This window comes from Rhizobium sp. TBD182 (genome assembly GCF_001950375.1).
GTDB lineage: Bacteria > Pseudomonadota > Alphaproteobacteria > Rhizobiales > Rhizobiaceae > Agrobacterium > Agrobacterium tumefaciens.
In genome coordinates this window covers 386,879-438,085 of sequence record NZ_BDLN01000001.1, presented here as the reverse complement: position 1 = coordinate 438,085, position 51,207 = coordinate 386,879, and the positions used below count along the sequence as shown (strand labels likewise).

The window sequence follows — 51,207 nt, the reverse complement described above, 5'->3', positions numbered from 1 at the left end:
TTGAGGCGATAAATGAACGACCTGCTTAAGATACCCTGTGTGCTGATGCGCGGCGGAACATCTCGTGGACCGTTCTTCCTGGCGTCTGACCTTCCGCGTAATCGAGCGGAACGGGATGCGGCACTTTTGTCCATAATGGGTTCCGGTCATCCGCTGCAGATAGACGGGATAGGAGGCGGCAATCCGGTCACCTCGAAAGTGGCGATCATAGGTCCTTCCACCGTCGAAGGCGCAGACATCGACTATCTCTTCGCCCAGGTTCGTACCGACAGGCAGTATGTCGACTATTCGCCCAATTGCGGAAATATGCTGGCCGCGGTCGGTCCCTTTGCGATCGAAGCGGGACTTGTGGAGGCTCGGGGAAGCGATACCGTGGTTCGCATCCACAACGTGAACACCGGAAAATTGATCGAGGCAAAGGTGCCGACGCGTGGTCGCGAAGTAATTTATCTCGGAGACGCATCAATCGACGGCGTTCCGGGTCTGGCTGCACCGATCGCCCTGACTTTCGTGGATGCGGCGGGTGCGAAAACCGGAAAACTGTTGCCCACCGGAAACCCTGTCGACACGGTTGAGGGAATAGATGTGACAGCGATAGACTGCGCAATTCCGATGGTCCTCATGCGTGCGGGAGACCTCGGCGTCACGGGATATGAAGATCCGCAGACCCTGACTTCCAATAGCGATCTCATCGAACGATTGACCCGCATACGCATTCAGGCAGGCAAATTGATGGGGATGGGGGATGTAACGGATATGGTCATACCAAAACCCGTGATCGTAGCACCGGCACGCAAGGGAGGCACTCTGTCTGTCCGGTACTTCATGCCCAATGAGTGCCACCCTGCCCTGGCAACGACCGGCGCCGTTGGCATAGCAACCGCAGCGATCACGGAAGGCTCCGTGGCATTTGAACAAGCGGGAAATCGGTCTGTTCCGACCCAGATCTGCATCGAGCATCCCGCCGGTCGGCTGGACGTGCAACTTGAGATGCGGAACGGAGCAATAACAGCCGGGCTTGTGAGAACGGCCCGCAGACTTTTCGAAGGCTTTGCCTTCGCCAAGCCAAATGCTGCGATTGAAGACGCAGCCTAGACAAAGCCATACTGGCTCAAAACATAGCAAAACTGGGAGGAGACCCTCATGCGTAAATACTTGCTTGCAACAGCGGCGCTCTGTGCGCTGGCAGCGTCGGCGAATGCAGAATCTGTCAGAATGAGTGTTGGTTCGTACAACCTCAACAACCTGCCTTTTCCGGTGGCGGCCAGCCTCGGCTTCTACAAGGACGAGGGCCTTGAGGTGACGACCGAGAACTTTGCCCAAGGCGGTTCGAAAGTCCTGCAGGCGCTCGTCGCAGGGTCCACGGATGTAGCCGTCGGTTTCTACGATCACACGATTCAGATGCAGTCCCAGAACAAGCACGTGGTTGGCTTCGTTCAGCTTGCCCGCAATTCCGGGCTGGTTCTCGCAGGAAAGAACGATACAGACTTCGATCCGGCAAAACCTGAAACCATCAAGGGCAAAAAGGTCGGGATCACCTCGCCCGGGTCTTCGTCCGATTTCTTCATTCGTTATTACATGAAGCAGCACAATCTGAGCGACAACGACATCGCCATCATCGGCGTTGGCTCTGGCGCTGCTGCTGTTGCCGCTCTGCAGCAGGGCAAGATTGACCTGTTGGTCAATTACGATCCGGCTGCGACGATCGTGGTTGAGCGTGGTCTTGGCAAGATTTTGATCGATGCCCGTAGCGATCAGGGCGCCAAGGACGTCTACGGCGGGATCTACCCCACCTCCGTCTTGTATGCGACGCAGGAATACATCGATGCACATCCCGAGGTGATCCAGAAGGTTACCAATGCCACGGTAAAGGCGCTGCATTGGATGAAGGAGCATTCGGCCGAGGAAATCGTTGCAAAGCTTCCCGATGATTTCGTGTCCGGCGACAAGCAGACCTACATCAAGGCGGTCGAAGCCGCCAAGGCGATCTTCTCCGAAGATGGAACCTTCAACCAGGCCGATCTGGAAACCCCGTTGGCGGTTTTGAAAAGCTTCAACGACGCAGTCGCGAAGGCCACGATCGATCTCAACACGACCTACACCAACAAGTTCGTCGAGGCTGCGGCTTCGAAGAGCGTAAACTGAGGGTCTTCAATGTCTTTGCCAATTAGAAAGTTAGAACCCGTGGCAGAACTCAATCTTCAGCCAATGGTGGCAATCGAGAACGTAACAATGGCCTTTGGCGCGTTCGTTGCGGTCCAGGATGTGAACCTGAAAGTTGGAGATGGTGAGTTTCTGTCGATTGTCGGCCCGACCGGATGCGGCAAGTCCACCATTCTCAATGCCATCGCGGGTTTGCTGAAACCGGCGCAGGGAAAGGTCTCCATCGATGGTTCGGCCGTGCAGGGCGTGCAGAACAACATTGGATATCTCTTCCAGCAGGATGCGCTGCTTCCCTGGAAAACGGCCTATCAGAATGTCGAGCTTGGCCTGCTGTTCCGCGGCGTATCCGAACATGAGCGCCGTACCAAAGTTCTGGCCTGGCTGGAAAAAGTTGGCCTGAAGGGGTTTGAAGAGCGCTTTCCGCATCAACTTTCAGGCGGACAGCGCAAACGTGTCCAGATGGCGCAGGCGCTTATCACCGAGCCGAAGGTCATCCTGATGGACGAGCCCTTCTCCGCACTCGACATTCACACGCGCCACCTCATGCAGAATGAACTCCTGAGATTGTGGCAAGAGGACCGCCGTGCAGTGGTCATGATCACGCACGATCTCGAAGAGGCGATTGCACTCGGGGACCGGGTTGTCGTCCTTGCCGCCGGACCCAAGAGCCGGGTTATCGAGAGCTTTCCGGTTGATCTGGAACGGCCCCGCAACGTTGCCGAAATCAAGCTCGATCCGAAATTCATGACCCTATATCGCGATATATGGGCGTCTTTGCGCGGCGAAGTGGAGAAAAGCTATGCAAGCCGTTAATGTTCGCATCATCCAGATCGTGCTTCTGGTCGTGCTCCTGGGTGGGTGGCAACTCGGGGTAAGCTCCGGGGCGATCGACCGCTTCTTCTTCCCGGCACCCATCGACATCGTCAAGCAGGTCACCACCTGGGTTGCCGATGCCGGCTTTTACAAACATGTCGGTATCACCTTGAGTGAAACGGTTCTCGGTTACCTCATCGGTACAGGTCTCGGCGTCGGCGCCGGTGTCTGGCTGGGCCTCAGTCCCTTTGTGGCCCGTGTGTTGGATCCGTTCATCAAGGCCGTGAATGCCATCCCGCGTGTGGTCCTCGCGCCAATTTTCGTCCTTTGGCTGGGGCTTGGCCTCTGGTCAAAGGTCGCTCTTGCGGTCACCCTCGTCTTCTTCGTGACGTTCTTCAACGCCATGCAAGGTGTTCGCGAAGTAAACCCCGTCGTGCTTTCCAACACGCGCATTCTCGGTGCAAAGCGCTCTGATCTCTTGCGTCATGTTTATTTTCCGGCGGCAGCCAGCTGGATTCTGTCGTCGCTGCGCACATCCGTCGGATTTGCGGTGGTTGGCGCGATCATCGGCGAATATCTCGGGTCTTCCGCAGGCCTCGGTTACCTGATCGCCCGTTCGGAAGGTAACTTCGACGCGGTCGGCGTTTTCGCCGGTATCATCATTCTCGCCATTTTTGTTCTCGTCATCGATCTCATTCTCGATGTCGCCGAGAGAAAGCTAATCACCTGGAGGCCGAACGCGGGCGAAGAACGGCCTGCTTGAGGTTTCGACCCAGTCTCACATCAAGCGGGGCGGCCAGTTGGTCGCCCCGTTTTTGTTCTACCGACGTCATCAGGCCGATCTCTCGGCTATCGGACGCCGGCAGACCTACTCACGGACAATATGCAAAAAGATGGTGGATCCCCTACCCTGTAAAACAGGAATGATTCACTTTGTCGTTGGAACCAAATTCCCATTCAAACATTTTAGGGGACCGTTACCTTCAGGACCTTGCATGAAAGATAATGATCTCCTCCGGCAGGATGCTCAAGACGCTGGAGAGCGTCTAGTATCTAGCCACGCTTCTGAAGATCCGTTTGCGGCAGCCTTCAAGGCCACCCGCATGCCCATGATCATCACAAATCCGCTCCAGAAAGACAATCCAATCATCTTCTGCAATGCTGCTTTCAGCAGATTGACGGGCTATTCCGCCGAAGAGCTGGTTGGTCAAAATTGTCGTCTGCTCCAGGGTCCAGACACGGATCCTGGCTCAGTTACGAAGCTGCGTGAGGCAATCGCAGCCGAGCAGGATTTGGCAATCGACATCCTTAATTACCGCAAGGACGGATCAGAGTTTTGGAATGCTCTCTTCGTAAGTCCGGTTCGCGATGCTTCCGGAACCGTCATCTATTTTTTCGCCTCGCAACTCGACTTCACCGATATCAAGAGCAAGGAAGCCGAACTCGCTCGCGCTCGCCACATCGCGGAGGGAGAGGTGGCGCTGCGAACGGCGGATTTGACTGAGGCATTGCGGGCAAAAACAACCCTCGTCCACGAAGTTGATCATCGCGTAAAAAACAACCTCCTGACAATCGCCTCAATCGTTAAGCTTCAGGCGCGGATGACTGATAACGATGTTGTGGAGCGGACATTGATGTCTGTGCTGAACAGGGTCGAAGCACTCAGCACCGTTCAGCGCAAGCTTCTGAACGATGAAGATGTAGGGCATTTCGATGTCGCGGATTTTGCCAATACATTGATGCTCGACAAGATCGGCGCCTTGAAGCGAACCGACATCATCCTCACCACCGATCTTCACGAGGTTGTGGTTCCGGCGACCAAGGCCTCCCCCCTTGCCTTGATCATCAACGAACTCATCGGCGACGCCATTCGCAGAGGATTGAAGGACCGTGGCGGGCAATTGCACCTGGAGGTCAAGCGCCTAAACGGCCACTTCCTTGTCAGGGTTGCCGATACCGTCACGCCGGGCGAAGTGGACAAGGAAGAAGCAGCCTTTAGCAAAAAGATGCTGGAAGCGTGCGTAAAACAATTGCGTGCTACGATAGTTCGGACGGTTGAAGGTTGCCTCTCGGATGTTCGTGTCACGCTTTCTGTAAAAGACTGAAAGGATCTCCTGTGAAAATCTTGATCGTAGAGGACGAAGCTCTGCTGGCGATGGAACTTGAAAGCGAAGTGGAAGATGCCGGACATGAGATTGTGGGGATCGCTGCCGACAGCAAGGAAGCTATCGAGCTTGCCAATAAGGCACTGCCGCAATTCGCATTTGTAGACATTCAATTGCTGGATGGTCCAACGGGCATAGAAGTCGGCCGATATCTTTCCTCGAGCTCCATCCCCTATGTTTTTGTTTCGGGTAACCTGAAGAGAATACCTGAGGACTTTGCGGGCGCACTTGGAGCGATCGAGAAACCTTACACGATGAACGGTTTGCAAAATGCCTTGCAGTTCATTGAAGGCATCGTTATTGGCGCAGAGCGCTCCGCTACCCCTCCTCCCAGCCTTGTTGTTTCGCCCAAACTGCTTGCCGCCTTGTCGGCTTGACCAACGCCGCCCCTGTGCGGATAAGGATTGACCTTGAATTCACCGTCGGAACGCATTGACGCAGTTCGAAACTCTGGGCTGCTTGATGTCCAGAGCCCACCCGAATTCCAGGATATTATCGAGGTCGTCAAAACCGGCCTGAAATGCCCAGTAGCTTTGATCTCCATTCTGGACGAGCACCGGCAGGTTTTCATCGCTCATGTCGGGTTGCCACCCAAATGGGCTGAAGCGGCGGAAACGCCACTCACGCATTCATTCTGTCAGCATGTGGTTCGCGACAGACAGCCTTTGATAATCGGGGATGCGACGGTTCATGATCTCGTTAGAAATAATCTGGCCATAACCGATCTGGGCGTGATCTCCTACATGGGAGTGCCTGTAACCCTCCCTGATGGCATGGTGATCGGCGCGCTCGCAGCAATCGATGGAGAACCACGCACATGGACGGAAAGCGAGCTGCAGTTACTGTACCAGATCGGAAGGGTCGCCTCGAACCAGATTGCGACCTTCCTTTCCGAGCGACGCTGGGGTGCGCTTTTCCAGCAATTGGAGGAAGGCATCGTCGTAGGATCGGTGATCCGTGACGTCAACGGAACGATTGTCGATTGGCGGTACGAGACGGTCAATCCCGCATGGAGCACTCTTCTTGGATTACCAGGCGATAATGTGCCTGGTCGAACCATGCGCGAACTCTTTCCAGAATTCGAGAATGAGTGGGTTTCCGATGTGGTGGAGGCCGTCGAGACCCAACAAAGCAAGCGTTTCACCCGCAAGATCGGATCGATGGACCGGTGGTTTGACGGCTATGTTCAAGCCACTGGTGAAGACACGTTCGTCATCATGTTCGTTGAAGTTACTGATCGGATGCAAGCCCAGGAGGCTTTGCGTGACAGCGAAACGAAGCTTCGCCTGATCGTCGAAGGCGCCAAAGACTATATTATCATGACGATCGATGAAGACCAGCGTATTACAAGCTGGTTCGGTGGAGCGCAGGAGACATTTGGCTGGTCGGAAGCCGAGATGCTCGGACGGCCGTTTGAGTCGATTTTTACTGAGGAGGACCGGGCAGCCGGCGTTCCTGCGGCTGAAGTGAGCAGAGCCACGTCCGAAGGGGTTGCACCTGATCGCCGATGGCACCTCGCTGCCGATGGCTCCAGCATCTTTCTGGACGGCACGATCCGGCCGATGTCCAACCATTCGTCGCCCAAGGTCCCGGGATATATCAAGGTCGCACGCAACGCCACCGCTCAAAAACTGTCGGAGGACAGGCAGCTTGCATTCCTGGAACTTGGCGAAAAGATCCGCGAGCTGGATACTGTTGCGGAAGTGGCATTTGCCGCCGCCGAGATTTTGGCACGGAGTCTGAGAGGCGCGACGCGGGCGGGCTACGGCATCGTTGACCCTATCGCCGAGACGGTGCAGATGCTTCCCGACTGGTGTGCGGAGGGAATGTTCACCGTCGCGGGGCTCCATCATTTCAGGAATTACGGATCCTACATCCAGGACTTGAAGCGCGGCGAGACGGTCATCATACCCGATGTGGCGACAGATCCGAGAACCTCCGCTTCAGCCGAGCTTCTACACTCATTAGGCATCTCCGTCCTCGTGAATGTGCCAATCATCGAAAGAGGTGCATTCGCGGGGGTCATGTTCGTACACTACGACAAGCCGCATGAATTCTCGTCCGAGGAGCGTGATTTTGTGCGTGCGATAGCGGACCGCACGCGTGAGGCGATCTCCAGGATTCGGGCCGAGCAGGAACAACAGGTTCTCAATCACGAGATCAGCCACCGGCTCAAGAACACGATGGCCATGGTTCAGGCAATTGCGACACAGACGCTTCGCCCTGTTACCGACAGAGCCCCTGTCGAAGCCTTCACGAGCAGATTGCGCGCGCTTTCCAATGCGCATGAGGTTCTCCTGAACCAGGACTGGTCGTCGGCGCGCATGGTGGCAGTGATCGATTCCGTGCTTCGCCAACTTTCTCTTCCCGAGCGATACCGCATATCGGGCACAGACATGGAAATCGGGCCCAGGACTGCGCTGTCGCTGGCTCTCCTGATGCACGAGCTTGGCACAAACGCCTTGAAATATGGAGCCTGGTCTTCTGATGCCGGAACCGTCGTTATTTCATGGACGATAGAAGATGCAGGCGGCGAGAACGCGCTTGTTCTGGAATGGAAGGAGCAGGACGGCCCGCCGGTGACCGCTCCATCGGGTAAAGGTTTCGGATCGAAGCTCATCCAGCTTGGTCTGATGGGTACAGGCGGTGTCGAGGTCAATTTTGATCCTGACGGCCTGCGGGTAACGATGCAGGGACTGGTTTCCCATTTGAGACAGTCATGATGACCGTGACCTCGAATGCTGCCGATGTGGCAACAATACTCGTCGTTGAGGATGAGCCGTTGCTACGCCTTGCCGCCGTGGATCTGGTTGAAACCGCAGGATACACAGCGCTTGCTGCGGCAGATGCTACGGAGGCGGTCAATATCCTTGAGGCACGCGCAGACATACGAATTGTCTTCACTGATATCGATATGCCACGCGGCGTCGACGGCCTGCAACTGGCAGCCATTGTTCGTGACAGGTGGCCCCCTATCAAAGTTATCCTGGTTTCCGGCCATCTCGAAGATCCCGGTCATATGATCGCGGCAGATACGGCTTTCTTTACGAAACCCTACTGCGAAGAGCAGATCGTGGAGACGATAAGACAGATGCTGCGGTAGCCGAGAATTTTTGCGGCTACCGGGATTCACCGCTCCGCTTGAAATTTGGAGATGGTGACAGAGTCGGATAAGGCTTGGCAGTCGATCTGCCGACTAATTGCCGCTGGTCCCTGAGGTTGGAATTGACGGATAAATTACCTGCTGAACTTGATGGTTTGCATCGCAATACCTTTGAATATTTCTGGTCCGGGAGCCACCCGGAGAGTGGCCTACCGCGGGATCGTATGCGATCCGATGGTCTTGCGATCCATGAGATCGCGTCGGTCTCCGGGATCGGGTTTGGTTTTCTTTCGCTCATCGTTGGTGTCCGCCGTTCTTGGATAACCGAACAGGAAGCCATCGCCCGGGCGAGCCGGATGTTGAGATCGCTGGCAAGTGTGAAGCGTTTTCATGGCGCCTTCCCTCACTTCATCGATGCGTCCAGCGGAAGAACGATACCCTTCGCGAAATTCGACGACGGCGGAGATCTCGTTGAAACCGCTCTTCTGGTTCAGGCGCTGATCTGCGTCAGACAGTTTTTTGGCGCGCAGACATCCTCCGAAATCGATTTACGCCGGTCCATAAATGAAATCGTCGAGACGGTGGAATGGGGCTGGTTTACCAGGGGAAAGCCCGGGCCGCTGTTCTGGCATTGGAGCCGTCGGTATGCATGGGCGAAAAACTTGCCGATTGTGGGCTGGAACGAGGCCCTCGTCTGTTATGTGCTCGCGGCGGGTTCAACGACGCATGCAATCAGCGCGGAGTCTTATCATTCCGGATGGGCAAGCGATGGCGAAATCCGGAACGGATCGATGTATCTCGGTGTTCGGCTGCCGCTTGGCCAGCCGTATGGAGGACCGCTTTTCCTGTCGCACTATTCCTTCTGCACACTCGATCCGCGCGGTCTCGGCGATGTTTATTGTCACGACTATCTGGAGCAGGTTCACGCGCATTGCATGATCAATTACCGCTACTGCCGCACGCGCTACCCAAGTGAGGCCGGGTGGGGTCTGTCTGCGTGTGATGGGCCAAAGGGCTATGTCGTAAACTCTCCGACCGACGATGACGGCATCATTGCGACAACGGCAGCCCTCTCGAGCATGCCCTTCTTTTCTCATCGCTCACGCGAGGCGGCGTTGCGTTTTCTGCAATGGAACAATGGTGCACTCATCGGCCGCTTTGGCCTCATGGATTCATTCCAGCCCTCAACCGGCTGGGTGTCCGGAACGCATCTTGCGATCAATCAAGGGCCTGTTGTTGCGATGATGGAAAACTATCGCAGCGGCCTGATCTGGGATTTATTCATGAACGCACCGGAGGTGAAAAACGGCTTGGCCAAACTGGGCTTCCATCAGGACAGGTCTTTCGAAAAGTCGAGCCTGCAGGAAGGACGGACCGACCCCTGAGAACCGGTGTTTGAGTAGCGCAAATCCATCCTCGAAGACAACGCCGGAAGGCCTTGGCAATTCGTTGGCAAGGCCTTCGGCGCGCAGGATATGCTGGGGTAAAGTCGTGGTCATCGTCTCAAAACTGCGGGAGTTTTGATGTTCGATAAACGGTGTGCTGTCATTCGGCTGGTTTCGAAGACGCGCTTTCGATATAGGCGATAAGATTATCCAGTTCTTCCGGTTTGCTGATGCCCGCCAAGGCCATCTTGTTTCCGGGGATTTTCTTCTTGGGAGCGCTGAGAAAGTCTCGCAGTTCCTCCGGTGTCCACACCAGCCCTTCCCCGCCTGCTTTTTTCATCGCATTCGAGTAATTATAGTCCGGATCGCCGCCCGCAGTGCGGCCGATGATCCCGTTAAGCTGCGGGCCGACCTTGTTTTTCGCGCCCTCGCCGATGGCGTGACAGGCGGAACAGCGCTTGAAGGCCGCCTCCCCCTTGGCAACATCGCCCTCTGAAAAAGCGGGAATGGCGCTTGCTGCCAGCATCGCCGCCGTGATGATCATTCTCTTGCGCATCGTGTCATCCTTGTTCTGCCGTATGAACGCGCCCGCCTGCGAATGCAGGCGGGCGGCTTGTTCTCAATTCAGGTCGTGCCCCAGGCGGGCGTACCCTTCTTGTAGGGAACGCAGGTCTCAAAGCCGCCGGGGATTTCGTCGTAAACGAGAACCTCGGTGGCGCCGATCTTCGAGGTGAAGAAACCGAGCAGCGTCAGCTGCTTGACGAGTGTGAAGGGATGCGGTGCGGTCGGTGTCTGTTCCGCCCGGGCCTGTTTGTCCAGCGCAGAAATCAGCGTCTGCCGCTCCTGCGCCGTCAGCTCCAGAAACGCCTTCTTGTATTCCGTCCGGCTGCGGTTTTCGATGTCAGCCATCGCGGAGAGGAAGAGTTTCCGCTGTTCGCCCGTGTAACAATCGGCCGCATAGACTGCCATGAATGCGCCAACGGCAGCGTCCTTCGCACCCGGGGTGGATGTGCGAGGGATGATCGTTTCAGCCACCTCGTCGAGAAGCCGGATTTCCTCCGGGCTGAACACGTGGACGTCGCCGGCAGGCTTGGCGGCGTTTTCCGCCGCAGTGACCACGTCAGCGCCGATCAGCGGAAGACCGGAGGCAATGGCTATCAGTTTCAGCAGTTCACGTCTGTTCATCACAGATTCCCCTTCTTGCGTTCGGAAACGGCAAATTCGGCGGCACGCGCCGTCAGCGCCATGTAGGTGAGCGACGGGTTGACGCAGGACGCCGAAGTCATGCAGGCACCGTCAGTGACAAAGACGTTCGGCGCATCCCAGACCTGGTTGTTGCCATTAAGCACGGAAGTTTTGGGGTCGCGTCCCATGCGGGCCGTGCCCATTTCATGGATACCCATGCCCGGCGCATAGCTGCCCCTCGACGGTTTGACGTTCTTGATGCCGACCGCTTCGAACATCTCGACTGCGTCATTGACCATGTCTTCGCGCATATCGAGTTCGTTCTGCTTCATCTCGACATTCATCGACAGGACCGGCAGGCCCCATTTGTCCTTCTTGTCGTGGTCCAGCTTCACGCGGTTCTCGTGATAAGGCAGCATTTCACCGAAGGCAGTCATGCCGATAGTCCAGGCGCCCGGCTGGGTCAGCGCTTCCTTGTAGTCGGCTCCGATGTTGAGTTCGGCGATTTCCCGCTCCCAGCGCGAACGGCTGGCGGATCCCTGATAACCGAAACCGCGCAGATAGTTCCGCTTGTCGTCGCCGGTGTTGCGGAAACGGGGAATATAGAATCCCGCCGGGCGGCGGCCCTTGAAATAAAACTCTTCGAAACCTTCCACCTCGCCGGTGGCACCCATGCGGAAATGGTGGTCCATCACATTGTGGCCGAGTTCGCCCGAGCTGCTGCCGAGCCCTCCCTCCCACACGTCTGTGGCCGAGTTCATCAGAACCCAGGTGGAGTTGAGCGTCGAAGCGTTGAGGAAAATCACATCGGCGGTGTATTCATAGGTCAGGTTCGTTTCGGCATCGATGATCTCGACACCGCGAGCCTTCTTCTTGTCCTTGTCGTAAAGGATTTCCTTGACGATGGAGAAAGGCCGGAGCGTAAGATTTCCGGTGGCGACTGCCGCCGGCAGGGTCGATGACTGCGTGCTGAAATAGCCGCCGAAAGGACAGCCCAACCGGCACTTGTTGCGGAACTGGCAGCGCGTGCGCTCCTGATCGGGAAGTTCCTGGGTGATGTTGGCGCAGCGCGAATTGATGAGGTGGCGCGTGCCTTTAAAGGCAGTTTTCAACCGGCGTGCCACATCCTCTTCAACGCAATTCAGCGGAATAGGCGGCAGGAATTCACCATCAGGAAGAATGTCCAGCCCCTCGCGGCTGCCGGAAATGCCGGCGAAACGCTCGACGTAATCATACCAGGGAGCAATGTCCTGATAACGGATCGGCCAGTCAACGGCGATCCCTTCTTTGGCATTGGCCTCGAAATCGGTCTGCGACCAGCGGTAGGTCTGGCGTCCCCACAGCAGCGAACGGCCGCCGACGTGATAACCACGGAACCAGTCGAAACGCTTTTCTTCGACATAGGGCGTTTCCTGCTCGTCGGCCCACATGCCGAGCGTGGCCTCTTCCAGCAGATAGTCGCGGCTGAGCACCGGATACTTCGCCTTCATCTCCTGCGTGGCGCGGTTGCGATGGGGATAGTCCCAGGCTTCCTTGTCGGCATTCTGATAGTCGGTAATGTGCTCGATGTTTCTGCCGCGCTCCAGTAGCAGAACCTTCAGGCCTTTTTCCGTGAGTTCCTTTGCAGCCCAGCCTCCACTTATGCCTGAACCGACAACAATCGCATCATAATGATTGTCCGCCATGATAACTCCTCCGATTGGTACTTGGGTAAAAAGTCGACGAGACAATGCGCTCCACGTCGCAACGCGGCGGAAACTTCATCATGCGTCTGTCGAACCTTATGCGCCCCGGCGAAACCGGCCGCCGGGGTGCGGTTGTGGTTTTACTGGCAGTGTTTACTGAATGGTCGGCAGGCGCTCGCTCAGGAACGCGTTGCCCTTGGTCACAACCGCTTCGGCATCGAGCGGAAGGTCGTGTTCAAGAATGAACCACTGTGCGCCGGCATGTTTGGCCGCGGGCAGGATCGTCTTCCAGTCGAGAACGCCGGTGCCAATCGTTGCAAAGCCGCGCTCGTTTTCGGCCGTGCCGGCCGGTGCATTGTCCTTGGCGTGGATTGCAAAGACCCGACCGTTCAGAGTGCCGAGGAACTCAGCCGGATCATTGCCGCTGCGCGCCACCCAGGCGACGTCGAGTTCGCTCTGCAGTTTCGGGCCTGCGGCATCGAGCAGCAGTTCAAGCGCCGTCTTGCCGTCGAACTTGACCATTTCAAAATCATGGTTGTGATAGGCCATGGAGAGGCCAGCCGCGGAAAGCTTGTCGGCATATCCGCCAAGTTCCTTGCCGAAGGCTGTCCAGCCTGCGGCGTCCTTAGGGCGGTCTTCGGGCTTGAGGAACGGCACGGTCACGACCGGATTGCCGACAGCCTTCTGCTCGGTGATGACCTCGTCGAGATTGCCGCGAAGCTTGTCGATCGGCACATGCGAGGAAATGACCTTGATCTTGTGCTTTTCCAGAAGAGCGTTCAGCTCGCTGGCGCTGACCTTCTGCATATCCACCGTTTCCACGGCGGAAACGCCCGCGCGGTTGAGGATGGCAAGCTGCTCCTCAAGCGTTCCGGCGTTGCGCAGTGTGTACATCTGCGCGGCAATCGGCAGCGTCTTGCTGTCATCGGCAAAAACCGGATTTGCGATACCGGCCGCCAGTCCGACGACGAATGCCATCTTTGCGAATTTTGACTTGAACGTTTTCAAACGCGTAACTCCCTTTCCGTTTGATCAATATGACGACACGCCTGCCCATGCTCTCCCGAACAATTAGTCGGGTAGTGCTGGGCACAACCTCCGATGCCCTGCGTCGTCAGTCCCCGATATCCAGTGATCTAGATGTCGATCTCTACCCAGGACGAGGTCAGGCTGGACCGCACGGCCGCATCGATGAATGCGAGACCCGCAAGGCCGTCCTCTATGCCGGGATAAATCACATCCCCGGCGGCTGCTTTTCCCTCCCTTTTTGCGATGATTGCGTCTGCGGCTTCACGGTAGATCGTCGCAAAACCCTCGAGATATCCCTCCGGGTGCCCTGATGGCACACGGCTGACGCGGTTCGCGGCAGCGCCTGCACCCGCGCCATTGCGCGTAATCAGCCGCTTGGGCTCGCCGTAAGGTGTGAACCAAAGCTCGTCCGGCACGCGGTGATGCCATTCAAGGCCGCCCTTATCGCCATAGACCCTGAGCGACAGGGCGTTTTCATTGCCGACAGCGATCTGGCTTGCCCAGAGCATGCCCTTCGCGCCGCTTTCGTAACGCAGCAGAATATTGGCGCTGTCATCCAGCTGCCTGCCCGGAACGAAGGAAGTGAGATCTGCGTATAGGCTCGCGGGAATTTCACCGGTCACGAAGGCGGCGGCGTTGAAAGCGTGGGTGCCGATGTCGCCGATTGCCCCGCCCGCGCCAGAGCGGCTCGGATCGGTGCGCCATTCCGCTCCCTTTGCGCCGGTCTTTTCGACCGCTTCGGTCAGCCAGTCCTGCGCATATTCGGCCTGGACATGGCGAAGTTTGCCGATGGCACCGTTGGCCACCATCTCCCGCATCTGCCGCAACATGGCATAGCCGGTGTAATTATGCGTGAGGATGAACAGCCTGTCGGATGCCCTCACGATCTTCGCCAGCTCCTTGGCCTCCTCCAGCGTCGCTGTGACGGGCTTGTCGCAGATGACGTGGATGCCAGATTCGAGAAAGAACTTGGACGGGGCGAAATGCAGGTGATTGGGGGTGACGATGGCGACCGCCTCGATACCGTCTTCACGACCGGCCTCGGCCGACGCCATCTCCTCAAAAGAAGCGTAGGACCGCTCGGGCGCAATGCCGAGCAGGGTTGCCGAAACGCTGGCGCGTGCCGGGTCGGAGGAAAGCGCACCGGCGACCAATTCGTAACGGTCGTCGAGCCGCGCGGCGATACGATGCACCGCGCCGATAAAGGCACCCTGACCGCCACCCACCATGCCGAGACGAATGCGGCGGCTATTAAATCTTGCTGTTGCGGAGGACATGTCTATCCCTTTCAAAGCCCGAGAAGGCGACGGTTGGCAGCATCATCGGTGCCGCTTTTGGCGAAATCGTCGAAAGCCCGCTCAGTCACGCGGATGATGTGATTTTCAATGAAGCCGGCACCTTCACGCGCCCCGTCCTCCGGGTGTTTCAGCGCGCATTCCCATTCCAGCACGGCCCATCCTTCGAAGTCGTATTGGGTGAGCTTGGAAAACACCGCGCCGAAATCGACATGCCCGTCGCCGAGTGAGCGAAAGCGCCCCGGCCGGTCGACCCAGCCTTGATAACCGCCATAGACGCCGGACCTGCCGGTCGGATTGAACTCGGCATCCTTGACGTGAAAGGCCCGGATGCGCTCGTGGTAGATATCGATGAAATCAAGATAATCCATCGCCTGAAGCACGAAGTGCGAGGGATCATAAAGGATGTTGGCGCGGGAATGATTGCCGGTCGCCTCCAGAAAACGCTCGAAGGTAATGCCGTCATGCAGGTCTTCGCCGGGATGCAGCTCGTAGCAGAGATCGACGCCATTCTCCTCGAATGTATCGAGAATGGGCGTCCAGCGCTTGCCGAGTTCAGCAAAGGCCATTTCGACAAGACCTGCGGGGCGCTGCGGCCAGGGATAAATGAAAGGCCACGCCAGCGCGCCGGAAAAACTCGCATGGCTCTTGAGGCCCAGATGCTGCGAGGCTTTCGCCGCGCACTTCAGCTGGTTGACCGCCCATTCCTGACGCGCCTGCGGTCTGCCGCGCAGTTCGGCGGGCGCAAAACCGTCGAACATCTCGTCATAGGCAGGATGAACAGAGACGAGCTGGCCCTGAATATGGGTTGAAAGCTCGGTGATCTCGATGCCTGTCTCGGCCAGACGTCCCTTGATATCATCGCAATAAGCCTTGGAAGCGGCAGCTTTCTCAAGATCGAAGAGCTTGGGATCGGTCGGCACCTGAATGCCCTTGTAACCAAGGGAAGCCGCCCATTGGCCGAGATTGTCGAGCGTATCGAAGGGTGCCTTGTCCCCGACAAATTGCGCGAGGAAAATCGCCGGGCCTTTGATCGTCTTCATGTCCTTACACTCCTTGCATTCACTGTCTGGCCGCTACCGGTGCGGCGAACGGCAGGGCGCGACCGAGCCGCGCACCACCAGTTCCGTATCCAGCACGATGGTTTCGGCCGTGCGTTTGCCATTAAGCCGGTCGACCATCAGCGCCATGGCTTTGCGGCCCATTTCCTGCCGGGGCTGGCGCACTGTCGTTAGCGGTGGTTCGAAGGCATTGGCGAAAATTATATCGTCGAAGCCAATGACCGAGACATCGGTCGGCACGGACAGCCCGCGCCCGCGCAGCTCGCTGATCGCGCCAATCGCCATCTGGTCGCTCGAGGCGAAGATGGCGGTGAAGGAAATGCCGTTTTCGAGAAGTCCGGCAATCGCCTGTCTACCGGCTTCGATGCTGTAATCGCCTGTCACGACGAGTTCATCCGCGTAACCGATACCCGCTTCCGCAAGCGCGTCGCGGTAGCCCTCGAAACGCTCCTGTGCCAGACTTTCCGGAAAAGGTCCGGCGAGATGCGCGATCTTCGTGTGCCCTGCTTCGATCAGATGATGCACGGCGTTTTTGGACGCGGCGCGGTTATCGACCTTGACGGTGGGCAGCGCGATGCCTGGCACGGTTTCCGAAGCGATGACGATCGGCGGCAGCGCGTCACCCTGACCGAGAAGCTCTGAAGGAAACTGGCCGGTCATCAGGATGAGGCCGTCAGCATGTTTCTGCCTGACCATGTCGATATGTGTCGCCACGCGGTTTTCGTCGTTACGGGCGTCGCCCATGAGCACCTTGAAGCCCGCCTCCCCAGCCGCTTCCTCCACGCCCTTGTAGATCTCGAGATAAAACGGGTTGCCGATATCGCGAACGAGAAGAATGACAGTGTTGTTGGATTGACGCCTGAAGCTTGCGGCCTGGGCGTTGGGAACAAAGTTCGCCTGCCTGACGGCATCGAAAACCTTCTTCCTCGTTTCCGGGCGGACTTTGTCGGGTTGTTGCAGCGCCCGTGACACGGTCGCGATCGAAACGCCCGCGAGAGCTGCAACTTCCCTGATATTCGAACCTTGGTCTTTGCTCATCTGTCACACACGCAACTGCTTTTGGCGGCCATAAAGCAGCATCAGCGCAAGTAACGTGACACCGAATATGATCTGCCGGGCCCATACATCGAGGTTGAGCGTTATCAGTACGCTTTGCAGAATGGTGAGCGCAACTGCCCCGGCCATGGTTCCGATATATCCGCCCGCACCACCGGCAAGCGAAGTGCCGCCGATGACAACAGCGATGATCGATGGAAGGACATATTGGTCGCCGACAGAAATGAAGGAGGTGCCGGTATAACCGATCACGCAGACGCCAGTCAGACCGGCAAACAGGCCGGACAGGCCGTAAAGCAGCGTGCGGATCAAAGACACGGGCAATCCGACCAACGTCGCCGCCCGCTCGTTGGAGCCGATGGCGTAAATGGAGAAGCCGAAGGCCGTGCGGCGCAGCACGAACAGCATGATCGCGGCAATGCCAAGCCAGACGAAGAGGACGCCGGGAATACCGAAAACGAGAGGCCGGTTGATGAAGCCCGCCAGGAGGGGCGCCGCCGCACCTGATGGAACGCCCTGCGAATAGACCACAAGCCCGCCCTGGATCACCGCTGTCATGCCGAGTGTCATGACCAGCGGCGGAATGCGCACGAAGGTGATGCCGAGGCCATTGATGAGGCCGATCAGGAAGGGAATGCCACCTGCGACCAGTATGGCGAGCGGTATTCCGACATTCTGTCCGTTCATCATGTTGCCGGCAAGGACCGCGCCGAGCGAGATCATCGCGCCGACGGAAAGATCGATGCCTTCGCGTCCGCCGAGGATCACAAGATTTTGGCCCGCCGCGACGATACCGAGAATAGCGGCGATCGTCAGCAGCCGCACGATCTGCGACCCCTGTGCGAAGCCGGGCGACAACAGTTCGCCGACCAGCAGCAGGAACACTGACGCGCCAATCGCAATGGTCAGGGGATCGGTGATGATGGATTTGATTTTCAAACCGGAATTTGTCATCTCAACGCCTCGTCACCAGAACGCCGCCGGCAAGTGCCGTCAGCACGATCAACCCCTGCACCAATGTCTGGTACTCGAAGGGCAAGCCCGCAAAGAAAATCACATTGCCGATCATGCCCAGCACCAGCGCGCCGGCGATCGATCCTGTCGAGCTGCCGAACCCGCCGGACAGTGCGGTGCCGCCAAGAACGACCGCCGAAATGGAGGAGAGCGCCAGGCTTGCACCGAGCAAGGGGTCGCCGGAGGCGGTCTCGCCCGTCAGGCACAGCGCTGCGAGCGCTGAAAACAGACCGGAAATCATGTAGGCGCCAATGCGAATGCCGGAGAGGCGCAGGCCCGTCTGGAAAGCGCCCGTGCGATTGCCGCCCACGGCCAACAAATGCACGTGAAACGGAATGCGCGACACAACGAGCGTAAAGGCAACACCAGCCAACAGCATCCACAGCACGAAAGGCAAACCGATGAAGCTGCCGGAATAGGTCTGCCAATAGGCTTCCGGCACGGGAAGACCGGCCTGCGGCAGAACCCAGATCGCCAGACCGGCAAAGATGATGCCCGTCGCGAATGTGGTGACGATGGGCTGGAAACGCAGGCCGGATATGAACAGGCCGTTGACCAGCCCACAGATCAGTCCAACCGCAACTCCCGCTCCCATACCTGCAACGACGGCACCTGCCGTTCCGCCAAGTGCAGCGATGACGCTGACGGTAACGACATTGGCGAGCGCTACGATGCTTCCGACCGACAGGTCGATATCCCCCGCCAGAATGACATAGGTCTGACCGATGGCGACCAGGATCAGGGGAAGAAATGTCGTCAGGTTCGACTGCAATACGGCCGGCTGCACGAAAGACGGCTGCAGAAACGTGTTGACGCCGATGAGAACGGCCAGAACCACGAGAGTTATGATCCAGGGTTGCTTGCGCATAAAACCGAGGGAATTCATGCGGCGTCTCCATAGGCGGCGCGGGTCATGTTGACGGATGTCATGTCGGCTCCGGTCAGCTCCGCAGAAATGCGTCCGCCGTTGAACACGAGAATGCGGTCGGCATATTCGAGGATTTCCGCATCTTCCGAGGAATAGAGAAGAATGGTCGCGCCCGCGTCAGCCTGCTGGCGCATAAGCGCGAAGAGATCGGCCTTGGCGCCAAGATCGATACCCTTGGTCGGATCATCGAGCAGCAGCAGTTTCGGCGCGGTGGCAAGCCAGCGGGAAATGAAGATTTTCTGCTGGTTGCCGCCTGAGAGCGTGCCTATCGGCATATCCATGCCAGCAAACTTCGTCTTCATGTCGTCCGCGACCTTCTGCACACGCGGCTTCAGCGTCGCGGGCCGGACCAGTCTCATCTTTTCGCGCACCATCAGAGCTGCAACAAGATTTTCGAAGATCGACCGGCCCTGAAGCGAGGCATCACGCCCGCGGTCGCCCGACACATAGGCAAAACCGTTATGAACCGCCTGCGAAGGCTTGCCGATGGCGACATCACGACCCTCGAACTGGATTTGCCCGGCGGCAAAGGGGCTTGCGCCGAACAGGCCCTTCAGCAAGGCCGACTGGCCCTGCCCCTGCAATCCCGCCAAACCGACGATTTCACCCGGATAGGCTTCCAGACTGACACCGCGAACACCCTCGCCCGCAACGTCCGTCACCTTCAGGCTGGGCGCTGCACCTGCGCGTCCCTGCTGGCGGGCAGGCGCGGCGCGGACATCGCCGACCATGTCATGCACCACGGCCTCGCGGGTGGTAGCGGCGGTGTCGAGTTCCGAAATGGTCGCACCGTTACGCATGACGGTTATGCGGTCGCAGACAGCAAAAACCTCATCGAGCCGGTGGGAAATCATGATGGTGGAGATACCGTCCGCCTTCTTGGCTCTGAGTATCTCAAAAAAACGCTCGGACTGGCGGCCATCAAGTGCCGCCGTTGCCTCATCCATGATCATGAGGCTGGCATTCTGGGCGAAAACTTTCAGGATTTCGACGAGCTGGCGCTGATCGGGCGGCAGATTGCCGACGATCGCATCCGGCTCCAGACCGGTGCCGGCAACACCGTCAAACAGCGCGATCAGCCTGCGCGCCTCGGCTTTCAGGGCCTTGCTGTCGACAAAAACGCCGCGCTTCGGTTCGCGACCGAGAAAAATATTGTCAGCGACGGAAAGCTGCGGAATGAGGCTTAGCTCCTGATAAAACAGCGCAATGCCGGCATTTTCGGCGTCACGCGGGCTTTTGAAGCGCACGTTTTCGCCGTTGAACCGGATGGTGCCGCTGGTCGGCGCGACCGCACCTGCAACGATCTTGCAGAGCGTGCTCTTGCCGCAACCATTGGCGCCCAGCAGCGCGTGAATTTCACCGCGACCAACGGTCAGCCTGCCGTCGGAAAGCGCACGCACGGCGCCAAAATTCTTCTGTATGCCGGCCGCTTCCAGAGCGTTCGCCATCGCATGTCCCCGAATTTTACTTGTCATTGTGCTTCGTCACTGGCGGACGCGCGCAATACGCGGTCCACATTCGAATTTCAGGTTTCGGGCTGGCGTTTGCGGCCAGCCCGAGACTGATCTTACTTGAAGAACTCGCCAGCCTGTTCCGGCGTCACGGTTGCCGTGACAGACCAATAGCCCGGCTTACCTTCGGCGGACTTGATGTTGTCCGCGAGGTTGTCGTTGCTCACGAAGGGGATCGGAATATAGATGGCGTTGCCGTAGGTACCGCCGAAAATGCCGTCCTTGAATTCCTTGCCCTGCAGCTTCAGAACCGCAACGTTGAGCGCGCTGGCCATGACACCCGGAGGATTGACGGAGGCGCCGGAGTTGAACTTTTCCTTCTCCCAGCGCGTCATGAAGTCCTTGCGGATTTCACCTGTCGCGGCGATGTCCTTGGTCTTGCCGGCGGCTTCGATTGCGCGCCATGCGCCGTCGGCCATGCCGTCCTGCACCCACACACCGCTGATATCGGGATAGGTGGCGAGAAGGTTTTGCATTGCCTGCTGACCCTGCGCCTGATCCCAGCTCGCATTGGCTTCGTTCAGCACCTTGATATCAGGATATTTCTTGAACACTTCGCGGTAACCGGCGACGCGGGCTTCGTTGGCGGGATTGCCGGCGATACCGTTGATCGCGACGACGCTTCCCTTGCCCTTCAGCGAATCCGCAAGCCACTGTGCGGACTGTGCCGCCCAGGCCTTCTGGTCGATGCCGACATAGATCGCGTCCTTAGAGGACACTTCCGCATCGGTTGCGATGACGAGAATGTTGCGTGCCTTCGCCTGTGCGAAGATCGGATCAAAAGCAGTCGGGCTGCCGGGATTGATGAGGATCGCATCAACGCCCTGGTTCATGAAATTGCGGATATGGCCGATCTGCCCCTGCACATCGACATTACCGCTCTGAACGACGACTTCGACCTTCACGCCCTTTTCGCCCCACGCCTTTGCGGCAGCCTGGGCTTCCTCGATCATCTGCGTGCGCCACTCGCTGCCGACGAAAGAATTGGAAAGACCGATCTTGAAGCTCTGTTCCTGAGCGTGCACGGACGTGCCCGCCGCCAGCACCATAGCGGCGGCAGCCATCAAATGTTTGAACATGAAAATTTGCTCCTCCAAGCACGGTTTTTAACCGATGAAACCGTTTACATGATGGAATGTAACCGGTTTCATAAATGAGTCAACCCAGCTGGGATTTTTTATGTACCCGTTGCCACAGCGAATTGCCGACCCTTGGCGGAGAGAGTGGGTGGCAATTTAAGGAGGAACAGCGGCATCATATTGGCGTGGATCGCAGTGCTGATAACGCCTGAATTTTGTTCATGCACGGACAGCTTGAAGCTCCGCTACTTCAACAAGAACAAGCTGCTGGCGGGCGTCTATAGACCGGTTGGCGTGAAACTAATTGCCCCCGTTCACCATCTTGGTACGGGCCAAAGTATCCGCGAGATCGTTCCCGGCTATACCGGAATGCCCCTTGCACCACGCTATCTCGACGTTCGGATTACAAAGGAGCAAACGATCCACATTCTGCCACAGACCGCCATCTGGTATCTGTCGTTTGCGTTTTCGCGAATCTGGATTGATACGCTTCCACCCGTTGCTACGCCAGATTTCGCGCCAGCGATGGCAACCTTCCATCACGTGAGCGGAGTCTGTCCAGAGCTTGGCTGGCCGGCCTGGAGCCTGTGCATCGAGCCATAAAAGTGCATTCATGACCGCCATGACTTCAAACGAATTGTTCGTAAGTCCGATTTCCGTTCCTCGCGCAGCATGGATCTGCCGCTCGGTTTCAAACACGATGAATGCCCAGCTTCCCGATAATGCTACAGGGTCGTATGAACCATCCGCGTAGATGACGAGTGGAGCAGTCATGGAGCTCGTTTCCTTGCGTCAGAGGCGCTTGGAAAGAATGACAGCGCTTTCGGGTGTTTTCTGTAGATAGCTTGTACAATCATCTTATTCGAGTCAGATTCACGTCCAGGGATGAAACATGATCTTCAAACGCATCGTCGCAGGAATAGTCGATCTCATCTTGCTCATCAGTGTGGCGTTTGCACCGACATTCATCGCGGCAGAGTGGCTACCGCAGTATATGGACGCTCCAGCGGGGCAACCGCCGACACCTCTGATGGGCGTAACGCTTTTATGGCTGGCATCCGTGTTGTTTTGCTATTTCCCGGCCTTCGAAAGCAGCGCCTTCATGGCAACTCCCGGAAAACTGCTAATGCGATTAAAGGTCGTCCGGCGCACCGGCGAAAGACTGACTTTTACGCAAGCGCTCTATCGCATGGTCTTCGGCCCGCTCGCAATATGGTTTCTGCCCTGGTACCGCGACCATTTCTCGGGTGGTGCTATTGTAAAGGACCGCTGAGTTTGTGGTTGTGTGATTTCACACTCAACCCCTCACCTTTCCCGTTTCCCATTACCAGTCCCGTTTCAAGGACGGCGGCAGGTCAGGATGAAACGACGGTAGACGAAAGTTCGCAGCCTGTTGCGCAGGTTGGTGTTTTTCCGCTGCGCTCTCGCAATCGGGGCATGTGAGTGCAGTTCGATGCCGGTAAAGCCGGCGGCGATCAGGAGCGGCGTCAGCATCTGCGGGCGCAACCCCTGCCCGAACGGAAGCGCCTTCATGATTGCGGCATGATGGCTGCTTTGGGCGCCATCGTAATTCTTGTCGGCCCCCACCGAAAGATCGATGAGCCGGATCAAAAGGCTGGCAAGACGTCCTGCCGGTTTTGGCGTTGCCCAGTCACCATCGAAAAACAGGAGCCGACCGCCCGGACGAAGCAGCCTGAACCACTCGCGGAAGGTCTCCTCAGGCTGCGTCAATGTCCAGACCAGATGCCTGCAAATGATCGCATCATAGGACGCATCCGGCTCCATGGTATTTTCGGCATCCGCCATCACGAAACGTAGCCTTGGTTTTCCCGCATGTTTGGCGCGCGCTACGGATAACATCGTTTCTGAAAAGTCGAGTGCCGTGACCTCGTGGCCGAGATCATGAATAAGCCGCGTCACCTCGCCGGTGCCACAGGCCAGTTCAAGGATATGTTTCGGCTCAGGTCCCACCAGGTCGCGGATCGGCTTCTTCCATGCATTGGCCTCGACGCCAGCTGCTATCTTGTGTCCAAAGGCCAGATCGAAAGTCTCTGATCTTTTCGACCAATAATCGCGGATTTCCTCCTTGAGATCGAAGTTGCCGCCATCCATGGTCTATTCCTTTGAGTACTCAAATCGCATCCGCTGCGGCGAATGACAGCTTGCTTCACAATGTGATGCCAAGTTAGCCCATGCGACATCACTGGAAAATCACAAGTCTGTTTCCCAAGATATAAACCGCGATAAAACTATTTATTTCAACATATAACTGCAGTTTCCTGATGTGATTTATAACTCTCCTGATGCCTCCCGGCGCCTTTGCTCGAGCTCTTCGCTATACCGCCTCAGCGTATGGCTTTCCGTCAGCAGGCCAACGGGTCGGTTTTCAATCTTGTCGTTGACGACAACCAGAGCTTCGCTTTCCGTAGCGTCGAAGGCTGCCGCCGCCTGACGTGCGTTCATCGCCGGCAGCAGCACGTCGTTCTTATAATTGAGGTAGGTCTCGAGGCTGATCTTGGAGGGATCGCGATCCATCGGATCGGCGTAGATTTCCGGCACGAGGACCATGCCGGCATAACGCCCGTCGTCATGTGTCATGATAACCCGCTGCGTCGAGCCTAGCGGAAACTTCTCCTTGAACGCGGGAAGACCCATGCTGACATTGGCCTTGCGAATATCGGCGCGCATCATCTTGCCCACCGTCAGGTCGCGGATCCAGCCGATATCGTGGGCGCTGCGAATGCTTTCGCCCCGCAGGTGAAAACGCCAGGTGGCGAAGGAGTAACCGAAGGTGGTGCGTACCACGAGCGATGTCGTGATGACGGCCGCCAGCACCAAAGCCGTGATCTGGAAGTCTCCGGTCAGTTCCAGCGCCAGAAACGTCATCGTCAGAGGACCGCCGACAATTGCGGCGGCAAAAGCACTCATGCCGACCACGGCGTAGACCACGGGTGCTGTCGAGCCATAGCCGATATAGGGTGCGCAGATTGCGAAAATCTTGCCGACCAGCGACCCCATGAACAGCGAGGCAAAAAACAGACCGCCGCGGAAATTCGAGCCGATGGAAATCGCGCTCGCCGCAGCCTTCAGCAGGAAAAGCCCGGCCAGCCCGTATATCGTCAGATCGGCATCGATGTTGAGATGGAGCGCACCGTGGCCGCTCGAGAGGACCTGCGGTGAAATCAGCGCAAGTGCGCCCACCGCCACGCCACCGATTGTTGGACGCAGCCAGCCGGGAATGGCGCTTTTGCGGGCCGTCTCCTCGATAAGGGAGACCGTCTGCATCAGCACGATGCCGATAAACGCACATACCACGCCGAGAAAGATGGCCGGTACATAATCCGGCGGCGTCACACGGCTGGCATCGTAGATATCGATGGACAGGCCATGTCCGCCGATAAGCCCTGCCACGATGCTGGCCACCAGCGCCGAGACAATGAGCGGCGCGAGTGTCACGACGGTATAGGTGCCGATGATGAGTTCTATGGCATAGAATGCCCCGGTCAGAGGCGCGTTGAAGGCAGCGGCAATGGCACCAGCAGCACCACAGCCGACGAGGATGCGCATGTCTCCTCGTCTCAGCTTCAGCTTGATACCGATCTTGGAGGCCACACCGCTGGCGATCTGCGTATAGCCTGCCTCAAGCCCGACAGATGCGCCGAAACCGTTTGAGACGATGTTCTGCACGCAGACGATGATGCTGTCCGTCAGCGAAAGGCGTCCGCCATGCAGCGCATTCGCCTCGATAGGGTCGACCATCGGCTTTTTGCGGGTTTTCGAAAGAATGAAGAGGATCAGGCCGAGTACGATGCCGCCAATGACCGGCCCGGCAAGCACGATCCAGCCGGAAAGTTCACTGCTGCTCAGCCGCTCGACACCGAAGACCAGCACATGAAGGGCCGTACTCAATCCGCCGATCAGCGCCACCAGAAGGCCGGCCGCAATGCCGATGAGGACGGCGAGAGCCACCAGCCCCAGCTCGCCGCGCCGGAACATCGCCCGCAGGCGACTGGAGCGCAGATTGTCGAAGAAGCTCGCCATACTGGGTGCACGGAAAGGCCGGGTCGACATGCTGTTCCTTTTCAGGCGGTATTAGGGCGCTTCAATCTCGAGTTCGACTTCGAAACGCATCTGGTCGTAAGCCGGTTCAACATGATCAGGCGTTTCGCGCATCACCGTGTCATAATCGAGCGGAATGTGCATATGGGTCAAGATCGCCCTTTTTGGTGCAAATCTATCGATCCAGCCGAGCGCCTGTTCGAGCGAGAGATGGCTGGGGTGATAACGGTGCTGCAGCGCATCGATGACGAGGACGTCGAGACCGGCAAGCTTGGGCACGCTTTCGACCGGAAAATCGCTGACATCGGTGCAATAGGCGACATTGCCAATCCGAAAGCCGAGCGAGTGCACGTCACCATGCTGCTGCATGTGCACGTTGAAAGGTATCGACCCGCCTGCCCCGTCGATGATCAGGGTCGCGTCGATATCGGCGATGATCCGCGGCTCGACGATCGGCGGATAATTGCTGCCCGGAGGCGTTTCCAGGCAATAGGCAAAACCATCCCAGATGCGCGCCATGGTGACTGGATCGGCATAGATCGGAATGCGGCTCTGCTGAATGGCGAAATAGATGCGCAGATCGTCAATACCGTGCAAATGGTCGGCGTGGGCATGAGTGTATAGAACCGCATCGACTGCCTCCACTTTGGCGGCAATCATCTGCTCGCGAAAATCAGGCCCAGTGTCGATGACGACGGTGGTCTTACCGCCATCAGGTCCGATCTGCTCCACCATGAAGGCCGCCCGAGTACGCCGATTCCTGGGGTTTTCAGGATCGCAGGCGCCCCAGTCGCCGTTGATGCGCGGTACGCCGGGAGACGACGCACATCCGAGAACCGTAAAGCGGCGACGGTAGATTGCCACGCCTACACCCTTGTCATCTTCGAAAAGCAGCGAAAAGCATTCTCGGTGGTGATTTCGGCCATGCGCTCGAACGAGATACCATGTACCTCGGCCAGCACTTCCGCCGTGTTCACCACATAAGAAGGCTCATTGCGCTTGCCGCGCCAACGCTTGGGCGCGAGATAAGGCGCATCCGTTTCCACCAAGAGACGGTTGAGCGGCACGGTGGCTGCAATATCGCGGATATCCTGCGATTTCGGGAACGTCAGAATACCCGAAAAGGATACGTAACCGCCAAGTTCGACGCCGGTTTTAGCGAGATCGGGACCTGCGGAAAAGCAGTGCAGGATAAAGGGAAAAGCACCCTTGTCGCTTTCTTCACGCAGAATCGCAGCCATGTCCTCATCAGCGCTGCGGCTGTGGATGACGAGCGGAAGCTTGGTTCTCCGCGCCGCCTCGATGTGGCGAACGAGGCCGGTCTTCTGGTCTTCCGGCTTTTGCGTGTCGTAGAAATAATCCAGCCCCGCCTCGCCGATCGCCACGATCTTGTCGTGACTCTCGGCAAGCCGCACAAGCTCGTCGGCCGAAATGTCGAGTTCTTCGTCGGCATTGTTCGGATGCGTGCCGACCGAGCAGAAAACCGACGGGTATTTTTCCGCAATCTTCAGAAGCTCGGGCAGACGGCGCACCCGGGTCGAGATCGTCACCATCTGGGCAACGCCGGAAGCATGGGCGCGGGCGATGATATCGTCGCGCTCAGCCTCGAAATCGGGAAAATCCAGATGGCAATGCGTATCGATCAGCATGGTCGTCGCCTTCACGCTTCCGGTGCGACGTAACGCGGGAAGACCGGCTTCGGTGCCTCAAGCGGCGTTCCCGGAACCAGACGTCCGGCTTCGCCTAGTGCGGCAAAATCCCGTTTGTCGGCAGGGGCAGCAACGAGATCGAGTAGCTTCTCGCAGGATCCCGGCATGAAGGGCTGCAACAGAATACCGATCTGGCGGACCACTTCCGCCGTCACGTAAAGAACGGTGCCCATGCGTTCTGGGTCGGTCTTCTTCAGAGCCCACGGCTCCTGCGACGCGAAATAGCGGTCGGTTTCCGAAACGACGGCGATGATGGCCGCAAGCGCGCGATGGATGAGCTGCTTGCCCATCTCCTCACGGCAGAGTGCCAGAAGCCCGTCGGCGGAGGCGAGCATCGCCTTGTCTTCATCGGTCAACGGCCCGGGCGTCGGGATCTGTCCGTCACAATTCTTGACGATCATCGACAGCGAGCGGCTGGCCAGATTGCCGATGCCATTGGCAAGATCTGCGTTGATGCGGGTGGCGATACCCTCTTCGCTATAGCTGCCGTCCTGGCCGAAGGAGACTTCGCGCATGAAGAAATAGCGGACCTGATCGAGACCGAAATGGTTGACCAGATTGACCGGATCGACGACGTTGCCGAGCGACTTAGACATCTTCTCGCCCTTGTTAAGCAGGAAGCCGTGCGCATAAACCCGCTTGGGCAGCGGCAGCTTGGCGCTCATCAGGAAGGCCGGCCAATAGACCGCGTGGAAGCGAATGATGTCCTTGCCGATGATATGCACGTCGGCCGGCCAATATTTTGCGCGCGGACCGTTCTTGTCTTCGATGTAACCCGTAGCGGTAATGTAGTTGGTCAACGCATCGACCCAGACATACATGACGTGCTTCGGATCATCAGGAACCTTGATGCCCCAGTCGAATGTCGTGCGGGAAATCGACAGATCCTTGAGGCCGGATTTGACGAAGGAGATGATCTCGTTTCGACGCTCAGCGGGACCGATGAAATCCGGGTTGTCCTCGTAGAGCTTCAGCAGCTTGTCCTGATATTCGGAGAGCTTGAAGAAATAGCTCTCCTCCTCGACCCATTCGACGGGCGTGCCCTGCGGCCCATAGCGAACGCCGTCGGCGCGCACTTCCGTCTCATCCTCGCCGTAGTAGGCCTCGTCGCGCACTGAATACCAGCCGGCATAGCTGTCCTTGTAGATGTCGCCGCTGTCGGCCATCAGGTTCCAGATATTGCGCGAGGTCTCGTGGTGACGTTCTTCCGTGGTGCGGATGAAATCGTCGTTCGAGGCGTTGAGCAGCTTGCCCATCTCGCGGAACTGGTCGGAATTGCGCTGCGCCAGCTCTTCCGGCGAAATGCCTTCCGCCCGCGCTGTCTGCTGCATCTTCTGGCCGTGTTCGTCGGTGCCGGTCAGAAAGAAAACATCCATTCCATCCAGGCGCTGAAAGCGTGCCATGGCATCCGTCGCAATCAGCTCGTAGGCATGGCCGATATGCGGCTTGCCGTTAGGATAGGAGATCGCGGTGGTGATGTAGAAGGGTGTCTTGTCTGTCATGACGGTCTATCGACTTTACAGGCTGTTTTTTGGATAGACCGCTCTTAAACGATTGTTCGCAACAGCGAAAGCAAAAGCGTACGTTCCGTACGATCTCTTGGGTCTCACACGCCGCGAACATCTTCCAGAATGGAAAGCACCATCTGCTTCTTGTCGAGATTATAGGCCTGCGCCACGGTAATTCGTTCCGAAAGCGTCGACGAAAGGCGCGCATGTTTCTCTGCCGCCGCGATATCACCGGCCATCGCCGCCGCTCTTGCACGCGCCATCAACTCCTCCGTCACGTGCTCCATGAAGAAGCCGAGAACGATATCGCCATCCTTCTGTGCCAGAACTTCGGCAAGCTTGTGCATCTGCTTGCGTGCACCGGGCCCTTCGGCCGTCATGACGGAGGCGAGCGCCTCCACAATGTCGGAGCCGCCGTAATTCATCAGTTTTAACGCCTGCGCGACGCTGCCCTTGGAGGCGGAAAGCAACGCATCCCGCTTTTCGCCAGCCGGGCTGATACCGAGATGATCGAGCGACTGCACCATATCCGCATCCGAAAGCGGCAGCAGCCGGAGCGGCATGCAGCGCGAGCGGATGGTCGGCAGCAATTTGCCCGGCGCATGCGACAAAACGAGGAACATCGCCCGCTTTGGCGGCTCTTCCAGTATTTTCAGAATGGCGTTTGCGGCATTGCGGTTTAGATCGTCAGCCGGATCGATGATGACGATACGCCAATTGCCTGTGCCCGAGGTCTGCGAGAAGAAGTGCCCTGCCCGCCGCACCTCATCCACCGTGATGGCGGATTTCACGCGGCCGGTCTTTTCATCCGCCGGGCGGGTCAGATGCAGCAGATTATGCGACGCACCGGAGGTGATCTGCCGACTGACAAGCGATTCCGTATCGGGATCGGCCAGGAAATCCGGTGCTGTGGCTGGATCGGGATGGGTAAGTACGTGGTTGGCGAAACGGAAAGCGAGTGTTGCCTTACCAATGCCTTCAGGGCCTTCGATCAGGATCGCATGGTGGCCCTTGCCGGAGCGATAGGACTGCGCAAGAAACGCCTCCGCTTCGCCATGGCCGAAAAGCTTCGTGTTCTGCTGCGGCGCAATTGCGCCGTCGAGAACGCCCTGAACCTCACTCATGCGCCGTGCCCGCCGCAGTCTCCAGCCGCTCGAGCAAAGGCTCGACAAATGACATGACGTCTTCCGTCACCTTTTCTTCCGGCTGATCGGCATTGACGATCCGACAACGACGCGGCTCGGCAAGCGCAATATCCAGATAGGCTTCACGCCGCTTCTCGTGGGTCTCGATTTCCTCTTTTTCGAAACGGTCCGGTGCGGCACCCTCATCCGCACGCTTTCTGGCCCGGGCAAGGCCCTTTTCGGCGGCGATATCGAAGATCAACGTCAGTTCCGGTACGACGCCATCAATAGCAACGCGTTGCAGCGTCTCGATGAAATCCGGCTCCAGATTGCCGGTCGTACCCTGATAGACACGTGAGGAATCAAGAAACCGGTCACAAAGCACGATTGCGCCACGTTCCAGTGCCGGGCGAATGACCTCCTCGACATGGTCGTTGCGCGCTGCCGCAAACAGGATTGCCTCCATGCGCACGCCGAAGGATTCGGCAGCACCCGACAGCAGAACATGGCGAACAGCCTCTGCCCCCGGCGAACCACCCGGCTCACGGGTTACGATCACATCGAAACCACGGTCGCGAAGCGCCTCGGCAAGCGTGCGAATCTGCGTCGACTTGCCAGCGCCTTCGCCGCCCTCGAAGCTGATGAACAATCCGGTCTTTTCGGCCAATGTCACGTCCTGTGAGGAATTCTCAGAAATATCGAAATGCCTGTTTACAGCATCGAACCGAAAAGTGTGAAGCGCTTTTCAGAAAATCCGATGTCTGAACAAAAGCATAGGGAAAGTTGCGGCTTGCGGGATAGGCATCAGAGCCAGAACAGCAGCAATTCCTTGAGCGCCCCGGCTGCATTCTGGGTCAACGTGCCCTTGCCGACTGCCGTTCTCGTGTAAAGCGGCACTTCCCGCAACAGCCTTTCGCCCGAAAAAACCTTGAGTGTGCCGACATTCGCACCAGTGTCGAGCGGCGCATTGAGCGGCCAGCGATAGACGATCCGCCCGGAAATACGCTCGGGATTATTGACCGGTACCAGCACGCTGACATCTTCCCGGGGCGACAGGTCTATATGCGAGACGTCGCCACCGTAGACGCTGACCGAACCGACGGCTTCGTCCTTTGCAAAAAGATGGCGTTTTTCGAAGGCCGTCAGCCCCCAGTCAACCACCCGGCGGGCTTCGTCCTGCCGCGTCTTGTCGTCCGCGATGCCGCCAAGCGCCAGATAGACCCGGCGCCCTTCCCGCTCTGCCGAAACGACTGCTGCGAAACCGCTGCCTTCCGCAAAACCAAGCCCGAGACCGTCTATGCCGTTACCCAGCAGCGAGTTCTTGTTGCGCTGGAAAATCCGGTTCCATTCGAAATCCGGCTTGGTGAAAAGCCCATAGCGATCGGGATAGGTATCGCGCAGATGCTGGGCGAGAAGCACCATATCCTTCGCGGTCGTCTGGTTGCCCGGATCGGGAAGACCCGTCGAATTGGCAAAGACACTGCGGTTCATGCCGAGTTCGCCGGCTCTCACCGTCATGCGCTTGGCGAAAGCGGAGTCGGACCCTGCCATGCCTTCGGCGACAATGATGCAGCCATCATTGGCGTTCTGCACAATAATTCCCGTCAGAAGATCGTTGACGCTGACGGAGGATTTCAGCGCTGCAAACATGGTCGAGGTCCGCGACGGCGCACCACCCGTGCGCCAGGCATATTCAGAAACGGGATAAGCTGTCTCGGGCGTTACCTGCCCTTTGGCCAGCGCATCCAGAATCACCTCCACAGTCATCAGCTTGGCAAGCGAAGCGGGCGGAAAGGATTGATTTTCATTCTGGGAAAGCAGCACCGTGCCGGTTTCGGCATCGATCATATAGGCCTGTTCGGCCTTGGCGATGAAAGGTACTGTTTGCGTTTGCGCTTGCGCCGGACCGTTACCGAAAAACGCAAATGCGAGCGCTGCCGCGACCGGGAGAAAAGAACGATGAATGGCCTTGTGCATGAAACCGCCCAGCTTTCCCTGCCGCAACCCGCCGCTCGCGACGAAAACGCAAGTCAGCCATAAACTCTTCAACCCGTCAGCGCGTCTTCGCCTGCTGACGCTTCACATGGGCAAGTATGGAATCCTCGTTGAGCGCTCCGCGATCGACGAGCACGCTGTCGAACGCACGTGAGGTTCTCGAAACGGCAGACGACTCGGAATAAGCCGCTGCATATTTGGATGATGGCGTTGGCACGCGCAGATAGTTGCCGCCAGGTGCTGCCGGCTCACGCGTGAAATTGCCTTCCGGGCGCTCCGCCAGGAACGGACCGATTTCCGGCAGAATTGCAAATTGTTCGAAGGCCGGTGCGGGGCCGTTGACCAGCGGCATGGCCTGGAGCGCTGCATTCTTTTTGGTGCCAACCAGCGCCGTCTGCGTCGAAGCACCGTAATTCGGGTTGGATGTCGGGGCCGGCACGAAATTCGGCGAAGCCGAAGCCACCATGACACCAGTCGCGATCTGCCCTTCCGGCGCAACACCCGGAGAACGAGAGCCCTTCGGAACATAGGACGCCATCAGATAAGGCATGTCGTGCCCATCAAGCGGCGCGCGGCCTGCATATTGCACCCGCACATTCGCCGTTCCAGTGCCCTTCATGTCGAGAAGATCTGCGGTCTTGCTGGAAACGTCGATCAGGCGACCTTCATGGAAGGGTCCGCGATCGTTGACGCGCACCAGAACCGATGCACCGTTTTCCATATTGGTGATGCGCGCATAGCTCGGTAGGGGAAATGTCGGATGCGCAGCGGAAAGATGTTCCTTGTCATAGACCTCGCCATTTGCCGTCAGGCGGCCGTGGAAGGCGGAACCATACCAGGAGGCAAGACCGGTCTTGTTGTAACCCGGCTCTTCCTTCGGAAAATAACGTCGGCCCTTGACGGTATAGGCATTGCCGAGAAGCTCGCGCCCGCCGCCCTTGGGAATGTTCTGGCCGTCGGCCACGCGCGGGCTGGCTTTGACGCCATATTCCGATTCGGAGAAATATTCCTTGCTGCGCTTCTGCTTCGGTTTGGTCTCAGAGGTGGTGGAACACGAGGCTGTCGCGGCGCAAAGCACGGAAATTGCAAGCCACTTCACGCCCGATCTGGCGTTGATGCCGAGTTTCTTGACCGTAGATTTCAAATCGTCTGCCCCACGCTGCTTGCAGGCTCGAAGAACCGCACCCTCATTTGCCTCGATGCATGCCCCTGCCATCGAAGCACCTAACAGTCGCTTAATCTTGTGCATAACGTGGCGAAAATGCGAACGACTTCTGCAAATTCGATAAAATTGTAACGAACGTAGTTAACGATTTATGTCTTTTCCGCAGCGCGGGAAGCCCGACGCGCCTGTAAACGCGCAGTCTCGAGATGTCTCCTGCTCAAGGAACAAACGAAGCCCGACCGCGTTTTCCCCTCGCAAACACACGAGCTTCCGCCGGTTTTCGGCTGAGTGAGGGAACATGATCAAGTCAATAAAAACCGCCGGCCTGGCGCTCGGCATCGCGCTGGTGTCCATTGCCGCGCCTATTCACGCAAGTGCGCAGGACATGGAGCTGCGGATCGGCCCCGACGGCGTTCGCCCGGTTATACGTGATCGAGACCGCGACATGGACCGACGAGGACCTCCGCGCATGCGTGGCTGCGGCGAACGCGAAGCCCGCGCCGCCGCCCGCGAGGCAGGCCTGCGCGACCCCGAAGTCGTGCGCGTCACCCCCGGCCGCGTCGTCGTCCAGGGCTTCACCCGCCGAGGACCGGAGCGCATCACATTCGCGAACGAACGCGGCTGCCCTGAACTCTAATACATTAATCAACGGAACCCGCCGAAAGGCGGGTTTCTTCATTTCGGTGATACAAGAAATTTCCAAGCCAAGAGAACACCGCGTCGCTAACGCTGCCGGTTCTCTTGATTTCAAACTCTCTGTTTGGAGTTTTATGGCAGATGGGGTGGGATTCGAACCCACGGTACGCTCTCACGCACGCCGGTTTTCAAGACCGGTTCCTTAAACCACTCGGACACCCATCCATCGGTGGTGAGGCTTTATAGCGTTTTGAAAAAGGCCGTCAATCCCGATGGCGCACGCGCGCACAGCCTCTTCGCATCCGTCAGCAACTCATTGTCCTTGTGTCGTTGCCGGCGGCAGCAGAGACCCCTCGCCCGAAGGAAGTGCCGGACTTTGCTGAGGCGAGTGGAATAGCGCCAGACTCAGCACGATTGCCACAAGCACCAATAAAAGCGCCACGAAGAAGATTCCGGATTTATCCATGCGTCTGCTCATGTCCCGTTATGTTAGGCGCGAATATGTGCAATTCGAGGCAATCGAAGAATAAAACGACCTCCTGTCAAGTTGCCTGACAGATTTGGCCAGTTGATATTCCTAAATTCTTCCTGCTTGAGCAAATTTTATGCGTCGGCGTACTGTTTGGGACGGAAGTGGCCTATCGCGTCAGTAATATTGTCATTTATATAGCCGCATCGCTCCCGGGCATTGCCCAACTTTCCCCGAGCGATCAACCTGCCCCGCCCGTTTGCGGGGCTTTTTTCTTTTATACTACCGAAAAACTGCGACCGGCGGATAAAGGCTGGGGGTGCGTTACCTGCTTTATGGTTTAGACACCGATGCTCGGTCCGCCATCGCCGCGCCGAAAACCGCCCCGGAAAATATCCTCGAAAAGGTTCAGCAGCGCCGGCGGTAACGTGTCGGACAGCTCTAGTATGATCTCGTTGGCGCGATTGTAGGAATAGATGGCGCAAAGTGTCAGCACCAGCAGCACGATCCACGGCCAGATTGGCTTGCGCCTAGGCGGCGCCCCATTGGGTTGTTGCGGTACAGTCATCCCGGTACCTTCCGTTCAGGCCTTGACGCGCGGTTCGCCTCCCGGCGCATAGGCGGTTTTTTGCAGGAAACGGAATATGTTGCCGCACTGACCGCAGCGGATCATGAATTCCGTTGGATCGACCGAGGCACGCTCGGTGCGGAAGCCACGCGGCATTTCATCAACGCGAAAATCGAGGTTACGGCGGTCTTTCTCATCCGATTCCGACACCTCGGCAAAACCCTGATGACCGCATTTGGAACATTCGAGTTTCCGGGAATATCTGTCGCGCGCTGCCATATGCCGTCCTTTGCTTGCACCCTATCAGGTAGCAGCGGCAAAACAGCATTTCAATGGCGATCGCCGCAGGTTAAAGCTTTGCCCGTCTGTTTTCAGTGTGGAAAACGCGTCCAGTGGCAAGAACAAGTCGGAAGCTCATGCACAACGAAGCCCCCCTGCTTTCATCCTCCCTGATACGGCGCGCAATCATCATTGCCGTCATTATTATATGCTTTGTTGCTGCCCTCAATATCGGCGTTAAATGGTACGGCGAGCGGATTCTTCAGGCGGGCCACACGACAGCAACCGACGCGGTGGAGATCACAATCGGCAATGACCTGCTGAAACTTGCGAAAAACACGCTGCGTGTACCTTCCGACCGCCACGATGGAGAGCGAGAGCGTGCCGATCTTTATCTCACCTGGCCGGGTCTCAAGGGATATGAAGACTCCAATCGCGCTGTTTTCGATGATCCGGCGCAGGCAGCAGGGCTTATTTTCATCCAGCTATCGCAAAGCACGATGTCTGAGGACATGTCCGGCCGTTTCGGGCCGATCTATGCCCGGTTGACGGAAGGAGAGCCTGTGCCGCTGAAACACGGCCTCACACTGCACCGCCTGCGTGCCGACGCAGGTTACGGCAAGGAAGTCATATTGACCGGGCAGCGAGAGGGCGAAAGCGACTATGTCGTGCGCTGCCTTCTGCCGCAAACCCAGCAGGAGTCGACGGGCAGCGACTGCCAGAGGGATATCCACGCCGGCCAGGACCTCAGCCTGTTCTACCGATTCTCCGCAACCTTGCTGCCACAATGGAAAGAACTCGACGCAGGCGTGAAACGCTACATCGAGCAGCGCCTCGTAAAAGACTGAAATCCGTGAAAAGGCGTGAGACAGATTGCGCCCGAAAAGTCGCATTTTATGGAGCGTGGATACCTTTCATAAACCACTTGGTAACGCCATCCCGATAAAGTTTCTTCCCGGAGCACTCGGGCGGGGCGCGTCCGAGCGGAACAGAAATATGCGATTGAAGAGTTCAGCAGTGTTGAAAAGTCTATTTGGGGCAGATTCGCGCAAAGCGGGTGCGACGTCTTTGGTAAGGTTCGTTGCGTTGACCCTTGCTGCGGCGTTCATAACCGCAACATCCGTTGGCACCGCACAGGCGGACCCGAAATATGCGGGCATCGTCATTGATGCCAAGACCGGCAAGGTTCTCTATGGCGAGGATCCGGATGGCCTGCGCTATCCTGCCTCGCTGACGAAGATGATGACGCTTTATCTTACGTTCGAGGCGCTCAATTCCGGGCGCATTTCGCTCGATTCCAAGGTGCCGGTTTCGGCCAACGCCGCCAAGGAGCCTCCTTCCAAGCTCGGCGTGCGCGCCGGTGGCAGCATCACGGTCGAGCAGGCAATTCTTGCGCTCGTCACCCGTTCCGCCAACGACATGGCCACCGCACTCGGTGAATATATCGGCGGCTCCGAAGACCGTTTTGCCAGAATGATGACCGCCAAGGCCCGTGCGCTCGGCATGACCCGCACGACCTATCGTAACGCCAACGGCCTGCCAAACACGGCGCAGATGACGACGGCGCGTGACCAGGCCCGCCTTGGCATCGCCCTTCGCCAGCATTTCCCGCAATATTACGGCTACTTCTCCACGCGCACCTTCAATTTCGGCAAGCAGGTCATCGGCAACCACAATCGTCTCGTGGGAACCGTTCGCGGCGTAGATGGCATCAAGACCGGTTATACCCGTGCTGCCGGAAGCAATCTTGCAACATCGGCACAGCTAGACGGCCGCTCCATCGTCGCCGTCGTTCTTGGCGGCCGCTCGAGCGCTGCCCGTGACGCCACCATGCGCAAGCTTGTTGCGACATACCTGCCGCAGGCTTCTCGCAGCGGCAACAGCAACCTGATTGCGCAAACGAGATCGGCACCTGTCGAAGAGCCAGTCGCTGTGGCTGTTGCTGCTCCACCTGTGGCAGTCGCGGCTCCGTCCGCAGCTGTCGCTGCGACAGATTCCGGCCTGCCCCATGCCGGCCCCGTACCGCAGACCCGTTACGAGGACGCGCCGGTTACTGCCTTTGCAGGCTCCTCGTCCAATGCGGCCGTAAAGGCCATGGAAGCCGCCACCTGGCAGAAGGGCAAGGATCCTATTTCTCAGGTAGCCGTCGCGCCTGACCGCAAGTTGATTACCAACTCGACCAAGGTGGACAATATCGTCACCGCGTCCACGCCGGCATCTGTATCCTCCACCCCTTCCGTTTCGGCAAAGGCTGAAGCTCCGCAGGGCGGCTGGGTGATCCAGATTGGCGCATCGCCGGATGAAAACTCGGCACGTGGCCTGTTGCAGAATGCGCAGGAAAAAGGCGGCGCCGCCCTTCGGTCCGCAAAACCCTTCACGGTGGCCTTCAGCAGAGAAGGCTCCCAGGTATACCGCGCCCGCTTCGGCGGCTTCGACGGCCAGGCCGCCGCGGTAAATGCATGCAATGCATTGAAAAAGAAAGGCGTCAGCTGCTGGGCGTCACTCCAGTAATAGACGTTCGTGCAGGCGGTGTCTTATTTGTTGAAACATCGCCTGTCTCCTCGAATTGTGTAATGTGTAGCGAGGCTTTCCAAGATGGCAGTTAACGAGAACTATTCGGACATTGCGTCTGGCAACGGGCAAGGCAGTCTGTCGGTTCTGCATCCCATTCACGAGGCGGCAATGCGCATTGCCGATCTCGGTCTTAACCGCTCCAAGGCAAAGACGCGTGATCTCGTCAGCCTGCTTCTGTCGCATGGCGCCCGCGCCTGGCGTGCCAATCAGCCGGAAGCAAATATCCACCTTCATGTCGGCCGCCGCTCCGGGCGTGCACCGGTCCATATCCGGATCCGCTGACAAACCAAACATAATCGGACGAGACAAAGAAAAACCCCGCGGAGCCTGTGCACCGCGGGGTTTTTGTTGATTGACAATGAAGAAACGAGGCGGCTTACGCCTCGCTCTCCGGTGCCTCTGGCGTATCCGGCAGAGTGTCTGCCACCTCTTCGCCATTGCCGTTTTCCGCCTCTTCGTCGCCTTCCGGCTCGTTGATACGTTCCACGGAAACCACCTTCTCATCCTTGGCGGTGGAGAAGATCGTCACGCCCTTGGTGGCGCGGCTTGCGATACGGATGCCGTTTACCGGCACACGGATCAGCTGGCCGCCATCGGAAACCAGCATGATCTGGTCGCCTTCGTCCACCGGGAAGGCCGCAACGAGTTCGCCGATTTCCGTCGTCTTCGAGGTATCAGTGGCGCGAATGCCCTTGCCGCCACGACCCGATGTGCGGAAGTCGTAAGACGAAGAACGCTTGCCATAGCCTTTTTCAGAGACGGTCAGCACGAATTCTTCGCGTGCCTTCAGTTCCTGATAACGCTCTTCGCTGAGTTCGCCTTCTTCCGCGACTTCCTCGCCAACCAGTGCGATATCTTCCTCATCGACCCCGGCGGCACGCCGCTCGGTGGCCGAACGCTTGAGGTAGGCCGCACGCTCCCACGGTTCAGCTTCCACATGGCCCACAATGGTCATGGAGATGATGCGGTCGCCATCCGCCATGTTGATACCGCGCACGCCAACCGAGTTGCGGCCGGCGAAGACGCGGACATCGTCGACGGGGAAGCGGATGCACTGGCCGAGTGCCGTCGTTAGCAACACGTCATCCTGGTCGGTACAGGTTTCGACGGAGAGGATTTCATCGCCCTCCTCCTCCAGCTTCATGGCGATCTTGCCGTTGCGGTTGACCTGCACGAAATCGCCGAGCTTGTTGCGGCGAACCGTGCCGCGCGTCGTCGAGAACATCACATCGAGCGTTTCCCAGGTCGTTTCGTCCTCGGGCAACGGCATGATGGTGGTGATGCGCTCGCCTGGTTCCAGCGGCAGCATGTTGATGAGGGCCTTGCCCTTCGACTGCGGCGTACCGATCGGAAGGCGCCAGACCTTTTCCTTGTACACGATGCCGCGCGAGGAGAAGAACAGCACCGGCGTATGGGTATTGGCGACAAAGAGACGGTTGACGAAATCTTCGTCGCGCGTCGCCATGCCGGAACGGCCCTTGCCGCCGCGACGCTGTGCCCGGTAGGTGGTCAGCGGCACGCGCTTGATGTAGCCGAGATGCGAAACGGTGACGACCATATCTTCGCGGGAGATGAGGTCTTCATCATCCATGTCAGGACCGCCTTCGACGATCTCGGACCGGCGTGGCGTGCCGAACTCATCGCGGATGGCAATAAGCTCATCCTTGACGATCTGCATGATGCGCAGCCGTGAAGACAGGATTTCGAGATATTCGCTGATTTCCGCACCGATCTTGTTCAGCTCGTCGCCGATTTCGTCGCGGCCAAGCGCCGTCAGGCGGGCAAGGCGCAATTCGAGAATGGCGCGTGCCTGCTCTTCGGAGAGATTGTAGGTGCCGTCTTCATTGATGCGGTGGCGCGGATCGTCGATGAGACGGATCAAGCTTTCCACATCCTGCGCCGGCCAGCGCCGCGTCATCAGCTCCTCACGGGCCGAAGCCGGATCGGGAGCATGACGAATGACGCGGATGACTTCGTCGATATTGGCAACCGAGATCGCCAGACCGACCAACACATGCGCGCGGTCGCGCGCCTTGCGCAGCAGATACTTCGTGCGGCGGCTGACGACATCCTCACGGAAGGACACGAAGGCGCGCAGCATGTCCAGCAGCGTCATCTGTTCAGGCTTGCCGCCGTTCAGCGCCACCATGTTGCAGCCGAAGGAGGTCTGCAGCGGCGTGTAGCGATAGATCTGGTTCAGGATGACTTCGGCATTGGCGTCGCGCTTCAGCTCGACGACGACGCGATAACCCTGGCGGTCGGACTCGTCGCGCAGATCGGAAATACCCTCGATGCGCTTTTCCTTGACCAGTTCGGCCATCTTCTCGATCATCGTCGCCTTGTTCACCTGATAGGGAACCTCGGTGATGATGATCTGCTCGCGGTCGCCGCGCATCGGCTCGATGGTCGCACGGCCGCGCATGATGACCGATCCGCGACCCGTCTCATAGGCAGAGCGAATGCCGGAACGGCCCATGATGAGCGCGCCGGTCGGAAAGTCCGGGCCGGGAATGATCTGCATCAGTTCCAGCAGCTCGATCGCCGGATTGTCGATGAGGGCGATACAGCCGTCGATGACTTCGGAAAGATTGTGCGGCGGAATATTCGTCGCCATGCCGACGGCGATGCCACCTGCCCCGTTGACCAGAAGATTCGGGAATTTCGCGGGAATGACGACCGGCTCATGCAAGGTGCCGTCATAGTTGTCGCGGAAATCCACCGTTTCCTTGTCGAGATCGTCGAGAAGCGAATGCGCTGCCTTTTCGAGACGGCACTCGGTGTAACGTTCGGCCGCCGGCGGATCGCCGTCGATGGAGCCGAAGTTGCCCTGTCCGTCGATCAGCGGCAGGCGAAGAGACCAGTCCTGCGCCATACGCGCCAGCGCATCGTAAATCGCCGCATTGCCGTGCGGATGGAATTTACCCATCACGTCACCGGTGACGCGGGCGCATTTGACGTATTTCTTGTTCCAGTCGATGCCGAGTTCGGACATGCCGTAAAGAATACGGCGATGAACCGGCTTCAGACCGTCACGGACATCGGGAAGCGCGCGGGAAACGATAACGCTCATGGCGTAATCGAGATAGGACCGCTGCATTTCCTCAATGATGGAAATCGGTTCAATGCCTGGCGGAAGTTTTCCGCCGCCGGGGGGGCTCTGGTCAGTCAAAACGGATCACATTCTCTGTTAAGAATCGGATGGATTTTTATAGCGGAAACAGCCACGTTAAGCCAATTTCCCGGCGAGTTTTGAACAGTCTTTTGCGTCATTTGCAAGACATACCCCGCTTTTCGCCATTTAGGTTGGCAAAAGCGACGCCGCTCCCTTTCAAAGCGAGTACGACTTGCGTAGGCTCCGGCCTAAAAACAGAACAGGCGGGGAAAGAATGGCCAGCAGCGAAACGCTCATCAACGCGCTTACAACACTTCTGGTCACGCTCGATCCGCCCGGTCTCGCGCCCGTATTTCTCGCACTCACGGTTGGAATGACGCGCGACCAGCGCGCCCAGGTGGCTCTGCGCGGCTCAATCATCGCCTTCGGCATTCTCGCCATCTTCGCCCTGTTCGGTCTCACCATCCTCAACCTTCTCGGCATTTCGCTGGGTGCCTTCCGCATCGCCGGTGGCCTGCTGCTGTTCTGGATTTCCTTCGAGATGATTTTCGAGAAACGCCAGGAGCGCAAGGAAAAGACCTCGGAGATTGCCATAACCAAGGACCATCTGCACAATCTGGCGGTCTTTCCGCTCGCCTTGCCGTTGATCGCCGGGCCTGGCGCCATTTCCGCGACCGTGCTCCTAGCGGGAACGATGAAAACGACGCTCGAAATGGTCGTGCTTATTCTCATCCTCGCCTTCGCCATGGCCCTCGTCTACGCCACCCTGATCGTCTCGGAACGCATGGACCGTTTTCTCGGCAATACCGGCCGCGCGATCCTGACAAGGCTGCTCGGCGTCCTTCTTGCCGCGCTTTCCGTGCAGTTCGTAGTGGACGGCATAAAATCGGCCTTCGCATTCTGACGACCATCGGTTCGCAACAAAATGCCGCAACCGGCCGGATTTGCGAAAAATCCGCCCTTTGAATCCGGCTCCTGCCTCGGTTAAAAGACGCGCATCTTTTTTCCGCACCAGAAAGCTCTCTCCATGCGATCCACGCTGCGCCGCCTCATCCCGGATGCCGCTCCCGTCAGTAACCGGGAAAGGCTGCGCGCTGCGGCGGGCGCCTTCGTCGGCATTTCGCTGACCGGACTTCTGGGCAGCCTTGCTTTCCGCTTAGACCCTGCCCTGCCCGCCATGATCGCGCCGATGGGCGCCTCGGCGGTGCTTTTATTCGCCGTGCCATCCAGCCCCCTTGCGCAGCCCTGGTCGATCCTCTGCGGCAACATCGTGTCGGCTTTCGTGGGTGTGACGGTGGCTTTACTCGTTCCGGATATTTTCCTTGCCAGCGCGCTTGCCATAAGCCTTGCCATTGCTGCCATGATGGCGCTGCGCTGCCTGCACCCGCCAAGCGGCGCGGTGGCGCTGACGGCCGTTCTCGGCGGTCCCGCCGTGCATAGTCTCGGCTATGGCTTTATTCTCTGGCCGGTCGCCGGAAACTCGCTCATCCTTCTCATCCTCGCGCTCGTTTATAACAATGCCACCGGCCGCGCCTATCCGCACGGCCTGAGGTTGGGAAAGGCCAGCCACGGCACGGCAGACCCGACGCCGATACAGAAAATCGGCTTTTCCTCAGCCGATCTGGACGAGGTGCTGAAGGAATATGACGAGGTTCTCGATATTGATCGCGATGTGCTGGAGATGATTTTGCGCAAGACGGAATTGCGCTCCTGGCGCCGCCGCGCCCTCCACCTCGATTGCGCCAGCGTCATGTCGCGCGATGTGGTCGGCGTCGCCCCGGATGATAGCCTGCGCCACGCCCATTCACTGATGCGCAAACGCCATTTCAAGGCTCTGCCCGTGACCAACGACAGGGCCGAAATCGTCGGCATCGTCACTCAGACGGATTTTCTTGAAAAGGCTAGCTGGAGAAACGGCCGGCCTTCCATCGGTTTCCTGCAGCGCCTGCGCCTTATCCTCTCAGGCGAAAGCGCACCTAACGATACCGTCAAGGATATCATGACATCGCCTGTTAGAACCGTGCAGCCGGAAACGGCGATCGAGGAAGCAATCATCCGCTTTGCGGAGGAAGGCCTGCATTACCTGCCGGTGATCGACGCCAACGGCAAGATGGTGGGTATTCTTTCGCAGTCCGATGTCATGGTTGCGATGCTGGCGGACAAAGCCGCGGCGTAGGTCGTCGCGACCTTGAAGCGGGCAACCGTTTTCGACCGGCCCCCGCCCCGTCAATCAGGGTCCCGATCAGAACGGGATATCGTCGTCCATGTCACTGGAGAAGCCGCCGGAAGGCTGGCTGCCGCCACGAGAGGCACCGCCGCGGGCCGCCGGCTGCTGGTCGTAACCGCCACCGTAGTTACCGCCGCCGCTGCCATAATCTCCACCGCCGATGTCGCCACCGCTGCGGCTGCCGCCGCCACCTTCGCCGCGACCGTCGAGCATCGTCAGCGTGGAGTTGAAGCCCTGCAGTACCACTTCGGTGGAGTAACGGTCGTTACCGGTCTGGTCCTGCCACTTGCGCGTCTGCAGCTGGCCTTCAATATAGAGCTTGGCGCCCTTTTTCACATATTGTTCGACAACCTTGCACAGGCCTTCGTTGAAAACGACGACCGTGTGCCATTCAGTCTTTTCCTTGCGCTCGCCGCTGTTGCGGTCCCGCCAGGTCTCCGAGGTGGCGATACGCAGATTGGCGATCGGACGGCCGTCCTGCGTCCGGCGAATTTCGGGATCGGCGCCAACGTTCCCAATCAGAATTACCTTGTTTACGCTACCAGCCATCTCGTCATCCTGTCCGCCAGCCATCGTGACCGGCAATTGCATTTCAAAAAATCCCGCACACAATAACCATCGCCGCCCGCAAAGGGCACCGCAACGGGGAACAATCCACAGCGAATAATCCTGACTTTTTCAGAGAGTATATTCGCACTTGCAATTTGTTCCTTTTTTGTTCTATTAAATCACGAAATTCGAGTCAAGTGAGCCGAAAAGCCATCGATCGATAGGGAATAAACCTCGACACGTCCGGTTGCGTCACTACATAAGGACGCTCCGCCATCAGGCCTGTTAATTTTGTCCGAGCTTTATCATGAGTGAACTGAAGACGATTTCCATCCGTGGTGCCCGTGAGCATAACCTCAAGGGTATCGATCTGGATCTACCGCGCAACAAGCTGATCGTCATGACCGGGCTCTCCGGCTCGGGCAAGTCGTCGCTCGCCTTCGACACAATCTATGCCGAGGGCCAGCGCCGTTATGTCGAGAGCCTCTCGGCCTATGCGCGCCAGTTCCTCGAAATGATGCAGAAGCCGGATGTAGACCGCATCGAGGGGCTTTCTCCGGCGATTTCCATCGAGCAGAAAACCACCTCGAAGAACCCGCGCTCTACGGTCGGCACGGTCACGGAAATCTACGACTATATGCGCCTGCTGTTTGCGCGTGTCGGTGTGCCCTACTCGCCGGCGACGGGCCTGCCGATCGAGAGCCAGACGGTCAGCCAGATGGTCGACCGTATCCTTGCCTTCGAGGAAGGCACGCGCCTTTATATTCTCGCGCCGATCGTGCGCGGCCGCAAAGGCGAATATAAAAAGGAACTCGCCGAACTGATGAAGAAGGGCTTCCAGCGCGTCAAGGTGGATGGCCAGTTCTACGAGATCGCTGACGTTCCCGTCCTCGACAAGAAGTACAAACACGATATCGATGTGGTGGTGGACCGCGCCGTCGTGCGCCCGGACATGGCAGCACGCCTTGCCGACAGTCTCGAGACCTGCCTCAAGCTCGCCGACGGGTTGGCAGTGGCCGAATTTGCCGACAAGCCCCTGCCGCCGGAAGAAACCTCGGCTGGCGGCTCCGCAAACAAATCGCTCAATGAGACCCACGAGCGTATGCTGTTTTCGGAAAAATTCGCCTGCCCGGTCTCCGGCTTCACCATCCCGGAAATCGAGCCCCGGCTTTTCTCCTTCAACAATCCCTTCGGCGCCTGCCCCACCTGTGACGGTCTCGGCTCGCAGCAGAAGGTGGACGAAAACCTGATCGTGCCAGAACCTGCACGCACCCTGCGGGATGGCGCGATCGCCCCCTGGGCCAAGTCGTCTTCCCCCTATTACAACCAGACGCTGGAGGCGCTGGGCAAGGCCTTCGGTTTCAAGCTGTCGAGCAAATGGACGGACCTTTCGAAAGAGGCGCAGCACGCCATTCTCCAGGGCACTGACGACAAGATCGAGTTCAACTATCAGGACGGTGCGCGCTCCTACAAGACGGTGAAGAATTTCGAAGGCATCGTTCCCAATCTGGAGCGTCGCTGGAAAGAAACCGACAGCGCCTGGGCGCGCGAGGAAATCGAGCGTTATATGTCGGCGGCCCCCTGCCCGGCCTGCGCCGGCTATCGCCTGAAGCCGGAAGCGCTCGCCGTCAAGATCAACAGAATGCACATCGGCGAAGTCACCCAGATGTCGATCCGTATGGCACGCGACTGGTTCGAGACGCTGCCGGAAAATCTGAACGCCAAACAGAACGAGATCGCGGTTCGCATCCTCAAGGAAATCCGCGAACGTCTGCGATTCCTCAACGATGTCGGGCTGGATTATCTCAGCCTGTCACGCAACTCCGGCACGCTTTCCGGCGGAGAAAGCCAGCGCATCCGGCTTGCTTCGCAAATCGGCTCCGGCCTCACGGGCGTTCTCTATGTTCTGGACGAGCCCTCCATCGGCCTGCACCAGCGCGACAATGCCCGTCTGCTCGATACGCTGAAACATCTGCGTGATATCGGCAATACGGTGATCGTGGTCGAACACGACGAGGATGCCATTCTGACGGCGGATTACGTTGTCGATATCGGCCCTGCCGCCGGCATTCACGGCGGTCAGGTCATCGCCGAAGGCACGCCGCAGGAGGTTATGGCCAATCCGAAATCGCTGACCGGAAAATATCTATCCGGCGAACTCGGCGTCGCCGTGCCGGCAGAACGCCGCAAGCCGAAGAAGGGCCGCGAAATCAAGGTTTTTGGCGCACGCGGCAACAACCTGAAGAATGTGACTGCGGCCGTTCCCCTTGGCGTTTTCACCGCCGTTACCGGCGTGTCGGGTGGTGGCAAATCCACCTTCCTGATCGAGACGCTCTATAAGTCGGCAGCACGCCGGGTGATGGGCGCGCGCGAAATTCCGGCCGAGCATGACCGCATCGATGGTTTCGAATTCATCGACAAGGTGATCGATATCGACCAGTCGCCAATCGGCCGCACGCCACGATCAAACCCCGCCACCTACACCGGCGCATTCACGCCGATCCGTGACTGGTTCGCCGGTCTGCCGGAGGCGAAGGCGCGCGGTTATGCACCTGGCCGTTTCTCCTTCAACGTCAAGGGTGGCCGCTGCGAAGCCTGCCAGGGCGACGGCGTCATCAAGATCGAGATGCACTTCCTGCCTGATGTCTATGTCACCTGCGACGTCTGCCACGGCAAGCGTTACAATCGCGAGACGCTGGATGTGACCTTCAAGGGCAAGTCCATTGCCGACGTGCTTGATATGACGGTGGAAGAAGGCGTTGAATTCTTCGCCGCCGTTCCGGCCGTGCGTGACAAGCTGCAAGCGCTGTTCGATGTCGGCCTTGGTTACATCAAGGTCGGCCAGCAGGCCAATACGCTCTCCGGCGGCGAGGCGCAGCGCGTCAAGCTCGCCAAGGAACTGTCGAAACGCTCCACCGGCCGCACGCTCTACATCCTCGATGAGCCGACGACGGGTCTCCATTTCCACGACGTCAACAAGCTTCTGGAAATGCTGCAGGCGCTGGTGGATCAGGGCAATTCCGTCGTGGTAATCGAGCACAATCTCGAAGTCATCAAGACGGCCGACTGGATCATCGATATTGGCCCAGAAGGCGGCACGGGCGGCGGCGAAGTGGTGGCAACCGGAACGCCAGAAGACATCGTCAAGAACGAGCGCTCCTATACCGGCCATTTCCTGAAGGAACTTCTGGAACGGCGGCCAGCCGGAAAACGCGAGGCTGCGGAGTAATCCGCACCTTTCGCAGCAAGGGTACGTAAGGCCGATAGCCCGAGGAGGAATAGTATATGTCGACATCAGGCACGATCCGCACCGGTATCGGCGGCTGGACTTTCGAGCCGTGGGAAGGCACGTTTTATCCGGAAAAACTGCCGAAGAAACGCCAGCTGGAACATGCCAGCCGGCAATTGACGGCGATCGAGGTGAACGGCACCTATTATAGCAGCCAGAAACCCGAGACCTTCGCCAAATGGGCGGCGGACGTGCCTGAGGATTTCGTTTTCTCCCTGAAGGCAAGCCGCTTCGTCACCAACCGCAAGGTCCTGGCCGAGGCGGGTGAATCCATGACGAAGTTCCTGACACAGGGGCTGACGGAGCTCGGCCACCATCTCGGCCCGATTCTCTGGCAATTCGCACCGACTAAAAAATTCGACGCCGAGGATTTCGACGCGTTTCTGGCATTGCTGCCCGAAAAACAGGATGGCATCAGCCTTCGCCACGTGGTCGAAGTGCGAAACCCGACATTTCAGGTGCCGGAATTCATCGATCTTCTCGCCAAACACAAAGTCGCGGTCGTCTGCGCCGACCATCACGATTATCCGATGCTGCCTGACGTAACTGCCGATTTCGTCTATTGCCGCCTGCAAAAGGGAGAAGATGATATCGAGACCTGTTATCCGAAGGCCGAGATTGACCATTGGGCAAAACGGGTCAAGACCTATGCGGCGGGCGGTGTTCCGGATGACCTGCCGCTGATCGCTCCCGATAGAAAAGTCGAGAAGACCCCTCGCGATGTCTTCGCTTTCTTCATCACCGGCGGCAAGGTCAATGCACCAAACGGCGCACAGGTATTGCAGAAATTGGTCTGACTGGCTCAGCCAGCCATTTCTTTCGCCGGGCTGAAATCGACTGCCGCGAACGCCGCTTCGATCACCTCGGTTCCAGCGCCCGGTCGTGTGGCGTCGCTGGAAAGGATTTGCCGGAAACGGCGCGCGCCGGGCATGCCCTGAAACAGGCCGACCATGTGGCGGGTAACGTGGTTGAGGCGCCCGCCGGCGGCAATGTAGTCGGCGGCGTAGGCCATCATCGCATCACGCAGCCCCATCCAGTCAGCTTGCCGGGCCTCTTCGCCATAAATGCGATGGTCGACATCGGCAAGGATGGACGTATTGTGATAGGCCGCACGGCCAAGCATCACGCCGTCCATATGCTGCAGATGGAGGCTTGCCTGATCGAGATCGGAGATACCGCCGTTGATACCGATGAAGATGTCAGGATTTTCCCGCTTCATGCGATAGACGAGATCATAATCGAGCGGCGGCACCTCACGGTTTTCCTTCGGCGAAAGCCCTTGCAGCCAAGCCTTGCGCGCATGGATCCAGACCGCATCCGCGCCCGCCGCCACGACCCGCGAAAGAAAATCCGGCAGCACGGCTTCCGGCTCCTGATCGTCCACGCCGATGCGGCATTTGACCGTGACCGACACCTTCGCAACGGCCTTCATCGCTGTCACGCAATGCGCGACAATCTCGGGCTCGCGCATCAGACATGCGCCGAAAGTGCCGGATTGCACCCGGTCTGAAGGACAGCCAACATTAAGGTTGATCTCGTCATAGCTATAATCGCCGGCGATCCGCACCGCCTCCGAAAGCTTGACCGGATCCGACCCACCGAGTTGCAATGCGACCGGATGTTCATGAGTATGATAGTTGAGCAACCTGTCGCGCTGGCCATGGATGATGGCGTCGGCAACGATCATTTCCGTATAAAGCAGCGCACGCTTCGACAATTGCCGGTGCAGAAATCTGCACCTCGTGTCCGTCCAATCGATCATCGGGGCCACGGCAAAGATTTTTTCGCCGTTTGCAAGCGCTTGTCTGTACATGAATTCACCTCTTTGCGGCGGCTTCTACAGCAAAGGACCGCAAAAAGCCAGTTTTGCAGCTGCGGTCATTTTGAACTGGAAATCACCCAGGAATCGCGGGACAAGACTTGCAGTTCTAAAAAAGACGACAGGAAATCCCATGGCCGCCACCGTCATTCCAGTTCCAGAACCCGTTCTTCTGCCCGTAGAGGGCACAAACGAGATGTTCCCCGTGCGGCGGGTCTATTGTGTCGGCCGCAATTATGCCGATCACGCCATCGAGATGGGCCACGATCCTTCAAGGGAACCGCCGTTTTATTTCCAGAAAAATCCGGACAACCTTCTGCCTGCGGGTCAGGATTTCCCCTACCCTTCGCTGTCGTCGAACGTGCATTACGAAGTCGAATGCGTCGTGGTGTTGAAAAGCGGCGGTGCGGATATTCTGGCAAGCGATGCGCTGGGCCACGTCTGGGGTTACGCGGTTGGAATCGATATGACACGCCGCGACCTTCAGGATGGTTTGAAGAAGATGGGACGCTCGTGGGAGGGCGCAAAAGCGTTCGAATATTCCGCGCCGGTCTCCGCCATCGTTCCCGCAGACAAGATCGGCCATCCGTCGACCGGTGCGATCTGGCTCGATGTCAATGGTGAGCGCAAGCAAACAGGCGATCTTGCGCAGATGATCTGGAAAGTGCCGGAAGTGATTGCCGAGCTTTCCAAGCTGTTCACGCTTGCCGCTGGCGATGTCATCATGACCGGCACGCCCGCGGGCGTCGGCCCTATCGTGCGCGGCGATCGGATCGAGTGTGGTGTAGACGGTGTCGGCACTCTGTCCGTTACGGTCGCCTGATCGCTATCGGCGCATAATCCAAAGGGAGAGAACCGACATGCCGCTTTATCGCCTCGCAGATCGGGTGCCGCAGACCCCTGCCCCGGATCGCTACTGGGTTGCACCCGATGCGAATGTCATTGGCTCGGTGATACTTGCCGAGGATGTCGGCATCTGGTTCGGCGCGACGCTGCGCGGCGATAATGATCCAATCAGCATCGGTCGCGGCACCAATATTCAGGACGGCGTGATGGTTCACAGCGATCTCGGTTTTGCCGCCACGATCGGCGAAATGTGCACCATCGGCCACCACGCCATCATCCACGGCTGCACCATCGGCGACAATTCGCTCGTCGGCATGGGCGCAACGATCCTCAACGGCGCAAAGATCGGCCGCAACTGCCTGGTCGGCGCCAATGCGCTGGTGACGGAGGGCAAGGAGTTTCCCGACAATTCCCTGATCGTCGGATCGCCGGCGCGTGCCGTCCGAACGCTGGATGACGAGGCCGTCGCCAGCATCCGCCGCTCGGCGGAAAATTACATCGAAAACTGGAAGCGTTTTTCGAAGGATCTGGAAGTCATCGAAGAATGACGGATGGCGGACAAGAACGCCCGCTGTCGCCAAACGGTGTTACCCCGCGCAGGCGGCACACAGACCACGAATTTCGATAGTGGTCTTTTCCGCCTTGAACTTGCTGTCCTTGACCCAGCGCTCGAGGCGATGGTCGATCTCGTGATCGTGGAACTCGTTCACCTGCCCGCAGGATTCGCAAATGGCAAAGGCGACGGTGCCATGATGATGCGAGCAGCATTCGGCTTGCGTATGGGTGCAGGCAACAAAGGCGTTGAGACTTTCAAGCCGGTGCACGAGACCATATTCCACCAGCTTTTCCAACGCCCGGTAGACTTGCAGCGGCGCGCGAAAACCATCGTCGCGCAGCTTGTCGAGGATGACATAGGCGCTGAGCGGCGCATGCGCATTCGACAGGGCATTCATGACCAGCGACTGGTTTTTGGTAAGGTTCTGCGCATTCATGACTTGCCTCCTTCATCTGCGGAGCGGGAAAAACCCGGGACCGGCAACAGGCTTATAACGAACAGGATCACGGCGGCAACCACGATGGACGGTCCTGATGGCGTGTCGTAACTCAGCGATCCGAACAGGCCGCCAACGACGGCAACCGCTCCGATTAGAGACGCGACCACAGCCATCACCTCAGGCGTGGAAGAAAAACGTCTGGCTGTCGCCGCCGGTATGATGAGCAGCGATGTGATCAACATGATGCCGACCACCTTCATGGCGATGGCGATCACCAGCGCCATCAACAGCGTGAAGATGAGCTTGGCGCGTTCCGGGTTCAACCCCTCGGCCTCGGCCAACTCGGTATTGACTGTGGAGGCCAGCAGAGATCGCCACAGGAACACCATGGAAACCAGCACCACCAGCCCGCCGCCCCAGATCAGCGCGATATCGCTGCGGGTAACGGCCAGAATATCCCCGAACAGGAAGGAGACGAGATCGATGCGCACCCAGCTCATGAAGGCAACGATGACCAGACCGATCGCCAGCGCCGAATGAGAGAGTATGCCGAGGAGCGCATCGGCGGAAAGCGCCTGCCGCCGTTGCAGAAAAATCAGCAGGATCGAAACCGCCGAGGCTACAAGAAAGACGCTGACTATGAGGTTGATCTGCAACAGGAGCGACAGCGCAACGCCAAGCAGTGCCGAATGGGCCATCGTATCGCCGAAATAGGCCATGCGCCGCCACACAACGAAGCAGCCAAGGGGACCGGCGGTGAGCGCAACACCGATGCCGGCGATCATGGCGCGAACGAAGAAATCGTCAAACAT

At 58.2% G+C, this 51,207-nt stretch carries 48 protein-coding genes and 1 tRNA gene; 20 read left to right on the top strand and 29 right to left on the bottom strand.

Features of this window, described 5'->3' with window-relative positions:
• The first annotated feature begins 12 nt into the window (after positions 1–12).
• The 9 genes from T18_RS02255 (at position 13) to T18_RS02215 (ending at position 9,629) form a co-directional block, all read left to right on the top strand.
• Complete coding sequence (locus tag T18_RS02255; protein ID WP_025593409.1) at positions 13–1,095, top strand: 4-oxalomesaconate tautomerase; 1,083 nt, start codon at positions 13–15, stop codon at positions 1,093–1,095.
• A 48-nt stretch (positions 1,096–1,143) separates the two neighbouring features.
• The gene (locus tag T18_RS02250) at positions 1,144–2,145 is read left to right on the top strand and encodes an ABC transporter substrate-binding protein (protein WP_038490958.1); all 1,002 of its coding nucleotides are present in this window, start codon (positions 1,144–1,146) and stop codon (positions 2,143–2,145) included.
• A gap of 63 nt (positions 2,146–2,208) precedes the next feature.
• Positions 2,209–2,976, top strand: coding sequence for an ABC transporter ATP-binding protein (locus tag T18_RS02245; protein ID WP_034502326.1), 768 nt, complete (start codon positions 2,209–2,211; stop codon positions 2,974–2,976).
• Positions 2,963–3,739: an ABC transporter permease gene (locus tag T18_RS02240; RefSeq protein ID WP_038490962.1), complete on the top strand. Its 777-nt coding sequence runs from the start codon at positions 2,963–2,965 to the stop codon at positions 3,737–3,739. Before T18_RS02245 ends, T18_RS02240 begins: the two co-directional genes overlap by 14 nt.
• A gap of 232 nt (positions 3,740–3,971) precedes the next feature.
• Positions 3,972–5,081: a PAS domain-containing protein gene (locus T18_RS02235; protein WP_025593413.1), complete on the top strand. Its 1,110-nt coding sequence runs from the start codon at positions 3,972–3,974 to the stop codon at positions 5,079–5,081.
• Positions 5,082–5,092: 11 nt separating this feature from the next.
• Positions 5,093–5,518: a response regulator gene (locus tag T18_RS02230; protein WP_003515224.1), complete on the top strand. Its 426-nt coding sequence runs from the start codon at positions 5,093–5,095 to the stop codon at positions 5,516–5,518.
• A gap of 27 nt (positions 5,519–5,545) precedes the next feature.
• Positions 5,546–7,864 carry a GAF domain-containing protein gene (locus tag T18_RS02225; RefSeq protein WP_233284939.1) on the top strand — a complete coding sequence of 773 codons (2,319 nt, stop codon included), beginning with the start codon at positions 5,546–5,548 and terminating at the stop codon, positions 7,862–7,864.
• Positions 7,861–8,244: a response regulator gene (locus T18_RS02220; RefSeq protein ID WP_025593416.1), complete on the top strand. Its 384-nt coding sequence runs from the start codon at positions 7,861–7,863 to the stop codon at positions 8,242–8,244. The genes T18_RS02225 and T18_RS02220 overlap by 4 nt, the downstream gene beginning before the upstream one ends.
• A 224-nt stretch (positions 8,245–8,468) precedes the next feature.
• A complete protein-coding gene (locus tag T18_RS02215) occupies positions 8,469–9,629 on the top strand; it encodes a glucoamylase family protein (RefSeq protein ID WP_038490964.1) in 1,161 nt (386 codons plus the stop codon).
• A gap of 160 nt (positions 9,630–9,789) precedes the next feature.
• On the opposite strand, the gene T18_RS02210 is transcribed toward T18_RS02215, so the two are convergent.
• The 12 genes from T18_RS02210 to T18_RS02155 all read right to left on the bottom strand — a co-directional run bounded on the left by T18_RS02210 (position 9,790) and on the right by T18_RS02155 (position 22,246).
• Positions 9,790–10,185 carry a c-type cytochrome gene (locus T18_RS02210; protein WP_003515228.1) on the bottom strand — a complete coding sequence of 132 codons (396 nt, stop codon included), beginning with the start codon at positions 10,183–10,185 and terminating at the stop codon, positions 9,790–9,792.
• Between the two features lie 68 nt (positions 10,186–10,253).
• A complete protein-coding gene (locus T18_RS02205) occupies positions 10,254–10,814 on the bottom strand; it encodes a gluconate 2-dehydrogenase subunit 3 family protein (RefSeq protein ID WP_038490967.1) in 561 nt (186 codons plus the stop codon).
• Positions 10,814–12,499, bottom strand: coding sequence for a GMC oxidoreductase (locus tag T18_RS02200; protein ID WP_003515231.1), 1,686 nt, complete (start codon positions 12,497–12,499; stop codon positions 10,814–10,816). The genes T18_RS02205 and T18_RS02200 overlap by 1 nt, the downstream gene beginning before the upstream one ends.
• Before the next feature lie 153 nt (positions 12,500–12,652).
• Positions 12,653–13,507: a sugar phosphate isomerase/epimerase family protein gene (locus T18_RS02195; protein ID WP_003515232.1), complete on the bottom strand. Its 855-nt coding sequence runs from the start codon at positions 13,505–13,507 to the stop codon at positions 12,653–12,655.
• Positions 13,508–13,635: 128 nt separating this feature from the next.
• Positions 13,636–14,805, bottom strand: a complete 1,170-nt coding sequence (locus T18_RS02190) for a Gfo/Idh/MocA family protein (protein WP_038490970.1) — start codon at positions 14,803–14,805, stop codon at positions 13,636–13,638.
• An 11-nt stretch (positions 14,806–14,816) separates the two neighbouring features.
• Positions 14,817–15,866 carry a sugar phosphate isomerase/epimerase family protein gene (locus T18_RS02185; protein ID WP_038490972.1) on the bottom strand — a complete coding sequence of 350 codons (1,050 nt, stop codon included), beginning with the start codon at positions 15,864–15,866 and terminating at the stop codon, positions 14,817–14,819.
• 33 nt (positions 15,867–15,899) lie between these two features.
• On the bottom strand, positions 15,900–16,922 hold the full coding sequence (locus tag T18_RS02180; protein ID WP_025593429.1) for a LacI family DNA-binding transcriptional regulator: 1,023 nt from the start codon (positions 16,920–16,922) through the stop codon (positions 15,900–15,902).
• Between the two features lie 3 nt (positions 16,923–16,925).
• Complete coding sequence (locus tag T18_RS02175) at positions 16,926–17,894, bottom strand: ABC transporter permease (protein ID WP_003515236.1); 969 nt, start codon at positions 17,892–17,894, stop codon at positions 16,926–16,928.
• Between the two features lies 1 nt (position 17,895).
• Entirely contained in the window at positions 17,896–18,840 is a 945-nt protein-coding gene (locus T18_RS02170; protein WP_038490976.1) for an ABC transporter permease, read from the bottom strand.
• A complete protein-coding gene (locus T18_RS02165) occupies positions 18,837–20,330 on the bottom strand; it encodes a sugar ABC transporter ATP-binding protein (RefSeq protein ID WP_038490979.1) in 1,494 nt (497 codons plus the stop codon). Before T18_RS02165 ends, T18_RS02170 begins: the two co-directional genes overlap by 4 nt.
• A 119-nt stretch (positions 20,331–20,449) precedes the next feature.
• The gene (locus T18_RS02160; protein WP_003515239.1) at positions 20,450–21,472 is read right to left on the bottom strand and encodes a substrate-binding domain-containing protein; all 1,023 of its coding nucleotides are present in this window, start codon (positions 21,470–21,472) and stop codon (positions 20,450–20,452) included.
• A 300-nt stretch (positions 21,473–21,772) separates the two neighbouring features.
• A complete protein-coding gene (locus T18_RS02155) occupies positions 21,773–22,246 on the bottom strand; it encodes a ribonuclease H family protein (protein WP_038490982.1) in 474 nt (157 codons plus the stop codon).
• Between the two features lie 118 nt (positions 22,247–22,364).
• Between T18_RS02155 and T18_RS02150 the strand changes: the two genes are divergently transcribed.
• A complete protein-coding gene (locus T18_RS02150; protein ID WP_013636091.1) occupies positions 22,365–22,745 on the top strand; it encodes an RDD family protein in 381 nt (126 codons plus the stop codon).
• A 65-nt stretch (positions 22,746–22,810) separates the two neighbouring features.
• Here T18_RS02150 and T18_RS02145 read toward each other — a convergent pair whose 3' ends face one another.
• From T18_RS02145 to T18_RS02105, 9 genes are all read right to left on the bottom strand, one after another.
• The gene (locus tag T18_RS02145; RefSeq protein WP_038490985.1) at positions 22,811–23,584 is read right to left on the bottom strand and encodes a class I SAM-dependent methyltransferase; all 774 of its coding nucleotides are present in this window, start codon (positions 23,582–23,584) and stop codon (positions 22,811–22,813) included.
• 177 nt (positions 23,585–23,761) lie between these two features.
• Positions 23,762–25,543 carry a chloride channel protein gene (locus tag T18_RS02140; protein WP_038490988.1) on the bottom strand — a complete coding sequence of 594 codons (1,782 nt, stop codon included), beginning with the start codon at positions 25,541–25,543 and terminating at the stop codon, positions 23,762–23,764.
• Positions 25,544–25,564: 21 nt separating this feature from the next.
• Positions 25,565–26,395: an MBL fold metallo-hydrolase gene (locus T18_RS02135; RefSeq protein WP_038490991.1), complete on the bottom strand. Its 831-nt coding sequence runs from the start codon at positions 26,393–26,395 to the stop codon at positions 25,565–25,567.
• Positions 26,396–26,397: 2 nt separating this feature from the next.
• The gene (locus T18_RS02130; protein WP_003515245.1) at positions 26,398–27,180 is read right to left on the bottom strand and encodes a TatD family hydrolase; all 783 of its coding nucleotides are present in this window, start codon (positions 27,178–27,180) and stop codon (positions 26,398–26,400) included.
• An 11-nt stretch (positions 27,181–27,191) separates the two neighbouring features.
• Positions 27,192–28,742, bottom strand: a complete 1,551-nt coding sequence (metG, locus tag T18_RS02125; RefSeq protein ID WP_038490994.1) for a methionine--tRNA ligase — start codon at positions 28,740–28,742, stop codon at positions 27,192–27,194.
• A gap of 104 nt (positions 28,743–28,846) precedes the next feature.
• Positions 28,847–29,872, bottom strand: a complete 1,026-nt coding sequence (locus T18_RS02120; RefSeq protein WP_038490997.1) for a DNA polymerase III subunit delta' — start codon at positions 29,870–29,872, stop codon at positions 28,847–28,849.
• A complete protein-coding gene (gene tmk / locus T18_RS02115; RefSeq protein WP_003515249.1) occupies positions 29,865–30,539 on the bottom strand; it encodes a dTMP kinase in 675 nt (224 codons plus the stop codon). The genes T18_RS02120 and tmk overlap by 8 nt, the downstream gene beginning before the upstream one ends.
• Positions 30,540–30,676: 137 nt before the next feature.
• On the bottom strand, positions 30,677–31,849 hold the full coding sequence (locus T18_RS02110) for a D-alanyl-D-alanine carboxypeptidase family protein (RefSeq protein ID WP_038491001.1): 1,173 nt from the start codon (positions 31,847–31,849) through the stop codon (positions 30,677–30,679).
• A gap of 76 nt (positions 31,850–31,925) precedes the next feature.
• Complete coding sequence (locus T18_RS02105) at positions 31,926–33,011, bottom strand: septal ring lytic transglycosylase RlpA family protein (RefSeq protein WP_038492811.1); 1,086 nt, start codon at positions 33,009–33,011, stop codon at positions 31,926–31,928.
• Positions 33,012–33,330: 319 nt separating this feature from the next.
• Here T18_RS02105 and T18_RS02100 point away from each other — a divergent pair, with 319 nt between their 5' ends.
• On the top strand, positions 33,331–33,669 hold the full coding sequence (locus tag T18_RS02100; RefSeq protein WP_013636098.1) for a hypothetical protein: 339 nt from the start codon (positions 33,331–33,333) through the stop codon (positions 33,667–33,669).
• 134 nt (positions 33,670–33,803) lie between these two features.
• Here the strand turns inward: T18_RS02100 and T18_RS02095 are convergent.
• The 3 genes from T18_RS02095 to T18_RS02080 all read right to left on the bottom strand — a co-directional run bounded on the left by T18_RS02095 (position 33,804) and on the right by T18_RS02080 (position 34,984).
• Positions 33,804–33,893 (bottom strand) — tRNA-Ser (locus tag T18_RS02095).
• Between the two features lie 584 nt (positions 33,894–34,477).
• Positions 34,478–34,705: a hypothetical protein gene (locus T18_RS02085; protein ID WP_013636100.1), complete on the bottom strand. Its 228-nt coding sequence runs from the start codon at positions 34,703–34,705 to the stop codon at positions 34,478–34,480.
• A gap of 15 nt (positions 34,706–34,720) precedes the next feature.
• A complete protein-coding gene (locus tag T18_RS02080) occupies positions 34,721–34,984 on the bottom strand; it encodes a hypothetical protein (RefSeq protein WP_003515255.1) in 264 nt (87 codons plus the stop codon).
• Positions 34,985–35,121: 137 nt separating this feature from the next.
• On the opposite strand from T18_RS02080, the gene T18_RS02075 reads away from it, so the two are divergent.
• From T18_RS02075 to T18_RS02065, 3 genes are all read left to right on the top strand, one after another.
• Positions 35,122–35,832: a hypothetical protein gene (locus tag T18_RS02075; protein WP_013636101.1), complete on the top strand. Its 711-nt coding sequence runs from the start codon at positions 35,122–35,124 to the stop codon at positions 35,830–35,832.
• Between the two features lie 148 nt (positions 35,833–35,980).
• Positions 35,981–37,495: a D-alanyl-D-alanine carboxypeptidase family protein gene (locus T18_RS02070; RefSeq protein WP_075807476.1), complete on the top strand. Its 1,515-nt coding sequence runs from the start codon at positions 35,981–35,983 to the stop codon at positions 37,493–37,495.
• A gap of 84 nt (positions 37,496–37,579) precedes the next feature.
• Positions 37,580–37,840, top strand: coding sequence for a hypothetical protein (locus tag T18_RS02065; protein WP_003515258.1), 261 nt, complete (start codon positions 37,580–37,582; stop codon positions 37,838–37,840).
• Positions 37,841–37,934: 94 nt separating this feature from the next.
• Here T18_RS02065 and gyrA read toward each other — a convergent pair whose 3' ends face one another.
• Positions 37,935–40,727: a DNA gyrase subunit A gene (gyrA, locus tag T18_RS02060; RefSeq protein WP_038491007.1), complete on the bottom strand. Its 2,793-nt coding sequence runs from the start codon at positions 40,725–40,727 to the stop codon at positions 37,935–37,937.
• A 217-nt stretch (positions 40,728–40,944) separates the two neighbouring features.
• Between gyrA and T18_RS02055 the strand changes: the two genes are divergently transcribed.
• Both T18_RS02055 and T18_RS02050 read left to right on the top strand, forming a co-directional pair.
• Positions 40,945–41,574 carry a MarC family protein gene (locus tag T18_RS02055; protein WP_003515260.1) on the top strand — a complete coding sequence of 210 codons (630 nt, stop codon included), beginning with the start codon at positions 40,945–40,947 and terminating at the stop codon, positions 41,572–41,574.
• 123 nt (positions 41,575–41,697) lie between these two features.
• Positions 41,698–42,846: an HPP family protein gene (locus tag T18_RS02050; RefSeq protein ID WP_038491010.1), complete on the top strand. Its 1,149-nt coding sequence runs from the start codon at positions 41,698–41,700 to the stop codon at positions 42,844–42,846.
• A gap of 66 nt (positions 42,847–42,912) precedes the next feature.
• Here T18_RS02050 and T18_RS02045 read toward each other — a convergent pair whose 3' ends face one another.
• Positions 42,913–43,488: a single-stranded DNA-binding protein gene (locus tag T18_RS02045; RefSeq protein ID WP_003515262.1), complete on the bottom strand. Its 576-nt coding sequence runs from the start codon at positions 43,486–43,488 to the stop codon at positions 42,913–42,915.
• Positions 43,489–43,753: 265 nt separating this feature from the next.
• Between T18_RS02045 and uvrA the strand changes: the two genes are divergently transcribed.
• Complete coding sequence (gene uvrA, locus T18_RS02040; RefSeq protein ID WP_003515263.1) at positions 43,754–46,675, top strand: excinuclease ABC subunit UvrA; 2,922 nt, start codon at positions 43,754–43,756, stop codon at positions 46,673–46,675.
• A 56-nt stretch (positions 46,676–46,731) separates the two neighbouring features.
• Positions 46,732–47,532 carry a DUF72 domain-containing protein gene (locus T18_RS02035; protein ID WP_038491013.1) on the top strand — a complete coding sequence of 267 codons (801 nt, stop codon included), beginning with the start codon at positions 46,732–46,734 and terminating at the stop codon, positions 47,530–47,532.
• A 5-nt stretch (positions 47,533–47,537) separates the two neighbouring features.
• Here T18_RS02035 and dusA read toward each other — a convergent pair whose 3' ends face one another.
• On the bottom strand, positions 47,538–48,548 hold the full coding sequence (gene dusA / locus T18_RS02030) for a tRNA dihydrouridine(20/20a) synthase DusA (RefSeq protein ID WP_038491016.1): 1,011 nt from the start codon (positions 48,546–48,548) through the stop codon (positions 47,538–47,540).
• Positions 48,549–48,687: 139 nt separating this feature from the next.
• On the opposite strand from dusA, the gene T18_RS02025 reads away from it, so the two are divergent.
• Together T18_RS02025 and T18_RS02020 are read left to right on the top strand one after the other, a co-directional pair.
• A complete protein-coding gene (locus T18_RS02025) occupies positions 48,688–49,377 on the top strand; it encodes a fumarylacetoacetate hydrolase family protein (RefSeq protein ID WP_003515271.1) in 690 nt (229 codons plus the stop codon).
• A gap of 37 nt (positions 49,378–49,414) precedes the next feature.
• The gene (locus T18_RS02020; protein WP_038491019.1) at positions 49,415–49,948 is read left to right on the top strand and encodes a gamma carbonic anhydrase family protein; all 534 of its coding nucleotides are present in this window, start codon (positions 49,415–49,417) and stop codon (positions 49,946–49,948) included.
• Positions 49,949–49,987: 39 nt separating this feature from the next.
• Here T18_RS02020 and zur read toward each other — a convergent pair whose 3' ends face one another.
• Together zur and znuB are read right to left on the bottom strand one after the other, a co-directional pair.
• Positions 49,988–50,392 (bottom strand): zinc uptake transcriptional repressor Zur, encoded by a 405-nt coding sequence (gene zur / locus T18_RS02015; RefSeq protein ID WP_025593459.1) that lies wholly within the window; start codon positions 50,390–50,392, stop codon positions 49,988–49,990.
• On the bottom strand, positions 50,389–51,207 hold an 819-nt coding region (znuB, locus tag T18_RS02010; protein WP_038491022.1), incomplete at its 5' end, for a zinc ABC transporter permease subunit ZnuB. The genes zur and znuB, both read right to left, overlap by 4 nt.

Coding starts and splice junctions, on each gene's coding strand:
- T18_RS02255 (WP_025593409.1), top strand. CDS start 13: ATGAACGACCTGCTTAAGATACCCTGTGTGCTGATGCGCGGCGGAACA.
- T18_RS02250 (WP_038490958.1), top strand. CDS start 1,144: ATGCGTAAATACTTGCTTGCAACAGCGGCGCTCTGTGCGCTGGCAGCG.
- T18_RS02245 (WP_034502326.1), top strand. CDS start 2,209: ATGGTGGCAATCGAGAACGTAACAATGGCCTTTGGCGCGTTCGTTGCG.
- T18_RS02240 (WP_038490962.1), top strand. CDS start 2,963: ATGCAAGCCGTTAATGTTCGCATCATCCAGATCGTGCTTCTGGTCGTG.
- T18_RS02235 (WP_025593413.1), top strand. CDS start 3,972: ATGAAAGATAATGATCTCCTCCGGCAGGATGCTCAAGACGCTGGAGAG.
- T18_RS02220 (WP_025593416.1), top strand. CDS start 7,861: ATGATGACCGTGACCTCGAATGCTGCCGATGTGGCAACAATACTCGTC.
- T18_RS02215 (WP_038490964.1), top strand. CDS start 8,469: ATGCGATCCGATGGTCTTGCGATCCATGAGATCGCGTCGGTCTCCGGG.
- T18_RS02210 (WP_003515228.1), bottom strand. CDS start 10,185: ATGCGCAAGAGAATGATCATCACGGCGGCGATGCTGGCAGCAAGCGCC.
- T18_RS02205 (WP_038490967.1), bottom strand. CDS start 10,814: ATGAACAGACGTGAACTGCTGAAACTGATAGCCATTGCCTCCGGTCTT.
- T18_RS02200 (WP_003515231.1), bottom strand. CDS start 12,499: ATGGCGGACAATCATTATGATGCGATTGTTGTCGGTTCAGGCATAAGT.
- T18_RS02190 (WP_038490970.1), bottom strand. CDS start 14,805: ATGTCCTCCGCAACAGCAAGATTTAATAGCCGCCGCATTCGTCTCGGC.
- T18_RS02185 (WP_038490972.1), bottom strand. CDS start 15,866: ATGAAGACGATCAAAGGCCCGGCGATTTTCCTCGCGCAATTTGTCGGG.
- T18_RS02180 (WP_025593429.1), bottom strand. CDS start 16,922: ATGAGCAAAGACCAAGGTTCGAATATCAGGGAAGTTGCAGCTCTCGCG.
- T18_RS02175 (WP_003515236.1), bottom strand. CDS start 17,894: ATGACAAATTCCGGTTTGAAAATCAAATCCATCATCACCGATCCCCTG.
- T18_RS02170 (WP_038490976.1), bottom strand. CDS start 18,840: ATGAATTCCCTCGGTTTTATGCGCAAGCAACCCTGGATCATAACTCTC.
- T18_RS02165 (WP_038490979.1), bottom strand. CDS start 20,330: ATGGCGAACGCTCTGGAAGCGGCCGGCATACAGAAGAATTTTGGCGCC.
- T18_RS02160 (WP_003515239.1), bottom strand. CDS start 21,472: ATGTTCAAACATTTGATGGCTGCCGCCGCTATGGTGCTGGCGGCGGGC.
- T18_RS02155 (WP_038490982.1), bottom strand. CDS start 22,246: ATGACTGCTCCACTCGTCATCTACGCGGATGGTTCATACGACCCTGTA.
- T18_RS02150 (WP_013636091.1), top strand. CDS start 22,365: ATGATCTTCAAACGCATCGTCGCAGGAATAGTCGATCTCATCTTGCTC.
- T18_RS02145 (WP_038490985.1), bottom strand. CDS start 23,584: ATGGATGGCGGCAACTTCGATCTCAAGGAGGAAATCCGCGATTATTGG.
- T18_RS02140 (WP_038490988.1), bottom strand. CDS start 25,543: ATGTCGACCCGGCCTTTCCGTGCACCCAGTATGGCGAGCTTCTTCGAC.
- T18_RS02130 (WP_003515245.1), bottom strand. CDS start 27,180: ATGCTGATCGATACGCATTGCCATCTGGATTTTCCCGATTTCGAGGCT.
- metG (WP_038490994.1), bottom strand. CDS start 28,742: ATGACAGACAAGACACCCTTCTACATCACCACCGCGATCTCCTATCCT.
- T18_RS02120 (WP_038490997.1), bottom strand. CDS start 29,872: ATGAGTGAGGTTCAGGGCGTTCTCGACGGCGCAATTGCGCCGCAGCAG.
- T18_RS02110 (WP_038491001.1), bottom strand. CDS start 31,849: ATGCACAAGGCCATTCATCGTTCTTTTCTCCCGGTCGCGGCAGCGCTC.
- T18_RS02100 (WP_013636098.1), top strand. CDS start 33,331: ATGATCAAGTCAATAAAAACCGCCGGCCTGGCGCTCGGCATCGCGCTG.
- T18_RS02085 (WP_013636100.1), bottom strand. CDS start 34,705: ATGACTGTACCGCAACAACCCAATGGGGCGCCGCCTAGGCGCAAGCCA.
- T18_RS02080 (WP_003515255.1), bottom strand. CDS start 34,984: ATGGCAGCGCGCGACAGATATTCCCGGAAACTCGAATGTTCCAAATGC.
- T18_RS02075 (WP_013636101.1), top strand. CDS start 35,122: ATGCACAACGAAGCCCCCCTGCTTTCATCCTCCCTGATACGGCGCGCA.
- T18_RS02070 (WP_075807476.1), top strand. CDS start 35,981: ATGCGATTGAAGAGTTCAGCAGTGTTGAAAAGTCTATTTGGGGCAGAT.
- T18_RS02065 (WP_003515258.1), top strand. CDS start 37,580: ATGGCAGTTAACGAGAACTATTCGGACATTGCGTCTGGCAACGGGCAA.
- T18_RS02055 (WP_003515260.1), top strand. CDS start 40,945: ATGGCCAGCAGCGAAACGCTCATCAACGCGCTTACAACACTTCTGGTC.
- T18_RS02050 (WP_038491010.1), top strand. CDS start 41,698: ATGCGATCCACGCTGCGCCGCCTCATCCCGGATGCCGCTCCCGTCAGT.
- T18_RS02045 (WP_003515262.1), bottom strand. CDS start 43,488: ATGCAATTGCCGGTCACGATGGCTGGCGGACAGGATGACGAGATGGCT.
- uvrA (WP_003515263.1), top strand. CDS start 43,754: ATGAGTGAACTGAAGACGATTTCCATCCGTGGTGCCCGTGAGCATAAC.
- T18_RS02035 (WP_038491013.1), top strand. CDS start 46,732: ATGTCGACATCAGGCACGATCCGCACCGGTATCGGCGGCTGGACTTTC.
- dusA (WP_038491016.1), bottom strand. CDS start 48,548: ATGTACAGACAAGCGCTTGCAAACGGCGAAAAAATCTTTGCCGTGGCC.
- T18_RS02025 (WP_003515271.1), top strand. CDS start 48,688: ATGGCCGCCACCGTCATTCCAGTTCCAGAACCCGTTCTTCTGCCCGTA.
- T18_RS02020 (WP_038491019.1), top strand. CDS start 49,415: ATGCCGCTTTATCGCCTCGCAGATCGGGTGCCGCAGACCCCTGCCCCG.
- zur (WP_025593459.1), bottom strand. CDS start 50,392: ATGAATGCGCAGAACCTTACCAAAAACCAGTCGCTGGTCATGAATGCC.